The organism is Streptomyces sp. NPDC087859, from assembly GCF_044742595.1.
In the GTDB taxonomy this organism is placed as follows: domain Bacteria; phylum Actinomycetota; class Actinomycetes; order Streptomycetales; family Streptomycetaceae; genus Streptomyces; species Streptomyces canus_F.
In genome coordinates this window covers 459,139-516,809 of sequence record NZ_JBIUUU010000005.1, presented here as the reverse complement: position 1 = coordinate 516,809, position 57,671 = coordinate 459,139, and the positions used below count along the sequence as shown (strand labels likewise).

General features: G+C 68.8%; 49 protein-coding genes, 3 pseudogenes and 1 riboswitch (2 of these 53 only partly in view). Of the genes and pseudogenes, 32 read left to right on the top strand and 20 right to left on the bottom strand.

All coding sequences use genetic code 11. The features are described 5' to 3' along the window. From ACIOHP_RS15010 to ACIOHP_RS15000, 3 genes are all read right to left on the bottom strand, one after another. Nucleotides 1–134 carry the 5' end (the start) of an ABC transporter substrate-binding protein gene (locus ACIOHP_RS15010; RefSeq protein WP_401887415.1) on the bottom strand. It extends 919 nt beyond the left edge of the window, so only the first 134 of its 1,053 coding nucleotides appear in the window; its start codon is at nt 132–134; the stop codon falls past the left edge of the window. Between the two features lie 53 nt (nt 135–187). After that, a riboswitch (cobalamin riboswitch) is annotated at nt 188–365 on the bottom strand. An 87-nt stretch (nt 366–452) separates the two neighbouring features. Next, on the bottom strand, nt 453–2,276 hold the full coding sequence (locus tag ACIOHP_RS15005) for an FAD-binding dehydrogenase (RefSeq protein WP_401887412.1): 1,824 nt from the start codon (nt 2,274–2,276) through the stop codon (nt 453–455). A gap of 291 nt (nt 2,277–2,567) precedes the next feature. After that, nucleotides 2,568–3,809 (bottom strand): PucR family transcriptional regulator, encoded by a 1,242-nt coding sequence (locus tag ACIOHP_RS15000; protein WP_401887576.1) that lies wholly within the window; start codon nt 3,807–3,809, stop codon nt 2,568–2,570. 365 nt (nt 3,810–4,174) lie between these two features. On the opposite strand from ACIOHP_RS15000, the gene ACIOHP_RS14995 reads away from it, so the two are divergent. Continuing rightward, the gene (locus ACIOHP_RS14995; protein ID WP_401887410.1) at nt 4,175–5,020 is read left to right on the top strand and encodes a DUF4394 domain-containing protein; all 846 of its coding nucleotides are present in this window, start codon (nt 4,175–4,177) and stop codon (nt 5,018–5,020) included. A gap of 801 nt (nt 5,021–5,821) precedes the next feature. Here the strand turns inward: ACIOHP_RS14995 and ACIOHP_RS14990 are convergent. After that, nucleotides 5,822–6,940 (bottom strand): helix-turn-helix domain-containing protein, encoded by a 1,119-nt coding sequence (locus ACIOHP_RS14990; RefSeq protein WP_401887408.1) that lies wholly within the window; start codon nt 6,938–6,940, stop codon nt 5,822–5,824. 394 nt (nt 6,941–7,334) lie between these two features. On the opposite strand from ACIOHP_RS14990, the gene ACIOHP_RS14985 reads away from it, so the two are divergent. From ACIOHP_RS14985 to ACIOHP_RS14960, 6 genes and pseudogenes are all read left to right on the top strand, one after another. Beyond that, nucleotides 7,335–7,784, top strand: a complete 450-nt coding sequence (locus ACIOHP_RS14985) for a DUF2690 domain-containing protein (RefSeq protein ID WP_401887406.1) — start codon at nt 7,335–7,337, stop codon at nt 7,782–7,784. Nucleotides 7,785–8,806: 1,022 nt separating this feature from the next. Then, nucleotides 8,807–9,421, top strand: a complete 615-nt coding sequence (locus tag ACIOHP_RS14980; protein WP_401887404.1) for a DUF4253 domain-containing protein — start codon at nt 8,807–8,809, stop codon at nt 9,419–9,421. Between the two features lie 84 nt (nt 9,422–9,505). Beyond that, nucleotides 9,506–10,051, top strand: a complete 546-nt coding sequence (locus ACIOHP_RS14975; protein WP_401887402.1) for a hypothetical protein — start codon at nt 9,506–9,508, stop codon at nt 10,049–10,051. Nucleotides 10,052–10,352: 301 nt separating this feature from the next. Next, complete coding sequence (locus ACIOHP_RS14970) at nt 10,353–10,796, top strand: hypothetical protein (protein WP_401887399.1); 444 nt, start codon at nt 10,353–10,355, stop codon at nt 10,794–10,796. A 338-nt stretch (nt 10,797–11,134) separates the two neighbouring features. Further along, a complete protein-coding gene (locus ACIOHP_RS14965) occupies nt 11,135–11,563 on the top strand; it encodes a hypothetical protein (protein ID WP_401887397.1) in 429 nt (142 codons plus the stop codon). 190 nt (nt 11,564–11,753) lie between these two features. Then, a pseudogene (locus tag ACIOHP_RS14960) lies at nt 11,754–11,909 on the top strand (IS5/IS1182 family transposase); the annotation flags it as partial. Between the two features lie 38 nt (nt 11,910–11,947). On the opposite strand, the gene ACIOHP_RS14955 reads toward ACIOHP_RS14960, so the two are convergent. Next, nucleotides 11,948–12,184, bottom strand: a complete 237-nt coding sequence (locus ACIOHP_RS14955; protein ID WP_361559817.1) for a hypothetical protein — start codon at nt 12,182–12,184, stop codon at nt 11,948–11,950. A 176-nt stretch (nt 12,185–12,360) separates the two neighbouring features. Here ACIOHP_RS14955 and ACIOHP_RS14950 point away from each other — a divergent pair, with 176 nt between their 5' ends. After that, nucleotides 12,361–12,525, top strand: a complete 165-nt coding sequence (locus ACIOHP_RS14950; protein ID WP_401887394.1) for a hypothetical protein — start codon at nt 12,361–12,363, stop codon at nt 12,523–12,525. A 54-nt stretch (nt 12,526–12,579) separates the two neighbouring features. On the opposite strand, the gene ACIOHP_RS14945 is transcribed toward ACIOHP_RS14950, so the two are convergent. Next, nucleotides 12,580–13,038: a hypothetical protein gene (locus ACIOHP_RS14945; RefSeq protein WP_401887391.1), complete on the bottom strand. Its 459-nt coding sequence runs from the start codon at nt 13,036–13,038 to the stop codon at nt 12,580–12,582. A 95-nt stretch (nt 13,039–13,133) separates the two neighbouring features. Between ACIOHP_RS14945 and ACIOHP_RS14940 the strand changes: the two are divergent. After that, nucleotides 13,134–13,313, top strand: a pseudogene (locus tag ACIOHP_RS14940) (transposase); the annotation flags it as partial. 35 nt (nt 13,314–13,348) lie between these two features. Here ACIOHP_RS14940 and ACIOHP_RS14935 read toward each other — a convergent pair. After that, nucleotides 13,349–14,326, bottom strand: coding sequence for a winged helix-turn-helix domain-containing protein (locus ACIOHP_RS14935; RefSeq protein ID WP_401887389.1), 978 nt, complete (start codon nt 14,324–14,326; stop codon nt 13,349–13,351). An 89-nt stretch (nt 14,327–14,415) separates the two neighbouring features. Between ACIOHP_RS14935 and ACIOHP_RS14930 the strand changes: the two genes are divergently transcribed. Together ACIOHP_RS14930 and ACIOHP_RS14925 are read left to right on the top strand one after the other, a co-directional pair. Next, nucleotides 14,416–15,732 carry an MFS transporter gene (locus tag ACIOHP_RS14930; RefSeq protein ID WP_401887386.1) on the top strand — a complete coding sequence of 439 codons (1,317 nt, stop codon included), beginning with the start codon at nt 14,416–14,418 and terminating at the stop codon, nt 15,730–15,732. 129 nt (nt 15,733–15,861) lie between these two features. Then, on the top strand, nt 15,862–16,401 hold the full coding sequence (locus tag ACIOHP_RS14925) for a DinB family protein (RefSeq protein ID WP_401887383.1): 540 nt from the start codon (nt 15,862–15,864) through the stop codon (nt 16,399–16,401). A 350-nt stretch (nt 16,402–16,751) separates the two neighbouring features. Here ACIOHP_RS14925 and ACIOHP_RS14920 read toward each other — a convergent pair whose 3' ends face one another. From ACIOHP_RS14920 to ACIOHP_RS14905, 4 genes are all read right to left on the bottom strand, one after another. Further along, nucleotides 16,752–18,494, bottom strand: coding sequence for an endo-1,4-beta-xylanase (locus tag ACIOHP_RS14920; protein WP_401887380.1), 1,743 nt, complete (start codon nt 18,492–18,494; stop codon nt 16,752–16,754). A 272-nt stretch (nt 18,495–18,766) separates the two neighbouring features. Further along, on the bottom strand, nt 18,767–19,234 hold the full coding sequence (locus ACIOHP_RS14915) for a WbqC family protein (protein WP_401887378.1): 468 nt from the start codon (nt 19,232–19,234) through the stop codon (nt 18,767–18,769). Nucleotides 19,235–19,250: 16 nt separating this feature from the next. Further along, the gene (locus ACIOHP_RS14910; protein ID WP_401887375.1) at nt 19,251–19,940 is read right to left on the bottom strand and encodes a YdcF family protein; all 690 of its coding nucleotides are present in this window, start codon (nt 19,938–19,940) and stop codon (nt 19,251–19,253) included. A 207-nt stretch (nt 19,941–20,147) separates the two neighbouring features. Then, complete coding sequence (locus ACIOHP_RS14905) at nt 20,148–21,065, bottom strand: LysR family transcriptional regulator (RefSeq protein ID WP_401887372.1); 918 nt, start codon at nt 21,063–21,065, stop codon at nt 20,148–20,150. A 300-nt stretch (nt 21,066–21,365) separates the two neighbouring features. Between ACIOHP_RS14905 and ACIOHP_RS14900 the strand changes: the two genes are divergently transcribed. The 5 genes and pseudogenes from ACIOHP_RS14900 to ACIOHP_RS14880 all read left to right on the top strand — a co-directional run bounded on the left by ACIOHP_RS14900 (nt 21,366) and on the right by ACIOHP_RS14880 (nt 27,089). Continuing rightward, entirely contained in the window at nt 21,366–24,563 is a 3,198-nt protein-coding gene (locus ACIOHP_RS14900) for a crotonase/enoyl-CoA hydratase family protein (RefSeq protein WP_401887369.1), read from the top strand. A gap of 89 nt (nt 24,564–24,652) precedes the next feature. Further along, nucleotides 24,653–25,780: a thiolase family protein gene (locus tag ACIOHP_RS14895; RefSeq protein WP_401887367.1), complete on the top strand. Its 1,128-nt coding sequence runs from the start codon at nt 24,653–24,655 to the stop codon at nt 25,778–25,780. A gap of 24 nt (nt 25,781–25,804) precedes the next feature. Continuing rightward, nucleotides 25,805–26,206, top strand: a complete 402-nt coding sequence (locus ACIOHP_RS14890) for a Zn-ribbon domain-containing OB-fold protein (RefSeq protein WP_401887365.1) — start codon at nt 25,805–25,807, stop codon at nt 26,204–26,206. 138 nt (nt 26,207–26,344) lie between these two features. After that, a pseudogene (locus ACIOHP_RS14885) lies at nt 26,345–26,563 on the top strand (coniferyl aldehyde dehydrogenase); the annotation flags it as partial. Between the two features lie 70 nt (nt 26,564–26,633). Next, complete coding sequence (locus ACIOHP_RS14880; RefSeq protein WP_401887362.1) at nt 26,634–27,089, top strand: aldehyde dehydrogenase family protein; 456 nt, start codon at nt 26,634–26,636, stop codon at nt 27,087–27,089. A gap of 145 nt (nt 27,090–27,234) precedes the next feature. Here the strand turns inward: ACIOHP_RS14880 and ACIOHP_RS14875 are convergent, their stop codons facing one another. The 3 genes from ACIOHP_RS14875 to ACIOHP_RS14865 all read right to left on the bottom strand — a co-directional run bounded on the left by ACIOHP_RS14875 (nt 27,235) and on the right by ACIOHP_RS14865 (nt 29,781). Continuing rightward, the gene (locus ACIOHP_RS14875) at nt 27,235–27,468 is read right to left on the bottom strand and encodes a hypothetical protein (RefSeq protein WP_401887360.1); all 234 of its coding nucleotides are present in this window, start codon (nt 27,466–27,468) and stop codon (nt 27,235–27,237) included. A 413-nt stretch (nt 27,469–27,881) separates the two neighbouring features. Next, entirely contained in the window at nt 27,882–28,568 is a 687-nt protein-coding gene (locus ACIOHP_RS14870; protein WP_401887357.1) for a hypothetical protein, read from the bottom strand. 589 nt (nt 28,569–29,157) lie between these two features. Further along, the gene (locus ACIOHP_RS14865) at nt 29,158–29,781 is read right to left on the bottom strand and encodes a TetR/AcrR family transcriptional regulator (RefSeq protein ID WP_401887354.1); all 624 of its coding nucleotides are present in this window, start codon (nt 29,779–29,781) and stop codon (nt 29,158–29,160) included. A gap of 182 nt (nt 29,782–29,963) precedes the next feature. On the opposite strand from ACIOHP_RS14865, the gene ACIOHP_RS14860 reads away from it, so the two are divergent. From ACIOHP_RS14860 to ACIOHP_RS14810, 11 genes are all read left to right on the top strand, one after another. After that, nucleotides 29,964–30,380, top strand: coding sequence for a nuclear transport factor 2 family protein (locus ACIOHP_RS14860; protein WP_401887351.1), 417 nt, complete (start codon nt 29,964–29,966; stop codon nt 30,378–30,380). A 177-nt stretch (nt 30,381–30,557) separates the two neighbouring features. Beyond that, complete coding sequence (locus ACIOHP_RS14855; protein WP_401887348.1) at nt 30,558–31,277, top strand: hypothetical protein; 720 nt, start codon at nt 30,558–30,560, stop codon at nt 31,275–31,277. Nucleotides 31,278–31,514: 237 nt separating this feature from the next. Beyond that, a complete protein-coding gene (locus ACIOHP_RS14850; protein ID WP_401887345.1) occupies nt 31,515–32,267 on the top strand; it encodes a glucose 1-dehydrogenase in 753 nt (250 codons plus the stop codon). A 269-nt stretch (nt 32,268–32,536) separates the two neighbouring features. Continuing rightward, nucleotides 32,537–32,953: a nuclear transport factor 2 family protein gene (locus ACIOHP_RS14845; protein ID WP_401887343.1), complete on the top strand. Its 417-nt coding sequence runs from the start codon at nt 32,537–32,539 to the stop codon at nt 32,951–32,953. Between the two features lie 74 nt (nt 32,954–33,027). Continuing rightward, on the top strand, nt 33,028–33,618 hold the full coding sequence (locus ACIOHP_RS14840) for a flavodoxin family protein (protein WP_401887340.1): 591 nt from the start codon (nt 33,028–33,030) through the stop codon (nt 33,616–33,618). Between the two features lie 545 nt (nt 33,619–34,163). Then, nucleotides 34,164–35,987, top strand: coding sequence for a CocE/NonD family hydrolase (locus ACIOHP_RS14835; RefSeq protein WP_401887337.1), 1,824 nt, complete (start codon nt 34,164–34,166; stop codon nt 35,985–35,987). Nucleotides 35,988–36,244: 257 nt separating this feature from the next. Beyond that, entirely contained in the window at nt 36,245–36,433 is a 189-nt protein-coding gene (locus tag ACIOHP_RS14830) for a hypothetical protein (protein WP_401887334.1), read from the top strand. A 498-nt stretch (nt 36,434–36,931) separates the two neighbouring features. After that, entirely contained in the window at nt 36,932–38,575 is a 1,644-nt protein-coding gene (locus ACIOHP_RS14825; protein WP_401887332.1) for an AMP-binding protein, read from the top strand. Between the two features lie 5 nt (nt 38,576–38,580). Next, the gene (locus ACIOHP_RS14820) at nt 38,581–39,360 is read left to right on the top strand and encodes an enoyl-CoA hydratase/isomerase family protein (RefSeq protein ID WP_401887574.1); all 780 of its coding nucleotides are present in this window, start codon (nt 38,581–38,583) and stop codon (nt 39,358–39,360) included. Next, nucleotides 39,357–40,115: an SDR family oxidoreductase gene (locus ACIOHP_RS14815; RefSeq protein WP_401887329.1), complete on the top strand. Its 759-nt coding sequence runs from the start codon at nt 39,357–39,359 to the stop codon at nt 40,113–40,115. Before ACIOHP_RS14820 ends, ACIOHP_RS14815 begins: the two co-directional genes overlap by 4 nt. A gap of 21 nt (nt 40,116–40,136) precedes the next feature. After that, entirely contained in the window at nt 40,137–40,841 is a 705-nt protein-coding gene (locus tag ACIOHP_RS14810) for a TetR/AcrR family transcriptional regulator (protein WP_401887327.1), read from the top strand. Nucleotides 40,842–41,262: 421 nt separating this feature from the next. Here the strand turns inward: ACIOHP_RS14810 and ACIOHP_RS14805 are convergent, their stop codons facing one another. After that, the gene (locus tag ACIOHP_RS14805; protein ID WP_401887324.1) at nt 41,263–41,886 is read right to left on the bottom strand and encodes a TetR family transcriptional regulator; all 624 of its coding nucleotides are present in this window, start codon (nt 41,884–41,886) and stop codon (nt 41,263–41,265) included. A 223-nt stretch (nt 41,887–42,109) separates the two neighbouring features. Here ACIOHP_RS14805 and ACIOHP_RS14800 point away from each other — a divergent pair, with 223 nt between their 5' ends. Beyond that, nucleotides 42,110–43,198, top strand: a complete 1,089-nt coding sequence (locus tag ACIOHP_RS14800; RefSeq protein WP_401887322.1) for an alkene reductase — start codon at nt 42,110–42,112, stop codon at nt 43,196–43,198. 788 nt (nt 43,199–43,986) lie between these two features. Here ACIOHP_RS14800 and ACIOHP_RS14795 read toward each other — a convergent pair. From ACIOHP_RS14795 to ACIOHP_RS14775, 5 genes are all read right to left on the bottom strand, one after another. Further along, nucleotides 43,987–45,204: an MFS transporter gene (locus ACIOHP_RS14795; RefSeq protein WP_401887320.1), complete on the bottom strand. Its 1,218-nt coding sequence runs from the start codon at nt 45,202–45,204 to the stop codon at nt 43,987–43,989. A gap of 58 nt (nt 45,205–45,262) precedes the next feature. Further along, entirely contained in the window at nt 45,263–46,342 is a 1,080-nt protein-coding gene (locus tag ACIOHP_RS14790) for a family 43 glycosylhydrolase (RefSeq protein ID WP_401887318.1), read from the bottom strand. Then, nucleotides 46,339–47,859, bottom strand: coding sequence for a family 43 glycosylhydrolase (locus tag ACIOHP_RS14785; protein WP_401887315.1), 1,521 nt, complete (start codon nt 47,857–47,859; stop codon nt 46,339–46,341). The genes ACIOHP_RS14790 and ACIOHP_RS14785 overlap by 4 nt, the downstream gene beginning before the upstream one ends. After that, entirely contained in the window at nt 47,852–50,257 is a 2,406-nt protein-coding gene (locus tag ACIOHP_RS14780) for a glycoside hydrolase family 3 N-terminal domain-containing protein (protein WP_401887313.1), read from the bottom strand. The genes ACIOHP_RS14785 and ACIOHP_RS14780 overlap by 8 nt, the downstream gene beginning before the upstream one ends. A 170-nt stretch (nt 50,258–50,427) precedes the next feature. Beyond that, nucleotides 50,428–53,241, bottom strand: a complete 2,814-nt coding sequence (locus tag ACIOHP_RS14775; RefSeq protein ID WP_401887310.1) for a family 78 glycoside hydrolase catalytic domain — start codon at nt 53,239–53,241, stop codon at nt 50,428–50,430. A gap of 341 nt (nt 53,242–53,582) precedes the next feature. Between ACIOHP_RS14775 and ACIOHP_RS14770 the strand changes: the two genes are divergently transcribed. The 4 genes from ACIOHP_RS14770 to ACIOHP_RS14755 all read left to right on the top strand — a co-directional run. Continuing rightward, entirely contained in the window at nt 53,583–54,614 is a 1,032-nt protein-coding gene (locus ACIOHP_RS14770) for a LacI family DNA-binding transcriptional regulator (protein ID WP_401887308.1), read from the top strand. A gap of 394 nt (nt 54,615–55,008) precedes the next feature. Then, nucleotides 55,009–56,535: an ABC transporter substrate-binding protein gene (locus tag ACIOHP_RS14765; protein ID WP_401887305.1), complete on the top strand. Its 1,527-nt coding sequence runs from the start codon at nt 55,009–55,011 to the stop codon at nt 56,533–56,535. A gap of 30 nt (nt 56,536–56,565) precedes the next feature. Continuing rightward, nucleotides 56,566–57,507: an ABC transporter permease gene (locus ACIOHP_RS14760; RefSeq protein ID WP_401887303.1), complete on the top strand. Its 942-nt coding sequence runs from the start codon at nt 56,566–56,568 to the stop codon at nt 57,505–57,507. Beyond that, on the top strand, nt 57,504–57,671 hold the beginning of the coding sequence (locus ACIOHP_RS14755) for a dipeptide/oligopeptide/nickel ABC transporter permease/ATP-binding protein (protein WP_401887300.1). 1,605 nt of this gene lie beyond the right edge of the window; the window shows 168 of its 1,773 coding nt (coding positions 1–168); its start codon is at nt 57,504–57,506; the stop codon falls past the right edge of the window. The genes ACIOHP_RS14760 and ACIOHP_RS14755 overlap by 4 nt, the downstream gene beginning before the upstream one ends.

Sequence of the window (57,671 nt, the reverse complement as noted above, 5' to 3'; positions counted from 1 at the left end):
GGGTAGCCGGCGGCCGCGGCCTTCTCGGTCTTCGCGTCGCCGCCGTCGGCAGAACCGCAGGCGGTGAGCAGCAGGGCGGAGGTGAGAAGCAGGGCCGGGACAGGGAGGTGAGCGGGTGTGCGGAGCACGGGCATGCCTCGGGGGTCGGGGCTCGTTCGCGGAGCCTGGCCTACGGGTGTCCCCCGCGCCGGGGCGCGGAGGTGCCAGCAGGTCTTCGGACTCGGGTTCGTCCGGCCGGGGCGCCTTCCCGGTCTCCCAGTGGCGTGCGTGCCCCGCCCGTCCCCCTCACCGCTGCGCGTCAGTTCCGGATTCGCACCGGATTCCCTGGCCTCGGGTGTGGCTCGACTGGCCCGTCGAGGCTATCAAGTCCGTCGTGCGGTCAGATCGTGCGCTTGGTCACGGGGTAGGACACGAAGGTGCTCGTGTTCTGGTCGATCCGCAGCGCACTGGCATCAGGTCGCCGTTGCCGCGGCCGCCGCTCGGCCCGACTGGCGGCCGGAGAAGAGACAGCCGCCAAGGAAGGTGCCCTCCAGGGAGCGGTATCCGTGGACGCCGCCTCCGCCGAAGCCCGCGACCTCGCCGGCCGCGTACAGACCGGGGACCGCCTTGCCTGCGTCGTTGAGGACGCGGCCCGAGAGGTCGGTCTGGAGGCCGCCGAGGGTCTTGCGGGTGAGGATGTTGAGGCGTACGGCGATGAGCGGCCCGGCGCTCGAGTCCATGATTCTGTGGGCCGAGGCCGTGCGGCTGAGCGTGTCGCCAGGGTAGGCCAGGGCGTTGCGGATGCCCATGACCTGGACGTCCTTGGTGTAGGGGTTGTCGATTTCCCGGTCGCGGGCCTCGATCTGGCGCTGAAGGCCATCCAGCTTGATCAGGTTCTCGCCGGTGAGCTTGTTCATACCCCTGACGAGTTCCGACAGGGTCGTGGCGACGACGAAGTCCACGCCGTTCTTCTTGAACTTCTCGATCGGCTCCGGCGTCTGCCAGATGCGGGAGAGCAGCTTCCAGATGTTCTTCTCCGTCAGGTCCGGGTTCTGCTCGGAGCCGGAGAGCGCGAACTCCTTGGCGATGATCTTCTGGGTGGTGACGAACCAGGAGTAGTCGTAGCCGGTGTCGGTGATCGACTTGAGGGTGTGCAGGGTGTCGTACCCGGGAATGTCGGGTGAGTTGAACCGCTTGCCGGTGGCGTCGAACCACATGGACGACGGGCCGGGCAGGATACGGATACCGTGCCCCGGCCAGATCGGGTCGTAGTTGCGCAGGCCCTCGGTGTAGTGCCACATCCGGTCGGGGTTGACGATCCGGCCGCCCGCCTTCTCCGTGATCGCAAGCATGCGGCCGTCCACGTGCGCGGGCACGCCGGTGATCATGGTCTTGGGCGCGGTGCCGAGACGGGCGGGCCAGTTCGCCCGGACGAGGTCGTGGTTGGCGCCGATGCCGCCGGAAGTGACGATCACCACCGGGGCGCGCAGCTCGAACTCACCCACGACCGTGCGGGAACTGGGCTTGCCGCGCTGGGCGTTGCTCGGTTCGAGGATGGCGCCGCGTACGCCCGTGACGGCGCCGTTCGTCGTCACCACGCCGTCGACCCGGTGCCGGAACTTGAAGGTCACCTTCCCGTTCTCGACGGCAGCCCGCACCTTCTTCTCGAACGGCTCGACGACCGCCGGGCCTGTGCCCCAGGTGACATGGAAGCGGGGTACCGAGTTGCCGTGGCCGTCCGCGAGGCCACCGCCACGCTCGGCCCAGCCGACGATCGGGAACCACTGCATGCCCATGCCCGCGAGCCAGGACCGCTTCTCCCCCGCGACGAAGTCCACATACGCCTCGGCCCACTTGTACGCCCAGTGGTCCTGGCCGGACAGGTCGTCGATGCCACGGTCGAAGCCGGCCGAGCCCAGCCAGTCCTGCCACGCGAGATCCTGCGAGTCCTTGATACCCATCAGGCGCTGCTCGTCGGAATCGACGAGGAACAGGCCGCCGAAGGACCAGAACGCCTGACCACCCAGGCTCGCCTCCGGCTCCTGGTCGAGCAACAAGACCTTGCGTCCCGCCGCTGCGAGCTCGGCCGTGGCGACCAGCCCCGCGAGCCCGCCGCCGACCACGATCACGTCCGCGTCCTGCGACTCGGCGGCGAAGGCGGGGAAGGTCTGGGCTGCCAGCGTGGCTCCGGCGAGCACCCCGCCGGTGACGGTGAGGGCGCGGCGGCGGGTGATGGCGTTGGGGCCTCCAGCGCCGTCCCCCTGAGACACAGCAGAATTGCCGCTGGAGTTCTCCATGGCCGCCTTTCGTCAAGGGGTGACGGCGGTGCGGGCAGTGCGCAGTGGGTTACCTGGCGGCATGGTGTTACTGATGAGTGCTACCGCCCAGTGTTACCGACGGTAGCCCATGGGGTCTCTGGCCGCCAGAGTTTGCCGCGACGGTGACACGGGACAGCCGATGCATCACCTCCACCGACGTGGAATGGACGCGTCGGCCAGATACGTGCGTGCTACGCACGCGCCCGCGGGGACTACATGCCCTCCAGCTGCCCGTCTCGGCACGCATCTCGGCTCTGGCTGATCGCCCGGTTATTGCCACGCTTCGGACAGGCGTCGCGTGACGACCGAGCTCAAAATACGCACGCCGCGCGTCGAACCGGGATCGATGCCGGTGAGCTCCCGCACCCGGCGGAGGCGGTAGTCCACGGTGCGGGGGTGGACATTGAGGGCTGCCGCCGTGGCGCCGCGGTGCATGTCGTGGCGATAGTACGCGTCAAGCGTGACAAGGATGTCCGGACCGGGTTGCAGGCTCCGGCCCACGGCGCGGAGCCATTCGTCGACGAACGGCGCGTCTGCAACGGCGAGTTCGACGAACACGTCCGACACGGTGTGCGGCCGCAGCTGAGCGGACGCCCGTCGCAGCGGCGCTGCCCTGCTGATCCGCCGGGCCAGGTCGAGGGCGTCGGCAACCTCGGTCAGCGGTGAGGTGGCGGTGCCGGCAGCGCAGGGGCGATCGAGAGCCTGGGCGAAGTCCTGTACGAGATCGGATACCAGGTCGGGTACGGAGTGCGGCTGTACGGTCTCGGCTGGACTGGGCCCCGGAGACACCTGGGGTGTGGGGGGATGCAAGGGAATCAGGGCAATCAGCTCACCGCTCCTGCTTCCACTGCCCGGGCACCACGTGATCGGCGCGTGGTGGGCTTTCACCAGCGCCTCGATCTCGCTTTCCAGGTCGCGATCACCGACGGGACGGTCCGGCACCCGGATCACCGTCACTGCGCAGCGTTCGGGCAGTTCCATGCCCAGTGCCGAAGCGAGTTCCGCCGATAAGGGGTCGCCGTTCAGCAACGACCTGGCCAGCAGGGCGGCCTGCTCGACGTACGGCAGACGGTGTCGCAGCGCCGTCACGAATCCCTGACTGTAGGCACGGATACCGCGATCTCCCTGCGGGGCGAACCAATTCATCATCCGCATCAGTTCGTCGACGCCGACACCGCGCTGAGCTTCGGTCGCTTCGTTGATCTCGCGCAGCATGAGTGAGGTGTGCAGTCGCAGGACCCGCTGCCGTGCATCGAGCGACATCCCCGCTGCGGCCCGCGACTCGCCGATCGCCGCGATGTAGCCGAGGTCGTCGTCGCTCAATTCGCTGTTGTCCGGGGACAGTTCGACCGTACGGCGCCGCAGCCACAACGCGTACTCCAGCGTCTCGGCCCGCGCCCGGGAGTTCTTGTCCAGGAACCCGAACTCCGGAATCTCACGCGCGTACGCCTCGATCTCCCGGCGCGCGTTGGCCGACGCCTGCCGGGCCAACTCGGCGAAGAAGCTCCCCATGAGCGCGAGCATGCCATTCCGGTCGAAGAAGCCGACAGGGGAAACCCGGACGGCATTTATCACTCTGCGCACATCGGAGACGACCGCGTCTGGGGAACTTTGTCACAGTGCACAAAATCCCTGGATCGGGACATTCCCATCATCTGTTCCACTTGTGGAGACACCGTGAACTGGCCTTAATGGGAACCGCGTACCAGCCCGTGGGGGAACACCACAGCAATCATTCCGGCCACCGCTCCGGATCAGCGCGGGAATCGGTACAGGAATCTCTCATCTGCGCGCCACTCATTGATGCTTGTTCAAACGGGAGGGAAAAACCGATGAAAGCAGGAACGAGAAAGAGAATCGCGGCGGCGGTAGCGGTCATGGCCACGTCGACAGCGCTCATGCTGAGCGCGCCGGGCAGTGGCTCGGCCGCTCCCACCGCCACTCCCAGCCTGCGCGCGTTCGGGATCACAGGTGACGGCACCCAGATGGCCACGTTCACCACCGACCGGCCGAACGTGCTCGACTGGGTCAGGGACGTCATCGGGCTCAGTGGCGACACGGCTCTGATCGGCATCGACTTCCGGGTGCAGGACGGCCTGATGTACGGCGTCGGCGACAAGGGCGGCATCTACACGATCAAGACCCCGCCGGCCACCGCGGACGTCGTGATCACCAAGGTGTCCCAGCTCCAGTACTCGCTGCACGGCACGAACTTCGGCGTCGACTTCAACCCGGCCGCCGACCGGCTGCGCGTGATCAGCGACAACGGCCAGAACCTGCGGCACAACCTCAACGACCACACGACCATCCAGGACCTGAACCTCACCACCCCGCCGATCGAGGGCACGACCAAGGGCCTCTCCGCCGCCGCCTACACGAACAACGACCTCAACGGGGCCACCGGGACCACGCTGTTCGACATCAACACGACCAGCGACCAGGTGGTCCTCCAGTCCCCGGCCAACAACGGCACGCTGGCACCGACCGGCAGCCTCGGCGTCGACGCGCAGATCAACGCGGGCATGGACATCGTCAGTACCCTGTCGGGCGGCAAGACGGTCAGCAACGCCGCCTTCGCCACTCTCACCGCCTCCGGCGCCAACAGGCCCTCCCTCTACAGCATCAATCCCTTCACCGGCGAGGCCACGCTCGTGTCCGACGCCCTCACGTCCAAGTTCCCCCTGAACATCACGGACCTGGCCATCTCCCTCACCGGCAGCTGAGCCCCTACCGCAGGTCACTTACTCGCCGCGGCCCGGCTACTCCCGGGCCGCGGCGAGCCCGAAACGTGGCCCTCCGGGCACACCCTGTCGCGGCCGTTCCTGATCTTTCCGCGGCTGCTGTTCGTCCTGGACGGCACCGGCCCCGCGGGAGTCGACAACCGCATCGCCGCCCTCCGCTCCGGCGCGGCACAGACCCGACCATGCAGGTCAACGCCCGCGCAGCCGAGCGGAAGCGCAATCGGTCGGCCATGGCAATCGAGCGGTGCAGCCATCGCACCCGAGATCTGGCCCTTGGGTGACACGTGGCCGCGTGTGCAGAGGTCCCGCCCAACAGTCGTCTGACAGGAGCAACTATGGCCATCCGCACGTAGAGACAGCGCTTCGCCCCCCCTCGGCACCGACCTGGGACTGGGCGCCGCAGGCTTCATCGCAGGGGTCAACCCCGCGTGGTGACGGCCCACCGTGAGTCGCCCGGGCCTGGGCTGAGTCCAGGGGCACGGGGCAGGGGGCATCGATTGGCTCGTGTCTGCCGCGGGGGAACGCCCGCTGCATCCCCGTGCTCACCCACCCCGTTCCGCGCGCCTCAGCGACCGCCGCGGCGCTCCGCGGTCACGGCACGATGCACCACCTCGACCGGCGCCCGTTCCGCCCTGAATCGGTCCCGGATCGGCGGCCCAGGCGGGCAGCTGGAAGGTATCACCACTGAAGGGTGCCGCCGTAGCGGGCGAGTTGGTGTCAAGGGCGGTTGAGGCCGTTGCTGCCCAGGGCACGGACGGGGTCGACGAGGGCGGCCTTGAGTCTTCAGTTCTTCTCCGAGCCCGCGGTCGGGGCAGCTGATGCTTTGGTCCGCAGGGCACGCTCGCAGTGCGGCCAGTCGCGGAAGTCGCGGTGGCGGGACCACAGACGCTTGGCGGCCTGGATGTTCCATTCGGGATCCAGTGCCTTGAGCGGAGTCCCACCCAGTTCACGCAACCGGGTGTCGGATATCTGGAACAGGCCCCAGTTCCTGCTGCCGTTGGTGTTCGGCAGGATGTGCAAAGGATCCAGGAAAGACTGGCAGTCGGCGATGGCGACGGCATCGTCCGGTGTCTCGTCGAAGACCTCGCGGATCCGCTGGCGGGCCTTCTCCGGCGACCAGGTGTCCATGCGGGCCTTCGACTCGTAGAGCGCCGTTTTGGTGGCTGCCGTGACGACGCCGTTCGGCGGGAGGCCGGTGATGACCTGGAAAGCGGTCACGCGGCGCAGTGTCTGCGGACCGAAGTCACCGTCCACGCCGATGACGGCGCCATGACGCTCCAGCAGCGTCTGTACTTCGCGGACGCATTCGTCATGCTGTCCCATGCTCACCACCGGCGAGCAGACGGGGGACGACAGGATTCGGGAATCCGCCGGGCCGGCCTGCTCATCAGGGGCGGAGACCAGGGACATGGCCCCGACGGTCCCCAGAACGGCGACGGCAGCCGCGACGGTCAGAGCAACGGTGCGTCGATGCAACGGCCGTCGGCCCTGTCTTGTCCGCGGCTTGCGGCTGCCGGGAGCGAGAGCGAGATCCTGGATGGGCAACTTCACGGAGACGGCTTCCCCGTCGCCAGGAGCCTCTGCCGGCCCGGCGTCGGTCTGCTCACTCACGACATCACCGGGCGCGGCCTCCTCCTGCGGCACCTGTCTTTCGCGTTCCGCGTCGGCAAGAGCCCACAGCCGGTGCAGTTGGCGCAGTTCCGCGGAGGTGGCGCCGCAGGAGGTGGCGATGCGGTGCACGACGCCGTAGTCCTGCGCGACCGAGGAAGCCGCGCAGTAGCGGTGGAGGCTGGAACGGCTGATACCGGCTCGCCGTGCGAGAGCGTCGTAACTGAGCCCCGATCTCTCTTTCAGCGCGCGCAGCCGCGCGCCGAGGCGTTCAGCCTCATCGTTTCGATCCACGGAGAACCCCCTGTTGTTCGAACACGCTCGTCCGTCCCGGCTGCGTGTCGGCGCGTACCGACGGCCCGGTGTTCGGGCAGCTGGGGATGCGGTCACGATCCCGGCGGTCCAATGTGCCAGAACTTACCCTTGAAAACTGGGAGTTGGCCGCTCCGGATGACAGCGATCGCTTCGCCCGCATCCCATGCTGCTCCCAGACCTTCGATAGACGCACAGCTCAGGGGGTACGTAAGAGTGTCAGCGTCCCAAACGACCCTCTTCCGCTTGTCTGATCCGACGGGGCCCGCCACCGTGACGCCGTCGATGCCTGCCACGTCCTTGGATCTTCACCCATGGCTGCGTGGTGGACGGCCCCGTCACTGGCTCGACCAGCGCTACGAATTAGGGAGAACAGATGAGAAACAACTCGACATGGGGCCGCATTGCGGCGGCGGTTCTGCTCGCAGGCGGCGGGCTGCTCGCGGCAACGCCGGCGCAGGCGGCCGCCACCGCGTGCTCGGGGTCGGCCTGTGACGGCAAGGACCCCTCCGTCTACTGCCAGGGCGACGCACGGACCGTGGAGAGCACGCAGCTCGGGCAGGCCCTGCTCGAACTCCGCTACAGCCCCAGCTGCCGAGCCGCTTGGGGCCGCATATCCAACGCGAGCTACGACACACGCGACCAGTTCACCCCGTACGCCACTGTGCACCGCAACAGCGACGGGCGCGAGTACTCCTGTTCCGTACCCAACGGTGACACCGACTGCTACACGCGCATGGTCAACGACGCCAATGTCACGTCGTATGCGAAGGGAATGTGGGACAGCGGCGCCCGCATCTACGAGGGGCGCACCGCGTCCTACTGATCGTCCTGCCGCGGCAGGACGCGTTAAGGACCACTGACCTCAGGAGCTGGCCTCCTTCTTGACATGACTAGGTTGGCTGGTGCAACAGGGTCCCTGATCGGGTGATCGGGTGATCGGGTGATCGGGTGAAGGCTGACGCATGGCAGCAGGGTCTCCTGGTGGCTCGGGGTCGCGGCCCCAACCGAGTATCGGGAGCCCCGGGCCGAGACTCGCCGGCATGCCTGGCTGGTACCCAGGGCCGCGGCCACCGTTGATCGTCCGTCGGCGGAACGGCACGGACGGATCAACGGTGGCCGCAGGTCACAGACCTGGTCCGACGGCTCGACGCCCAGGGCGGGGCTCCGGAGCCGCTGCGCCGGCTGTCCCGGGCGTACCATCAGGGACTGGCCAGCTTCCTGAACACCTGACAATGGCTCCCGGCCCGCGGTTGCCCCAGGCCCGGATCCGTACCTCTTCCCGGCGTTCGTGGTCCGCCGCGTGGTGGATGCGCATCTGGTGAGCTTCATCCTCGTCTGGCTGCCGCTCTCCGCTGCTTCTGGCCCGCCTGCCGCGTCGGGTTCTTCCTGCATTGGCGCCGTGAGCTCAAGGATCGTCTCATCAGCTACCGAGATGATGACCAGGCGTAGCTCCAGGCGTGCTATGCGCGCTTGACCCGTGCGAATGCTCTGGGCAAGTCATCGCCTTGGGGGTGGGCAAGTCGGTGCCTTCGCGATCGAGGCCCTGCTGGAATGCAGAGTGGCAGAGCCACGAAAACCGGACAGAGGGCACAGGGCCCGAGGCGGGCGCGGGCAAAGCCGTTCTCTGGCTCTTCGGGCCGTTGCGATGTCAGTGCCACGCTCTACGGTGCGGTCATGTCATTTGCCCTGCCCGACGGTCTGCCTGCCGGCCGGTTCCTGTCCTGTGGCCCCGTAGACGTGTGGGTCTCTGATGAGTTCCCTCAAGACATCGAACGACTGTGGCCGCGCCTGCGGAGCGAACGAAGCACACACGGCCTGGTTCCCCTTCTGTGCTGGCCCAGTGCCATGGGCAGCGGGCTCAGCCTGGACCACGTCGAGGCCGTCCGCCTGGAGGAGGTCCTGGCCGCGGACTTCGCCGAGTACCGCCGCAAGCGACTGCCGTTGTGGTCAAACCCGACGCCGGTACCGGTACCCGAAGGGATCGCGCCGTGGCCACATGATCCCGGCCCGCCCTTTGCACAGTGGCCGGGCCTGGCCGCTGGGATGCCGGTGACGTCCGCCGGCCCGACGCCCGAAGAAGCGGCGTCCGGCCTGCTGGCCGAGCTCATCCAGACGCGCCCGTACGGGCTCGACTTCTGCCGCCTCCTCCTCGTTCCCGCCCAGCGCGGCAGCGATGCTCTGGCGTTGATCGACTGGTCCGCGGAGGCCCCGCTGCCTTTGCTGTGTGCGCTCCTGCGCAGCTGGGAGGACCGCTTCGGCGCCCAGGTCGTCGCGGTGTTCGGCAGCGAGGTGTACGTCTCGGTCGCGCGGCCTCCCGCTGACACAGAACAGGCGGACCAACTCGCTTTGGAACACGTCCTGTCGACCGCGGACAACATCGTCAATGACCCGCCCACCCCCTTCCCCGCATACGCGAGGCAGCTCGTCGGGCGCACTTCCTGGTCCTTCTGGTGGGACTAGCAGCGCTTCGCCCGCTCCGGGCCGCCTCCGACGGGCCGCGCGACTCACCCCTCCCCCTGCCCTCAACAGGTCGTCTCGGTCATCGTGAACACCTGCCCGTCGGCGACGTCGACGACGGCGAGAGGGCCGTTCTCGAAGCGCGGGTCGACCGCGGCCGTCGACGGCCGCGGTCTTCTTCACCGCCTTCTTCGCGGCCGGACCGTCGCGTGCCGCATCAGGTGCTGTCTGTGCCGCGAGGACATCCCGCTCGCCGGGGACGTCATCGCCCTCGATGCCGAGTGGCAGCGCCACTACCCGGACGTGCACGGCACCCTCGCCTGCGAGCGGTGCGTCATCAACTACGGATGGAACTGGTGCACAACGTCCAAGGACGGCTTCATCGACGGACACATCGCCGGGACCGAGGACCAGGTCGACGTCGACTCCTGGAGTCATGACCTCGAGCGCGGCACCCACCGCACCCTGGTGCAGCGCTACCCCAGCTCCGGCCTGCTCCAGGGAGTCGAGGCCTACCTCCGCAGCGTCTCGGCCCGCAAGGGCATCGCCTCCGGCACGCCGCCATGCTCCGCACGGCCATCCAAGCGGGACGAACAGCGCAGCAGCACCGCCTCGCGGGCGTTCAGCATCTGAGTCAAGTCCTGGCCTGGCTCCAGGGCCGGGGCGGACTGCAACGACAACAGGGCCTCCGATATCGCTCGGTCAGATTCGCATCCCCGAGCCACCGAGAGGCCCTGCCTCCATGCGCGAACAGCCAGAAGGTCACCCGCCCAGGAACCCTGTTCGACCCGCGCATTCCATGATCGGTTCAGATACGGCTTTTAAACGAGACCCTAATCGGCTGGATGGCAGCCGTTGCGTCCCCCCAGCGTGCGCGTGGCATCCTGGCGCAGTGCTCTTGAGTGATCGTGTAAGAAGCGTCGAACTCCGCCCGGTGCGCTATCAGTTCGCCGCAGTGCGGGGCGACTGGTACGACGACAACTGGCTGGTCATCGATGGCACGGTCACGACCCCCGAGGGTAACTGGTCCTTCACCGATCCGTGTCTGCTGACCGATGAAGCTCGCCAGGTGACCTCGTGGCTGCGCGCGGTGGCTGCAGGGACCGTGTCTGCGACCAAGCCTGATGGCGACGGCGAGTTGTCTCCGGACACAGAGTTCATCGAACCGCTCCTGGCCTTCAGCCTCGCCAACCGAAATGAAGACGGGGCCGCGGTCATTCGCGTTCACCTGTCCTTGGAGGCATCACCTCCTTGGCAGCAAGGCCACGACAGGGCCACCGTCTACCAGTACGTCGTGGAGATGCGCATGGATACGGCCGCGTTGCTCCACGCAGCTGCCCAATGGGATCTCGCCCTGATGCCTTTCCCGTCCCGCTGACGACTGGGTTCAGTGTCAAACGCCTTGACCGGCTGAGGACGGACATCAGTGGCGCCTGAGGAAGAACCCGGACAAATGTCCCGGCTCAGTCGTGACCACTATCGTTCAGCCCCCAGCACTGCCCTCATTGCCACAGGTCAGCACCATCCGGCCGCTGGGATCCATGGTCAGGAGGTCTTCATGCAGGCCCAACAGGGCACGCCCAGTCGGACAACCGTCATCGCCCGACTCCCTGACCACTACGGACTGACCGGCTTCCTCCGCGGGCGACGAGGCGTCATCGATGAAGCTGATCGTCAAGCTGGTCGGTTGACGTGGCTGGGGCGTACTGTGCCCCGATGCGCTACTTGGTGGAGGCCTTCGTCGTCGGAGCCTTGAGGCGGGGCCGTTCGGTTGAGCAGTTCCTCGGGCCGGTCGGGTCGCCCGGCCGCCCTGGTGTGCGGTATGTCGAGGTCCGGGCGGCGAGCACGTCATTCGAGGTCTACGTCCATACCGTCGAAGACGGGCACGAGACGGTCCTGGACCTGTACGAGTTCCCACCCTTCGATCAGGACACCGAGGAAGAAGAGTTCGGCCGGCTGCTCGGCTCGGCCGAGGCCCCGCAGGGCGCTCTGGTTCTGGCTGAGGAACGCACGGGCGCCGTTCGAGGACGCTGGGTCAACCAGGGTGTCGTGCAAGATGAGTATCACGACTTCGTTCGGGCGGGCCGCCCATCGGGCGTGTCACCGGATGGGCATGCCTGGCCCGCCCTTCGCGCCGACCTGTGAAGCGCTGATCGCCTCTCCCATGTGCCCGACACGAGAGCCTCGGGGCACCGGTGGTCTTGATATGTCTACAGACCTCGCCGCCCGCGTCGATCCCAAGGACCTCGCAGCCGCTCCCGAACCGTCGCGGTTCGCTGACCTGCGCATCGGCCAGCACCTGCCTCCCGCGCCCGGCCGAACTCGAGCAGACACCAACCGGGACCACGCCCGGCTGAGAGCTCCGGGAGAACGGGCCTTCACACAGTTGAAGTCGTGGCGGCTACTCCGGCGAGCCAGATACTCCACCCGCCGCATCAGCACCATCATCCAGGCAGTCCACACGCTGCTGAACTGCGGCTATTCAGGATGAAAGAGGCTCACTGGCCGATACCGGAGCACCATACGGCATCAGAGATCTCCGATTTCATCGAAACGACCGCATTGCCAGCTTGTCGGGTGTGCGCGGCACTGTGCGTCTCTGGCCTGCCAAGTGAGGACCAGCGCGGCGATGAGCCCGGCGAGTGCACACACGTAGAGGATCCACCAGCGCAGGGCTGCCCGAGGGGGTCCCTGCAGCGTGGACATGCCGACGCCAAATGTGAGTAACACGGCCCAGCCGAGCAGGAACAGCAGCAGAACCAGCACGGGGCCTCCGGAGGAACGTCCAGTCGTCGGCCAAGTCAACAGGGGCAGCCTGGCGAACGGTAGTGGGGGGATGCCAGTGCTGGGACGGGGGGTCAACCGTGTCGGCGCCGAAGCTGGCGAGCCGCTCCGCTACGACCGCTCGGCCGTCGCGCACTGGCTCGGCGGAGTCGGCCACCGTGACGCGGTCCTGTACCCACAAGGCGCCGAAGAACAACTTCTCGGCCAGGCCCGTCCCCAAGGACGACAACGGAGCAGGCGGCCGGCTGATGGCCGCCTTCTACCGTCTCAACCGCATCATCGACGGTCCCGACGACGGGTTCCTCATGAAGGTCGTCTCCTGAGGCGACGCTGAAGGGGGCGGCAGCACGCTCCAGTGCTGCCGCCCCCCTTCAAGGTCACACCGGCCAGAACTGGACCAGGAACCGTTCCACCCCGGCGGGCACCTCCTGCTGGGCGAGTTCGCGTACTCGCTCCTGCCCGCTCACATAAGCGCGCACCCGCCACAGTGTGTGCGGCGTCCCCAGTTCTACGACCGGCTCGCTCGGACCGCCATACGACCACAGCGCCATCTCGCCCGAGCGGCAATACCACCGGGTATCCGCGCTCGACTCCCAGATCTCTCCCTCGTCCGTCGGCGGCTCCTGGTCCCACACCTCCGCGGTGAAGGACGCATGATGTGTGTGACCGCCGCTCCTGAAGCACAGACGCCGCTCACGCACTTCGAGGAGTTCAGCCTCAGCGGGCTCAGGGCTCTCTCCGGGCTCCTCTTCATCGGCGTCCTCGGCCCACAGGGCGTAGAACTCGACATACAGCTCGAGTTCTTGACGCCTCACCACCAGCATGCTCGCACCCATCGGTCAACAGTCAGTCAACGCTTCCGACCCTACCGAGATCCACACGCGCACGTCCGCCGACGGTGCTGTGAGCCGGACAGGCGGCATCGAGGTTGGGTATCCGCCCGCTCATCGCCCGGCGCGGCACCGAGCACGGAAGCGGCCTGAGCAAGAACCGCTGGGTCGTCGAAGCGGCTTTCGCACTTCTGCGCTGGTTCCGCCGACTGCATATCCGCTGGGAAATCCGCGCCGCCTTCCACCAGACTTTCCTCACCCTCGGCTGCGCAATCATCTGCTGCAGCGCCTCAAAGAGCAGTGCTGATCTGAGCCCTCAGCCCGAACCGGCGACCAGTGCCTCGCCGAGCGGGGTGCGGCGGTAGAGCACGGACCGTCCGGACCGGGCGCGGACGAGCAGTCCCGCGCCTCGCAGGATGGCGAGGTGGTCTCCTACCGCGCCGGGTGTCATGGCGAGGCTTCGGGCGAGGTGGCTGGTACTGGCCGGGGCGTCCAGCGCCAACAGCAGCCGGGCTCGGGCCCGGCCGACCAGAGCGGTCAGCGCGTCCGGTTGGGGGACGGTCTCCTGTTCGCCCCACAGAGCGGCGGTGCCGCGGGCACGATAGACCAAGGTCCTGGGCCAGGGGTCTTCCAGGTGGGCGGCGATATGCCCGACGACGACCGAAGGGATCAGCAGCAGCCCGTCGCCGGCGAGGCGGACTGTTCCGCCTCGGAAGAAACCGATCTCGATACCGCCGGCGCGCCAGGCGATACCCGGGTGCAGGCTCTCGATGGCCGCGGCCCATCCGTGTTCGCCGATCACACCCACCCGGTGCACGATGTCGCGCTCACAGATCGCACGCAGTTGCGGCCAGTCCGCGGCGAGCAGCTCGTGCCACGCCCGGTCCATCGCCTCGGCGATCCTGGAGACGGCGTCCGGCGAATCCAGCACCGCACGTACGTGGGGATCACGGGCCAACGGGCCGGTCGCAGTGGCGGCGAATTCGTGGTGGGCCGCTTCCAGCGGCGTGGCCCGGATCGTGGCCAGGTCGTCCGCCCAGGTCTGGCTGAGGCCGCGCGGAGGCGGGGCGACGAAGTTCGGTCCGCCTTGCGGGGCCTGCAGAGCGAGGGCGGCGTCCAGCTCAGTCTCGCGGCGAAGCCGTTCAAAAGCCGGCAGGAGCCGCGAGGCCCAGGCTCGCGGCAGCGGCCGGTCTTGGCCGGCGAGCGAGCGCAGCAGCAAACAGAGGTCCAGCGCGGGCGACAGTGCGAAGCGGCTGCGCAGCAGGTCCTCGACGGAGACTTCGAAGCGCAGCACCCAGCGATGCTACCGCGGGACGCCTGTTCAGATTCGTCCAGCGACGAATCATTGGTGGGCGGCGTTGCCACGCGCCGAAGCTGCGCGTCATGACCCCAACCGCCGAACCCCCGCAGGGCAACCACCGTGCCACCTACCGGGAGGTGCTGGCCGAGCCACGATTCCGGCTGCTCTTCTCAACCCGCACCGTCGCGATCACCGCGGACGCGCTGCGGATCACCACGTTCTCGGTTCTGGTCTTCTCGGCCACCGGCTCCGCACTGCTGAGCGCACTGGCCTTCGGTATCGGCTTCATCCCGCAGCTGTTCGGCTCACTGCTGCTGGGCTCACTGGCCGACCGACTGCCGGCCCGCGCGCTCATCACCGGCGGCTACACCTTGACGTGCGCCGCCGCCCTGCTGCTCGCCCTGGTGCGGATGCCGATCGCGGCAAGCCTTGGTGTCGTGGCGCTGGTCGCCCTCGCCACACCGGTGTTTCACGGCGCGTCGAGTCGGCTGGTCGCACAATCGCTGGAGGGCGACGCCTACGTACTGGGGCGTTCACTGAACAACGTCGCTGCCTCCGGCGCGCAATTGTTCGGTCTGGCGCTGGGAGGGGCGGCCGTCGCGGTACTCGGCCCGCACCGGGCGCTCGCAGTAAGCGCCGCCCTCTACCTCGGCTGCGCACTCGCTGTCCGCATCCGGCTACCCCGGCTGCAGCCGGGAGAGATCGGCGGGACACCCGGCAGCGCTCGGGGCGATGGCGGCACCGTCCGGGCAAGCCTGCACGGTGCCGGCCTGCTGCTGCGCCGACACACGCTGCGACGACTGATGCTGGCCCAGTGGCTACCGCCCGCGTTCGTAGCCGGCCCGGAAGGCCTGATCGTCGCCTACGCGGGAGAACACCACTTCGCGCCCGGCTGGTACGCGGTGCTGATGGGCTGTCTGCCGATCGGCATGCTGGTCGGTGACCTGCTGGTGGGGCGACTCCTACGACCACCCACCCGGGAGCGACTGGTGGTCCCGTTGATTGCGCTGATGGGACTGCCGCTGGTCGGCTTCGCCGCCGAGCCCGGAGTGGGTGTCTCGTCCTGTCTGCTGCTGCTCTGCGGCTTCGGATTCGCCTACGGCCTCGGCCTGCAACGGCCGTTCCTGGACACCCTGCCGCCAGATGGCCAGGGCCAGGCCTTCGGTCTGCTCGGCTCCGGCAGCATGACGCTACAGGGCGTCGGGCCGGCCTTCTTCGGCTCGGTGGCCGCAGGCATCGGAACAGGCGACGCAATCGCCCTGGCAGGCGGCGCGGCGGTGCTTACCGCAGGCTGGATTCTCACCTGGCACCCGCCCGCCTCCCCTGTCCCCGTCTCGAACTACTCAACGGGGTCAGAGAACAGCACTGATCAGCATGCGTGTAGTTCTCCTGCGCAATAACCGTCGCAGGTCGGACCGGCCGCGAACCGTCACGCACCCCACCCCCGCGTCGGCCTCGGCTCTGCCAGTCGTCGCGGACCACGTACGGGATCTTCAGACCACGAACAGCCCATGGAAGGCTCATGCCGCATGATCGATGAATCCGCGAAGGACAACCTGCACAGAAGACTGCGGCGGGACCGCGAGGAGGCGCTGCTCTGGAAACTCGACGGCCTGTCCGAATACGACGCCCACCGGCCTTTGACGGCGACCGGGACCAACCTCCTCGGTCTGGCCAAACACCTGGCCAACGTCGAGGCCAGGTACTTCGGCGAGGTCTTCGACCGCCCTTCCCCAAAACCGCTGCCCCGGTGGCAGGACCACTCCAACGGCAGCGATCTGTGGGCGACCGAGGACGAGACCCGCGATCAGATCATCGGGGTCTACCGGCGCACGTGGGAACACTCGGACGCGACGATCAACGAGCTTCCCCTCGACGCCCCCGGCCACGTGCCGTGGTGGCCGGAGCCCTACCCCAACACGAACATGTTCGCCATCATGGTCCATGTCCTCGGCCAGTCCATCCAGCATGCCGGGCACGCCGATATTCTGCGCGACACCCCGCTCACTCTGAGCACCATCGCCGTACGAATCGACCCCGTACTGGCGCCACGCGTGACCACGGTGTGAAGCACTGTCACGAACTCGCCGGCCTATCCCGCAATACGCTGAATCGCTGGCCCACTACATCAACGCAATCATGCAGATGCGGCGTTGGTAGGCCAACATGCTCACGCATCAGGGCAATGGCCCGCACGTTTCGACCGGCCGAAACGAGGCTGTCCACCTCCCTGCGCACCTCCGCGGACAGCCGGTCCCACAAGGCGTTCTCCATACCTGCATTGAATTTCACGTGCCACCCTCTCGAGCGACCGTGACCTACTCAACCTCGCCGCCTTATCAAACGCCCCTGGCAGAACAAGTCGCCCTTTGACTCTCACTACCATCGACACCAAACCAAGAGATCACACCTTGATTCCTCACACCTCGTCAAAGGCCTCGAGCAGGCGCTCGTACGCCAGCTTCGGCCGCAGGGACGCGTCCCACGGCAGGGAATCAGCCGTGCGCGGAGGATAGATCTTGGTGTCGGCGGTGGAACCGTACCGGTCGGTGAATCCCCATGTGGAGAACGATGTGCAGTTCGGCTCCTGAAGGCATACCCGCAGCTTGCCCGCCATCTCATCAGCCTGGGTCTGCCGCCCGCCCTCCTCGTCCTCACTTATGGGGACGTCCATCTCCGACACCCGCGCCTGCACCCCGAGCTCCGCCAGATCCCGCACATGGCTGCGAAAGGTCTCCGGGTCGATGCGGTCGCCGGGTGCGTACTCATGGTTCTGGAAACCCACGCCGTCGATCGGCACACCGCGTTCCTTGAGCCGCTTGACCAGATCGTAAAGGGCGTCCCACCGCTCGCCTTCCTCCTCGACCCCGTACTCGTTGAGGAACAGCCGCGCCTTCGGATCGGCCCGGTGGGCGGCCCTGAACGCCTCGTCGATGTACTCCTCGCCCATGGCCTCGAACCACGGGCTCTGCTCGGAGCGCAGACCGAGATCCCCGTTGGTGTAGCTCTTCTCGTCGTCGGACATGGGCTCGTTGACCACATCCCATTCCGCGACCTTTCCCTTGAAGTGCCCGGCGACCACGGCGATGTGCCGGAGCATGGTCCGGCGCACCTCCTCGGGGTCGCCGTTCTCCCGCATCCACTTGGGCAGAGCCTCGTGCCAGACGAGGGTGTGCGCGTGCACCTTCATGTCGTTCGCGCGGGCGAAGCGTACGAGTAGGTCCGCGTCGCGGAAGTCGTAGACGCCCCGGCGTGGGTGGAGGAACTGTGGCTTGAACGCATTCTCCGGAGTGAGCATGGAGAACTGGCTCCCCGCGAGCGCCCGGTAGCGTGCGTCGGTGAGCAGCGGGTTCTCGGCCAGGGCGGCGCCGACGTCGAACGGCCGCCCCACGTCTGCGGCCCGCGCACGCAGCGAGTCCTCGGACTGCTCCTGGCGTAGCTGCGGCGCCTTGATCACGCGGAGCGAGTCACCGCTCTCTGCCCGCGCGATCAGCTGCGTCAGACTCCATCCCTCGCGGCGCTCGTCGTCGCCCGCGTCCGCCTCCAGACCGAACCAGACAGTGCCCTCGGCGAACACCCCCGGGTCCTGCACGGTTCCCAGCCGCCGCCCGTCGGCTTTCACGCGGAAGGTGTCACCGATGCTCGACACGGCGAGCGTCACCGTCCCGGAGCAGCCGCAGTCGAAATCCTTGGAGATGGCCGGCTCATCGCCTTCGCCGTCCCATATCTGTACCTTCACTTGTCCGTCGCCGGTCACACCGACGCGGAGTGAGGGCCGCTCCTGGCGCCACTCGTCGTAGATGACCGGTACCCGTCCGTACAGCCGCAGCCATGAGTCGCCGTCATCGTCACCCACACCGGACATGCGCGCGGTCACGGTGAAGTCGCCATCGGACCTGAGATGCGGGCCGGCCAGGTTCAGCGGGGGGTTGGGCTGGCCGCCGGAGGAGTCCTGCTCCACGATGTGCCGATCCAATGCGCTGACCCGCAGGATGTCGTTCCGCGCGGTGGTGCCCGGCATCTGCGTCCAGTCGTGGTTCCGCAGCAGGTCTTCGTCGTTTCCGCCGCCCGCGCCTTCGCCCTGCCCCGTACACCCGGCCGCCACCGCCATGACGAGCACCACGGCGGTCAGTCGCTGCCACGTCCCCCCACCAAGGTCCACGGTCCCTCCCACTCTCTTGTTCGAGACGAGATCAACGTCTCGAAGCCGGGCCATAGTTCATCACGCATGAGGTACGGCGGCCTTGTGTGGCACGTCCCAGCTCGTGTGGCGGAGCGGGCCCGGAGCGTTGCGGCCTGCGCGGAAGGCGCATCAAACACGCGTGTGCCAGCGAACTTCAGGGTATCCACGGAGACGGTACGCAAGTACGCTCACTGTTCGCTGACCGGCGGATGGTGGCACTGGCGGACGAGCTGCGGCCGGGCCGCCACATGTCAGAACTGGTACTCAGCGAGGCTAAGCGTACGGAGTTGACGCGCTGGTCGTGACAGGCGATGACGAACGGGCCGCAGGGCGGTCGTCGATGTCCTGGCGATGTCGGCCACGCGGTGGTGCGAGGTGTCGAGCGTGTCCAGGACCTCGTCGAGGACATTGGATACGGCTTGCCAATGGAGGCTTCGGCCGTAGTACTGCCGCACGAGCAACTGGACCGTCCTGCGCGAGCGGCGGGGGTCAACGAGCCGTGCCTGGCTGATCGATGTCGGGCGCCCCTGGGGAAGGTGCGTGGGGAGCGTGAGCCACTGCTGGCGTGCGGGCTCGTCCCGATCGGCGAGACGGGCCCGGTGCTGGTAGTCGCGGCGCGTGAACTGGACGTCGTCCAGGACGATCCACCGGTCGACGGCGTACAGCTTGGCCAGCGTGGACAGTCTCGGGAAGAGGTTCGGCTGGTGGATCGCGCACACCCCGCCCCGTGGCAGGTCAGGTGGCGATGAGGCGGCTGTCGAAGCCGGCCCGTAGAAGGCGCTCGTAAGCGTCATGCACATCCCCCGGTACGTCCTGCTCGACGGCGAAGCCGAGTTTCGGGTACTCGATCACCCGCTGCAGGTCGCCGACGAGCATGTCGACGACGAGCTCCTCGTCGCCGATGGACTTGATGTAGTCGTCCAGCTCCAGCGGCTCGGAGGCGCACACGACCTCCGCATCGGGCCACAGCTTGCGGCAGGTCGCATACGAGCGGCGCTCCATGTACGGCTTGGAGATCAGCAGCAGCGAGTCCACCTGGACGCCGACCTCGGCCAGCGACTCCCGGGAGAACGTGATGTTCTGGCCGGTGTTCGCGGCCCTCGGCTCCACAAGGATCGCCTCGTCCGGGACTCCCAGGCTCAGCGCGTGCTCCCGGTAGTGCACGGCTTCTCCGCGCGGGAAACGGGCCCGGGTGGTGGGGCTGTTGCCGCCGCTGAACACCACGACCGGGAAGAGGCCGGCGCGGTAGAGCTCGGCGGCCGCACTCGCCACGCCCAGGCCGTGGCTGCCCAGGCCGATCGCCGCCGAGCAGGGCCGCAGTTCGTGTCCCATCTGGTGGTAGTTCCAGATCAGCGTCGCGTCGTGGAACTGCTCGTCGGTGATCTGTCGCTGCTGGTGCTGCGGCACTGGCACTCCCTGGCTCATCCTTGCCGACCGTTTCGGATGCCCTCGATGCTGCGCAGCTGGTGACGCAGCCCGAACTGCCGAGTGCCTCCTGTGCCGCCTGGTCGAGGACGGACAGCCCCCTGTGGCGCCAGGACGGCCTTGACCAGTGGATACAGGAGATCCTGCGCTGATGACGAGGCTTTCGGCGTCCAGCCCGACGCCGACCGAGACCCGTGCAACAGTGGGTCACAGCGGCATCGGACCGCCCTCGTACATCTGCCTCAGAACGGCGAGCACCTCCCGCAGACCCGGCACCGTTTCCTCGGCCGCTCTCCGCCACGCGATCCCGGCCAGTAGCGCCAGTCCAGGCTCGTCGAGCGGTACCACGCGAAAGGCCGGTGCGGCGAAGACACGCGTGGCGGGCAGATCGTCGTCACCGAGGACGGTGAGGGTCAGTGCGCCGGTGCGCAGTACGTGGGCGGCGGTCTGCACGACGTCGTTGTGCGGAAGATCCACCAGGTGCGTGACACCGGCGCTCAGGAACGCGGCCCTGTTCGCGCCCACCACGGACGGGTGCACCTTGGCCGAGGTCATCAGCACCTGACGGTCCCGCAGGTCTCGCAGGGTCAGCGAGGTGCGGGTGGCGAGTTCGTCGGTCGCCGACATCACCATGCCCAAGGAGCCACTGGCGATCACCAGGCTTTCGGTGCCGGATGCACCCGCCGGAAGGTGGATGACGGCGAGATCGATGCGGTCGGCGGTGAGCTGGTCGAGGAGTTGGGACGACGAGGCGAGCGTGACGGGCAGTTCGACACCCGGAGCGGTCTCGCGGTAGACGGTGAGGACCGTGTCCACGACTTTCGGCGGAGTCAGAGGAGCCGCGCCGACCCGGCAGCGCAGGACGTCCGGAAGGTCGCGTGCGAGGTCGCGCAGGCTGTCGAAATCCCGGACCACCGCCTTGGCGCGTGCGCGGAAGACCTCTCCGAAAGAGGTCAGCTCCACGTGGTGGTGCTCGCGGACGAACAGGTCACGGTCGAGTTCGTGCTCCAGTTCCCGGATTCGGCGGCTCAGTGGTGAAGCCGTCACATGCAGGCGCTCCGCGGCCCGACCGAAGTGCAGTTCGTCGGCGACGGCCAGAAAGTAGCGGAGCTGCTGGATGTCCACAGGGCCAGTAGATCACCGGCCTTGCGTCCGCCTCCAGAATCAGTGACGTTGCCGTTTCGGTCACGTGCACATGAGCGAAACGGACGTGTACAGGCGACCGTGTGCCGGGCCAGGCTGATGCACGGAAACGCGGTGTTCACACGGCCGACATCAGGCCGCCGCAGGTCTCCGACGTGCGCGGGTACGGAGGTTCGCTCCCCGACCTGGGCGTGATCCCCTCTGCCCCTCGGCTTCGGGTCGGTCCGCCGTGCCCTGCGTCGGTGCGCGCGGCGCCGATCGGCCCGGGCCAGGAGGCGAACGATGACCGGAGCAGTGACGGGCGGGGACGCGTCGGCGCCCCTGTACGGGGTCCGGGTGGTCGACACGACCGACGGACGCGGTGAGGGAGTGGGCCGTTTCCTGGCGGGCCTGGGCGCCGACGTGATCCTGGTGGAACCGCCCGGCGGCGCGCGGGCCCGCAACCGGGCCCCGCTCCACGACGGAACCAGCCTCTACTTCGCCGTGCGCAACGCGGGCAAGCGCGGCGTCACCCTCGACCTGGACACCGAGGACGGCCGGTACGACCTGCGGGCGCTGCTGGATACGGCAGACATCTGGATCGAGTCCGAGCGGTCCAGCGTGCCGGGCTTCGACTACGAGAGCGTCGCGGCCCGCAATCCCCGCCTCGTCCTGGTCACCGTGACCGACTTCGGACTGACCGGCCCCTATACGGGATACGCGGCGACCGACGCCGTGCACGCGGCCCTCAGCGGCCTGCTGTGCCGTTCCGGTCGGCCCGGGCGCCCACCGCTTCCGCCTCCCGGGTCGATCGCCACCGAGTCCGCACATCTGCAGGCAGCGTGGGTGGCCCTGCTCGCGCACTACGCCAGCCTTGAGACCGGGCGCGGCGACCACATCGACTTCTCCGTGCACGAGGCCGTCACCCAGATCCTGGACCCCGGTTTCGGTATGGGCGGCTCCGCCACCGGAGGCCGACGCGCGGCCGACCTGCCGCCCGGCAGGCCCGACGCCGGGCATCTCTACCCGATCTTCCGGTGCGCCGACGGCCTGGTGCGCATCTGTGTGCTGAGCCCGCGGCAGTGGCGCGGCATGCGGGCCTGGCTGGGCGAGCCCGAGGACCTGGCCGACCGGCGATACGAGAACATCGCCGTGCGCTTCCAGGAGGCCGACCGGATCCACGCCCGGATCGCCGACCTCTTCCGCGACCGCTCCCGCGACGACCTCGTACGGCAGGGCCAGGAGCACGGGGTGCCCATCGCCGCCGTTCTCACCGCCGATGATGCCCTGCGCGCCGAGCACTATCTGGAGCGCGGTGCGCTCGCGGACACCGAACTCGTTCCCGGCCTCACGGCTCGCGTACCGGCGGGATTCCTGGAGATCGACGGAGCACGACCGTCCCCGCTGCGCAGAGCCCCGCTGACAGGTGAGCACAACGACGAGGTCCTCACCGAGGTGCGTGCGCGCACCGAGCCGGCACGCGGGGAGACGCGGCCCGAACGCGGTCATCCCCTGGCCGGGCTGCGTGTCCTCGACCTCGGTGTCATCGTCGCCGGAGCGGAACTCGGCCGGCTCCTCGCCGACCACGGCGCCGATGTGATCAAGGTGGAGAACCGCGCCTTCCCCGACGGCGGACGGCAGTCCGTCACGGGCGAGGTCATCACCGCGTCGGCGGCCTGGGGCCACCGCAACAAGCGCAGCCTCGGCCTGAACCTGCGCGACCCGGAAGGCGCCGGCCTCTTCAAGCGACTCGCCGCCGGAGCCGACGTCGTCCTGTCCAACTTCAAGCCCGGCACCCTGGAGGCCCTCGGTCTCGGCCCGGACGTCCTCCTGGCACTGAACCCCCGTCTCGTCATCGCGGACAGCAGCGCCTTCGGCGCGAGCGGTGCATGGAGCCGCCGCATGGGATACGGACCACTGGTGCGTGCCTCAACCGGGCTGAGCGACCTGTGGCGCTACCCCGACGATCCGGACGGCCACAGCGACTCCATCACCATCTACCCGGATCACGTGGTCGGGCGGGCCGGCGCGGCGGCCGTCGTGGCCCAGCTGGCGCGGCTGCGGCGCACCGGCCGCGGCGGCACCGTCGGCATCGCGCAGGCGGAGATCATCCTGGACGCCCTGGCCGAGCACCTGGCGGCAGAGTGGCTGAACCCCGGATCTCTGCACGCCGGAGCCATGACCGACGACCTGGTGCTGCCGTGCGCAGGTGACGACCAGTGGTGCGTGATCGGTATCCGCGACGACGCGGACTGGAACCGGCTCTGCGCGGTGGCCAGCCACGAAGACCTGGCCGCCGACCCGGAGTTGGCCGGGCGCCAGGGACGCCGGGCCGGCCGCCGGCGGATCGAGGAGGCCCTGTCGCCCTGGACCGCATCCCGTTCCCCACGGGAGGTCACCGACCTGCTCCAAGCATCCGGCGTTCCGGCGGCAACGATGCTGCGCGTCCACGAACTCCTGCGCGACCCGCAGTTGAAGGCCCGCGGCTTCTTCGCCCAGCTGCGGCAACCGACCCTCGACGAACCCCTTCCCACCGAGGCCCGCCCCGCTCACTCGCGCCACCTCGCCGACCCGCCGCAGCGCCCCGCCCCGCTGCCCGCCGAGCACACCCGGGAGCTCAGCCGTGAGCTGCTGGGCCTGTCCGACGAAGAAACCGACAAGCTCCTCGCCCGAGGAGTGCTGGAAACCCTTGAGGAGACACCGACCGTGAGTTCCCCCGCACCAGCCGTCCTCGTGGAACGCCGAGGCCACGTCATGGTGGTCACCCTCAACCGGCCCGAGGCCCGTAATGCGGTCAACGCGGCAGTCGCCTTGGGCGTCGGCAAGGCGCTGGAGGAGGCGGACCGCGACCGGGAGATCCGAGCGGTCGTCATCACCGGCGCCGGCAACAACGCGTTCTGTGCCGGCGCCGACCTGAAGGCGGTGGCCCGAGGCGAGAACATCATGCCGCCCGAGGCCGAGGCGTGGGGCTTCGCCGGCTACGTCCGCCATCACATCGGCAAGCCCACCATCGCAGCCGTGCGCGGCTTCGCCCTCGGCGGCGGCACCGAGATCGCCCTCGCCAGTGACCTCGTGGTCGCGGCCGAGGACGCCTCCTTCGGGTTGCCGGAGGTCAAGCGGGGCATCATCGCCGGCGCGGGTGGCGCCTTCCGGCTCGCCGCCCAGCTGCCGCCCAAGGTCGCCATGGAGCTGCTGCTGACCGGCGACCCGCTCGACGCGGCCACTGCCCGCGACCTGGGCCTGGTCAACCGGGTCGTGCCCGCCGAGAAGGTGCTCGACGAGGCGCTGGCGCTGGCCGAGCGCATCGCCGCCAACGCCCCGCTCGCCGTCCAGGCCAGCAAGCGCATCGCCCGCGGCGTCACCACCGGTCGCGTCGACGCGGAGCAGGCCGCCTGGGACCTCTCCCATCGGGAGGGGCGGACGTTGATGACCTCCCATGACGCCCAGGAAGGCCCCCGCGCCTTCGCCGAGAAGCGCACCCCGGTCTGGCAGGCGCGCTGACCCCGTCAGCGGCACCACTACGAAAGGCAGTTGACGTGACCACTTCCTCGCCCCCGGCACCTCGAGGCCCCGTCATCACGGGACTCGGCATGACGGACATGGGCAAGATCTACGGACGCAGCGCCGCCGACTTCGCGGCCGACGCCGTACGCCGCGCCGCCGACGACGCGGGCCTCGCCCTGTCCGACCTCGACGGCCTGCTCACCAGCAGCGGCGTCCTCGGCGGGGTCGGTCTCGCCCTCCAGAAGGACCTGGGCCTGAAGGACCTGCGGCTGTTGTCGGAAGTACAGGCGTACGGCTCCACCGCCGGCGCGATGGTGCAGTACGCGGCGATGGCGGTCCGCTCCGGCATGGCCGAGGCCGTGGCCTGTGTCTTCGCCGACGCGCCGCTGAAGGAGAAGTCCTCGGCGGGCGCGGCCTACGCGAGGGCCGTCGGCGGGACCGGCTGGATGGGCCTCATGGGAGCGGCCGGGATCGCGGGCGCCAACCCTCTGTACGCGCTGGCCGCCCGCCGTCACATGGACACCTACGGCACCACCAGCGAACAACTCGCGCACATCGCCGTCGCCCAGCGGGCCTGGGCGGCGACCAACCCCCGCGCCCAGTTCCAGGACCCCATCACCGTCGAGGACCACCAGGCGTCTCGGATGATCGCCGAGCCGTTCCACCTGCTGGACTGCTGCCTGGTCACCAACGGCGGCATCGCCGTCATCGTCACCACCGCCGAGCGCGCCGCCCACCTGCGCAGGCCACCCGTCCACGTCCTCGGCTGGGCCCAGTCCCACCCCGGCTACCCGATGCACCGCGACAGCGACTTCGGCCTGGTCAGCGGGGCAGCCCAGGCGGGTCCCGCGGCCCTGAAGATGGCGGGCGTCTCCCTCGGTGACGTCGACGTCGCCGAGCTGTACGACTGCTACACCTTCACCGTGCTCCTCACCCTGGAGGACTACGGCTTCTGCGCCAAGGGCGAGGGCGGCGCCTTCGCGGCCAGCGGCGCGCTCGCGCCCGGCGGGTCGCTACCGGTCAACACCGGCGGCGGGCAGCTGTCCTCCTACTACATGTGGGGCATGACCCCGCTGTCCGAAGCCGTCCTCCAGGCCCGCGGCGAGGCGGGCGAACGGCAGGTACCGCGCCACGACGTCGTCCTGGTCAGCGGCAACGGCGGCGCCCTCGACCACCACTCGACGCTGGTCCTCAGCCCCCACCCGCACACCTGACCACCACCGAACCGTGGAGCCACCATGACCACCCTCGTCGTACGACGCGACGCCGCGACCGAGAAGTTCTTCGACGGGACGGCGCGCGGCGAACTGCTCATCCGCCACTGCACCGCCTGCGGCGCGCACGCCGCGCCCCAGTCCGACGCCTGCCCCGCGTGCCAGGAGCCCACAGCGGCCTGGGTACCGGTCGCCGGCACCGGAACCGTCATCTCATGGACCGTCGTACACGGCCGCCCCCAGGGCGACACTCCCGCCCCGCAACAGGTCGTGGCGCTCATCGAACTCACCGAGGGGCCGTGGCTGTACGCGGCGCTGATCGGGCTGCGGGACGGCGCGCGTCCGTGGGCCGGGATGTCCGTCACCGTCGCCTTCGAGCACCCGGAAGGCGGCGAGGCGATCCCGGTCTTCCTCCCCTCCGCCTGAGCCGCCCCCACACGCACAAGAACACTTTGAGGGAACCTTCCATGAGCACCCTGCACACAGCCCCCGACCTCACCGGCCCGCAACCCCTCGATCCCCCGGGATGTACGGCTCGACCGCATCGACCGCCTGCTGGCCTGCGTGCTGGAAAACGCCGATGAGCTGTGCGCCGCACTCGACGCCGACTTCGGCTCCCGCCCGCGGCTGACGAGCCTGGCGAGCGACATCGTCGGCGTCATCCCGGACGTCCAGCTGATCCGGGAGAACCTGGCGGAGTGGATGGAGAACGAGGAGATCCCGGGTTCCGCCGAGGCCGGGACGACACCCTTCGTACAGACCCGCCCGAAGGGTGTCGTCGGGCCCTGGAACTTCCCCGTGTCCCTCGTCGTCCAACCGGCCATCGAGGCGCTGGCCGCGGGGGAACCGCGTGATGATCAAGTTCTCGGAGGTGGCCGAGCGGACGGCCGAGGTCTTCGCCCGGGCCGTCGCCTCCCGCATGTCCCCGGAGGAGGTGGTGGTCGTACGTGGCGGTGTCGCCACCGCGTCGGCGTTCTCGTCCCTCCCGTTCGACCACCTCATCTTCACCGGCTCTCCCGGGGTGGGCGCCCGGGTGGCGGCGGCCGCCGGGGAGAATCTGGTGCCGGTGACGCTGGAGCTGGGCGGCAAGAACCCCGTAGTCCTCGGTTCGGACGCGGACATCGCCCTGGCAGCCGAACGCGTGGCGGCCATGCGGCTGATGAACGGCGGTCAGATCTGCCTCTGCCCGGACTACGTCTTCGTCCCGCGCGACCGCGTCCCGGCACCCGGCGGGTGCGGCCTTCGTCGGTCGGAATCCCGGTCTCCTCCGGGCTCAGCCGTGCCCGGCGCGACCGCAGGAATTCTCTGAGCTCGGCGCTTTGGTCCATGACTCAAGTAGGGGAGGGCCGTTTGGGCCGTTGGGGGCCAAAAGTGATGGCCTCCAGCTCTACGCCCCGAGGGCTGGAAGAGACGATGCCTGAGCGCAACGTGGAGTTCCGGAGGGACCCCGCGCCTCAAGGGCCCCGAAGCCGTCGCCTGGCAGGATCGCCGGTGGATCCACCCGGTCGATGCGCACGGGGGTGATCTTCTCCCGCATCGCCACCACCGCCGTCCACTCCGGCGTCGTGAACCGTTCTGGTTCGAAGTACGCCGGGGAACAACGCCAGCAGCCGGCCGCGCTCCAGGGCGGCGTTCATCTTCAGGACGAAGTTCTCACCGGTACCCCAGTCCCAGTAATCCAGCTCCACCTGGTGCCCGGCGTCTAGGAGCTGCCAGCCGACCCATTCCGCCCACGCACGATCCGCCCCGCATGACTGATAAACCACCGCTGGTCCGACGTGCCGTCAGACGCCCCCATATCAGCCATCCATGCCCCCGTGCCGTGCCGCCGCACATCCTCAACCAGGCTATGACCAGAGGCCCTTGAACGGCCCCACGTTCACCCGTATCCGTACCGGACCGGCGGGTAGAGCCCGGGTGGGTCTGCGTTGGATGCCGTCGACGCGGATCCGCTGTCTTCCTCCACGAAAGAGCTGCGCCCGCCAAGACGGGGGAGCCTGGCGGGCGCACGAACAGTCTGGCACGCAAGAACACCTCCCGTCAGTCAGTGGGCAGGAGCCGGTTGATGGTGGAGCGGGAGACGCCACTGACCGTCTGCGCGTCAGTCTTGGTGATGCGTGCTGTGGTGACCGCCCACGTGATCAGTGGATCCCGCAGGTCGCGGGCGGCTGCCCCAGGCGGCCAGCAGCTCGCGCGCCATCGTCTCGGGCGCGCTGAGGCCGGGCGTGAGGTAGAGCGTGGTCAGCAGTTCCCACGCCGGGTGGAACGAGCACGGGGCCTCGGCCAGGTCCGGGGCGGCGGCGAGCAGGGCCAGGCGGCGCGTCAGCAGGTCGCGGCGCAGCCGGGCCGCGATGAGGCGGGCGAGTGGTACGCCTTCCCAGGCGATGCTGGGGGTGGCCCTGGCCTGCTCGATCTCGGTGGGGGTGGCGTAGGCGAGGAGTTCTTCGGCGACCGTCTCCTCGAGGGGCATGTGCTGCTGTTCGGCCTCGCTGGCCGATGCCATCAAGGTGACCAGGCGGGTCAGTTGCCCCTTGGTCTCCCACACGGCGGCCATGCGCAGGAGCGCCGACGCCCAGGGTTCGATCTCTTCGGCGACGGCGATGGCGCGGTCGACGGCCAGCTGCTGGGAGACCTCCAGCGTGGCGGTGGCGACGCGGCGGGTGCCGTGCATGAGGTCCAGGCGGATCCCGTGGGCTTTCCAGGTGGCGTGGTCTTCTGCCCACTGCTGCATGCCGGTGTGCTGGAGGACGTACCAGCCCCTCGTGCGGGCCTCGGTCATGATGTCCATCAGGTGCTCCTCGGGGGTGGGTCAGAGGGCGTCGCGCAGCCGTACGGCTAGGTCCAGGAGCACGCCGACCGGCAGCAAAGGGTTGTCCTGGTACTGGATGCGGATGCGGCCCTGCTCGCGGCTCGTGACGCCTGCGGGAGGGTCCGTGTCCCATCCCGGGTCGCTGCGGTCGCTGCAGACAATCCGGGCCTGCTGAAGGAGCGTCAGGACAGGGGAACGCCGGCAGAGACGAGGACTTCGTAGGACAGTTCGGGCATCTCGATACTTCTCTCGTGGTGGGGGCTGCCCCTCACCGCACTTGCGAATGAGCGGCGGTTTGCCTGGCGAGGGTGAGCACTATTGATCAGTGGATCTACATCCCACGGTGGAAACCCGTGGCGCGCGTTGCCGGCGTGCACGCGGTGGTCTGGAGAGTCGGTGGCCGCCCGAGCTCGCCCCTGACGACCTTGAGGTCGTGCAGGTTGAGCGGTGAGAACTCGACCGCGACCTTGACCTCGCCGGCGCCGGGAGCGTTCGGCTCCTGGAGATCGACGACGCGTACGACGTCCTCCGGCTTTCCGAATTGGGTGATGGACGAGAGGGGGGAATGTCAGCGCCGCACGTTCGGTGCGTCCGCCCTGGGGATCAGCTCCAGCGCCTGCCGGGCTGTCTGCCGGAGCGTCGTGCCGTCGATGCCCGCCTTGGCCATGTTGTCGATGCCCCTGATCACGCTCAGCAGCAGATATCCCAGGGCCGTGGCGTCGACATGCTCGGCCACTTCTCCCGCGTCCTGGGCGTCGCGTATCGCGGACGCGAGGGCGCCGGCGAGATCCTCGAACGCGCGACGGGCCGTGCCCGCCACCATGTCGTCCTCTCCGGCGCGGTCCGCGGTGACCTTGGTGAGGAAGCATCCCCGGCGGGGTGACTCGGTCGCGAAGGCGTCGGCGAGTGAGACGACGTAGCGCTCCAGGCGGGCCATCGGCGAGGTGAGCACCGCGTGCGGGCCCTCCCGCAGCTCCTCGCGTGCCTGGGCGACGAGGGCCTGGCAGTAGTCGGAGAAGACGCGCACATAAAGGGAGTGCTTGTTGCCGAACGCCTTGTAGATGCTGCCTTTGCCCAGGCCGGTCGCATCCATGAGGTCGTAGGTGGACGTGCCGTCGAATCCGGTGGTCCAGAACCGGTCGCGGACGACATCGAGCACGGTGGTCTCGTCGAAGCCTCGTTTTCGCCCCATGACCTCACGGTACCTCATTGTGGTCCAGATGGACCACAATATTTGCAACCCAGCCCTCCATGTCGGCACGGAGGGATCGCCTGACGCTCCTCGTTTTGTTGACTGACTGGACCACTTCATGTTTCCGTTGTGGTCCAGTCGGTCAACAAAGCCGCGTCAGTCGGCAAACCTGTGGAGGACTGATGACTCAGAGCCGAACGAGGACGGAGACGGAGCGGAACAAGGCCGCCGTCCTCGAATTCCTGACGACCGCGTTCAACTCGAAGGACTTCACCGCGCTGGACCGGTACCTGCACCCCGACTACATCCAGCACAACCCGTTCATCCCGCCGGACAGGGCCGGGCTGCGCAACTTCATCGCGGAGCTGCCCGACGCCAGCCGGTACGAGCCGGGAGCGATCATCGCCGAGGGAGACCTGGTCATGATCCACGGCAGGTACTCCAGCAGCACCGAGACACCCCTCCTGGCGGTCGACATCTTCCGCTTCGAGGAGGGCCTGGTGGTGGAGCACTGGGACGTCCTGCAGGACGAAGTGCCCGCGAAGGACACGGTGGCGGGCAACCACATGTTCACCAACCCGCAGGCCGGCCGGGCCTGAGGCACCGGACCGGCGAGGCGGGCGGCACGCGCCGCGCAGGCCATGACGACGAGGGGCTCGACCCTCGCCGTGCCGGACCGGCGGACGCCGTGCCGGACCGGCGGACGCCGTGCCGGCCCTCTGTGGGCCACCGGCACGCGGAGGCATCATGAACATCGATCAGAATGAGGATTTGCTATGACCACCCTGCTGGATCTTGTTGTCGAGGCCCATGGCGGCCTGGACCAGTGGCGACAGGCGCGCACGATCCGCGCCCGCGGGGCCATCGGCGGCGTCCTGTGGGGCCTCCGCGGCCAGCCGGGCATCCTCGCCAGCGCGGACATGACGGCCGATGTCCAGCAGCAGCGCTTGGTGTTCGAAGGCTTCACCGGCCCGGACCTGCGGGGCGTCTTCACCCCCGAGCGCGTCACGATCGAGCGGAGGGACGGAGAGGTCGTCGCCGAGCGCACCTCTCCACGGGATGCCTTCACCTCCCAGGACCCGGCCACCCCCTGGGACGATCTCCACGTGCTGTACTTCGCGGGCTACGCCATGTGGAACTACCTCACCGCCCCCTACCTGCTGACGCTCCCCGGCGTCGTGGTGGAGGAACTGGAGCCCTGGACCGAGGCCGACCAGGACCTGCGACGGCTGCGGGCCACGTTCCCCGACACCCTCGCGACCCACGCCACAGAGCAGATCTTCCACTACGACGCCGAGGGCCTGCTGCGACGCCATGACTACGCTGCCGAGGTGCTCGGCAGCCCGCCGGCGGCACATCTGTCGGAGAAGCACGAGACCGTGTCGGGGCTGGTCTTCCCGACCCACCGGTACGTGCTGCCCCTTGCGGCGGACGGGCGGGTCCTGCCGGAGCCGAAGCTGATCACCATCGACCTGAACGAGATCTCTGTCGCCTGACCACGCCACGGGACCGTTCGGCACCGCCCTCTCGCCAAGACGGCCGGGCCGGGGGTACTTCACAACCCCCGGCCCGGCTCCAACGACCGGCGGGGGCGGGCTGGATGCTCGCGCGGGACCTGGCGGCGATCACCCTGCTCGATGTCTACCAGTCGACGCCGTCGACTTCCCCTGATCGGGGCATTCTGCGCCCATCAATGCAACAGCAACAGGCACGTCAAGAAATTGGAGAATCTCATGGGCCAGCTGGACGGCAAGACCGCCCTTGTCACCGGCGCCTCCAGCGGCATAGGCCTGGCGACCGCCCGGCGTTTCGCCGCCGAGGGCGCGACCGTCTACCTGACCGGCCGCCGCAAGGACGCGCTGGACGCCGCCGTCGCGCAGGTCGGCGCCCGAGGCATCGCCATCCAGGGCGATGCCTCGGACCTCGGCGACCTCGACCGGCTCTTCGCCGAGATCGCGCACCGCAGCGGCCGCCTGGACATTGTGGTGGCCAACGCCGGGGTCGCGGACTACAGCCCGCTCGGCGCGATCACCGAGGAGGAGTACGACCGCACTACATCGATCAATATCAAGGGCACGGTCTTCACCGTCCAAAAGGCGCTGCCGCTGCTGACGGCCGGCGCCTCGGTGCTGCTGCTCTCCTCCAGCTCGGCCCTGCGGGCGCGCCCGGGCCTGGGCGTCTACGCCGCAACCAAGGCCGCGATCCGCAGCCTCGCCCGCACCTGGGCCGCAGAGCTGGCCAGCCGCGGAATCCGCGTCAACACCCTCACCCCAGGCCCTGTCGAGACCCCGGGGCTGGACGAGCTCCACGCCGCTTTCCCGCACAGCGGTCAGCCCACCGCGGCCGAGCCCGCCCCACTGACCCCGTTCGGCCGCGCCGGCCGTCCCGACGAGGTCGCCGCCGCCGCCCTCTACCTGGCCAGCGACCAAAGCAGTTTCACCACCGGCGCGGAACTGTTCGTCGACGGCGGAGCCACACAGCTCTAGGCGCCAAGTCGCGGGACGCATCCGATACCCCAGGGCGTCTGAGCCGCGTACTTGCGACCGTCGCCAGAGCAACGGATTCGACACAACGACACAGCAGGGAGTGAGTCATGAAGAGCCGGATTCGGGTTCGCACCGGTCGGCCTTGGCGCGCCGCGTGAAGACGGGGCGCTCATTCAGCTCGGCGGGCCGCTGAGCTGCAAGCACTTCCTGTTCCAGGGCTGAGGCCCGACCGACACCTGATGCAAACGAAGAGACAAAGGACAAGGACGATGACAACAGATACGCAGACCCCGCGGACCGTGGCCCAGAAGTTCGTGGAGCGCCTCGCAAAGCATGACCCCGACGGCATCCAGGAACTGTTCGCCGAGGAGATCGACTGGCACGTCCCCGGCAGTGACGCGCTGCCCTGGACCGGGCGCCGCATCCGCCGGGAGGAGGTCGCGCCGTACTTCACCACGATGTGGTCGCACTTCGCGGACGGTCAGAGCAAGGCCGTGCTGGAGCGCGTCATCGTCGACGGTGGTGACGTGGTGCTGCTGGCGGTCTTCACGCACACCGTCGCGGCCAATGGCAAGGAGTTCAGCACACCGACGGCCATGCACCTGACGGTCGAGGACGGTCGGATCGGTCGCCTGCGCCAGTACGAGGACACGCTGACCGTCGCCGAGGCGTTCAACGCCGGCTGAGCGGACAGTACCCAAGGGCCCCGCGGCCCGGATCCCGCGCGGCCCGACATGCACATCCGAAGGAGCAAGTGAACGTGACCACCCCTGTCGTCTCCATCGCCTACCACTCCGGCTTCGGCCACACCTCCGTCCTCGCCGAGGCTGTCCGCGATGGGGTGACCACCGCCGGCGCCACCACCCACCTGATCAACATCGAGGAGATCTCCGAGGAGCAGTGGAACCTGCTCGACGCCTCGGACGCGATCATCTTCGGCTCGCCCACCTACATGGGCACCGCCTCAGCCGTCTTCCACGCTTTTGCCGAGGCCAGCTCCAAGCGCTGGTACACCCAGGCGTGGAAGGACAAGATCGCCGCAGGTTTCACCAACTCCGCGGGCAAGAGCGGCGACAAGCTCAACACCCTGCAGTACTTCACCGTGCTCGCCGCGCAGCACCACATGCACTGGGTCGGCCTCGGCCTGATGCCCGGCTGGAACACCTCCACGGCTTCCGAGAACGACCTCAACCGCCTCGGCTTCTTCCTCGGCGCCGCCGCCCAGAGCAACAACGACCAGGGAGCCGAGGGCGTACACAAGGCCGACATCGCCACCGCCGCCGAGCTCGGCAAGCGCGTCGTCGAGGTCGCCCGTGTCTACGCCGCAGGCCGCACCGCCCTCGCCGCCTGAGCGACCGACGCCGGGGCGGATCCGCGGCCCGGACAACGAGGTGGTGCCCGACGAAGCGCACCGGCAACTGCTCCGGACCAGGCAGCAGCACCGCAGACTCGCGATCAGCGACGCGCAGCGACGCCATCATGAGACGGTCGCTTGGCCTTGATCAACGGAACCGTGGTTGGCGCCGAGATTGATCTTGAGCGATGGCGCCCTTCGGTACACCACCCGGCTCCGAACGCGGGCTCAATGGAGCGGGCACAGCGTCGCCGGTCGGGCGCCTGTCCATGGGTGAGTGGGGCTGCCACATGGACAGGCGTGAGAGTGGGCCTCACGCCGCTTCGAGGAAGGGGGAGTCGGTGTAGCCCTCGGCGCCCGGCCCATAGAACAGTTCCGGCCGCGCCCTGCCCTGACAGCCCCGGTAAGACGTCGGCGGCGACCAGCGCCCGTCGGCGACACCCTCGCCCACGGCGAATCACCAGAGGTGGACCTTCTCGCGGAAGCCTTCTCGCGGTAATTTACAGAGTACGAAAGCGCCTGCCAACGTACCCGATATCGTCTTGCGGGGCGGCGAGGAGGCCGAAGCGTCGTCGCGCGCGGGCTGTCTCGTGCCGTCGACGATGCCGACGGCAGACCGCCGGCGACTCTGCGGCGTCAACCGGCCTCGCCACCTCCACCCTCAACACCCCGAAAGAAGTGAAATGTCCGATATCCTCATCGACTACGACGTCGACGTGCCCATGTCCGACGGCACGATCCTGCATGCGGACGTGTACCGGCCCGGAACAGGCCAAGGCCCCTGGCCCGTCCTGGTGCAGCGCAGCCCCTACGGCAAACGTGGGTTCATCACCAAGGATTTCATCGACGTTCTCAGCGTCGCGGCACACGGCTACATCGTGGTGCTGCAGGACACCCGCGGCCGCTTCGCATCGGAGGGCACCTGGAAGCCGTTTGACTTCGAGGTCTCCGACGGCCGCGACACCGTCGAATGGGCCGCGAAGATTCCCGGCAGTAATGGGCTCGTCGGCATGTTCGGGATGAGCTACACCGGCAGCACACAGTGGACCGCCGCGATCTCCGGCGCACCCGCGCTGCGGGCCATCACGCCCGTGATGACGTGGTCGGAACCCCTGGACGGCATCCACCGGCGAGGCGGCGCGACCGAGTTGGGGCTCAACGCGCTCTGGACGCTGTTCACCGGTCCGAGTCACCTGCCGCGCCTGCATTCCGGTAGGGAATTGGGGGCGGCGTTCCACTCACTCGTCACCGACTTCGACGGGCTGCGGGATCGCGGCTATTGGGAACTCCCCACCGGAAAACTGCCGCTCATCGACCGCTACGGCGGTCCGGATATCGGCACCCAGGCCGCCGTGGCCGATCCCGGCGCGGATTTTCCGCACCGCGTCCGCGGCAAGCATCATGACATCGCTGTTCCCTCGCTCAGCGTCGCCGGCTGGTACGACGTCTTCCTGCAGGGCACGCTCGACAACCACGTCGACAACCTGGCAGCGGGCAACACCGCCAAGTTGGTGATCGGGCCCTGGACGCACCTCGGCCTGCACACCTCGGGCGGCGGCGTGAGCGGTGAGGTCAACTACGGCCTGAGCACCGCACCGACGAGCATGTTCGGCACATCCCTCACCGACCTGGAGGTGCGGTGGTTCGACCACTGGCTGAAGGGCCATGACACCGGCATGCTCGAGGAGCCACCGGTCAAGATCTTCGTGATGGGCACGAACGTGTGGCGCGATGAGAACGAATGGCCGCTCAGCCGGGTCGTGGACACGCCGTGGTTCCTGCAGCCCGGCGGCGGCCTCGCGACCAATGAACCGGCGCCCGAACTGGGCGAGACGCCCGACGACTACACCTACGACCCCGCCGATCCGGTGATCACGCGCGGCGGCAACCTGTTCATGTCCCCCGAGTTCCCGGCGGGACCGTTCGACCAGGCCGCAGCGGAGGCCCGGGACGACGTCCTAGTGTACACCAGCGAACCGCTCACCACCGACCTTGAGGTCACGGGCCGAATCCGCATGCGGCTGTACGCCGCCACCGACGCCCCGTCCACGGACTGGGTCGCGCGGCTGTGCGACGTCGACGAGAAGGGCGTGTCACGCAATCTCGCCGACGGCATCATCCGAATCCAGGCGGAACCCGATTCCGTCGGCGCCTACGACATAGACCTGTGGTCCACCAGCAACGTCTTCCTCGCCGGGCACCGCATCCAGGTGCACGTCTCCTCGAGCAACTTCCCCCGGTGGGACCGCAACCCCAACACCGGCGAACCCGCCCACGAGGCGACCACCTTCCGCACCGCCCACCAGCGGATCTTCCGCGACCACGTGCGACCGTCCCACATCATCTTGCCGGTGATCCCCCAGTGACCCGGCCTCGGTGATTCGGCTGTCACCGAGTGATCTCGTTGAAGATCGAGAAAGGGTGCGCCCGGCCTGCAAGGATCTGAGTGCCTACGTCACGATCCCTGCAGAATCGGGTGCACCCTTTCGGCGTCGAAGACCGTCGGACGCGACCGGCGGCTGGCCGAGTCCGCAAAGCGCGAAGAACCCGGTCGATCACGCGAGGGCGGCGCTGCAGCGGGCCTGCGCGGACCGGACCAGGCTGACGGCGGCGTTGTCGCAGGATGCCGTCCAGCACCACGGCGGGTCGGCGGGATCGGGGCGTCACGCTGGTCGGCACCGCGATCCGGATCGTTCTGGGGGCGGCGAACCCGGCCGACGCCGAACGGTTGTGGGCCCACCAGCCGGCCGCGATCGGGACGCCAGCCTCGGACTCCACGCTCCACCGGACCCTGACCACGGTCGACACATGATCCAGGCGAAGGTCGCCAAAGCCGGGGCCCGGGCACGGCGTCATGTGTAGCGCCTGCTGCATCTTCGACCGGACGGTTTCCTCTGGCTGAACGTCGCGGGCAGAGTGCTCATGGGCCGGATCGTGGAGAGTGTCAGAGAGCTAACGGTGCAGCTCCGGCCTGCGAAGATCCTTGAATTAGCGGCATTGCCTCGCCCGCACGCGCTGCCGAACCCATGATCGCGCCGAACATGGACCGTTGCTTGCCCTTCCCTCACGGCCCGGGGAGGGCGTCGGCAGCGACCAGCCCCCGTCGTCGACACCGTCACCTATGGCGAATCACCAGAGGTCGGTCCTCTCGTGGTAATTGACAGGGTACGAACGTACCTCATAACGTACCCACATCCGGGGCAATGCCGCCAGCTCGACGAGGAGCACCGATGCAGCACCTGTACGAGATAGATGTCCGAGACCACCCCAGCCGCCTGGTCCTGCCGATCATCGACCGCAACGCCCAGTCATGAGCGCCGCCGACCGGGTCACCGAGCTGACCGCGACCTTCGCGGCTCCGTCCCTGAATGTGGCCGAGCTGCTGTGTGACCGGCACCCCGCCGACCGCACAGCGTTCACCCTCGTCGACAGCGACGGCAAGACTTCCACGCTGACGTACGGCGCGCTCGCCGCAGACTCGCACCGATACGCGCGGGCCCTGCAAGAGCTCGGGGTCGGTCCGGGCGACCGGGTGGCGACCCTGATGGGCAAGGGCACCGACCTGGTCACCGTCATCCTCGCGATCTGGCGGCTCGGTGCGGTCTACGTCCCGCTGTTCACCGCGTTCGCACCCCAGGCCATCACCCTGCGTCTGGAGGGCGCGGGTGCGCGCGTCGTGGTCGTCGACCCGGACCAGCGCCACAAACTCGACCCGGGCCCCGACCTGCCGGACGACCCCGAGCGCCGCATCATCGTCACCGGAACCGGCACATCGCGCGGTGACGTGGTGCTGGCCGATCTCGTCGCGGTCGCGTCGCCCGAGCCGGTGCCCGCCGTCACCACGAGCGGTGACGGGCCGCTGGTGCACATGTTCACCTCCGGCACCACCGGCAAGCCCAAGGGCGTCATCCACCCCGTCGCCTACATCGCCGGATGGCAGATCTACCTGGAGTACGCCCTGGGCGTCACCCCGGACAGCAGCTACTGGTGCGCCGCCGACCCCGGCTGGGCCTACGGGCTGTACTCCGCCATCGTCGCTCCCATGGCCGCCGGTATCCCCAGCCTCCTGCTGACCGGCGGGTTCTCCGCCGAGACGACCTGGCGCACGCTGGTCGACCACCAGGTCACCGACTTCGCCGCCGCCCCCACCGTCTACCGGGGACTACGCTCCTCGCCGGTGCCGGTGCCGGACGGCCTGCGCCTGGAGCGGGCGTCCAGCGCGGGTGAGCCGCTGACCCCCGAGGTCAACGAGTGGGCCGGCGCCGCGCTCGGCCTGGCGGTGCACGACCACTTCGGCCAGACCGAGGTCGGCATGCCCCTGGCCAACCACCACCATCCCGAGCTCGCCCGCCCGCTCAAGACGGGATCGATGGGCCGGCCGGTGCCCGGGTGGAGCCTCACGGTCCTGGCCGACGAGAAGGACGAGGTCGCCGGACCGGGCGTGCTCGGCCGGGTCGCGATCGACGTCGCGGCGAGCCCGCTGATGACCTTCCGCGACTACCAGATCTCCGGGCAGAGCGCTTCCAAGTTCACCCCCGACGGCCGCTGGTACCTCACCGGCGACGCCGCGCGCATCGACGCGGACGGCGACTTCTTCTTCTCCTCCCGTGACGACGACGTCATCATCATGGCGGGTTACCGGATCGGGCCGTTCGAGATCGAGAGCGTCCTCGCCCAGCATCCCGCCGTCGCCGACTGCAGCGTGATCGGCGCACCCGACGAGGTCCGCGGCGAGGTCATCGAGGCGTACGTGGTCCTCCGCGACGGCGGCGAGGGTTCGCCGGAACTGGCCACCGAGCTCCAGCAGTTGGTCAAGACCCGCTACGCCGCCCACGCCTACCCGCGCTCGATCCACTTCATCGACGCCCTCCCCAAGACACCCAGCGGCAAGACCCAGCGCTACCTGCTGCGCAAACGCCGACGCACCGAACTCACCACCCCGGAGTCGCTTTGACCGACATGGAACCCCTGCTCGTCGAACAACGCGGCCCCGTCCGATGGCTGTTGCTCAACCGCCCCGAGCGGCGCAACGCCCTCGATGTCGCCCTGATAGAGGCCCTGGACAAGCAGATCACCAGCGCCGAGGCCGACCCCGACACCGCGGTCGTCGCGGTGGCGGGCAAGGGACCGAGCTTCTGCGCCGGCGGAGACTTCCACCAGTTCCTCGAACTCGACGACCGGGGCGCGAACCCGGTCGACTTCCTCACCGACGTATCCGCCTGCTTCAGCCGTATCGCGGCCAGCCCGAAACCATGGGTCGCCGTGCTGCACGGTCACGCCGTCGCCGGCGGCCTCGAACTCGCCCTGGCCTGCGATGTCGTCGTCGCCGCCGACACCACGCTCATCGGCGACGGCCACCTCCAGCGGCGCCTGGTACCGGCCGGCGGATCCAGCGTCCGACTGCCCGGCGCGGTCGGACGGGGCCTGTCCCGCTGGCTCCTGCTCACCGGCGAACTGCTGCCCGCGACCGCCTTCGCCCACACCGGCTGGCTCCACGAGATCGCGCCCGAAGCCGACCTCGACGCCACCGCCACCCGCATCTGCCACCAGCTGGCCGACCGCCACAGCCCCGCCCAGCAACACCTCAAGACATTGCTGCACCGGATCGACGGCATGCCCCCCGAGCAGGCACTGCGCGAGGAACTGGCCGTCTTCGCCGACAACTGGTCGGCGAGCTCGGTGGCCGACGCCCTGCGGGACTTCCTCGCCCCCCGAACCACGAAAGCGGACAACCAGTGAATCGCTACCAGGGACGCGTCGTCGCCATCACGGGGGCCGCGCAGGGTCTCGGCCTCGCCATGGCGGCCCGGTTCGCCGCGGAGGGCGCCACCGTCGCGCTGGCCGACGTCAACGAACAGGCCCTCACCCACGCCGCCGGAACCCTCACCGACGCCCACGACACGAAACACCGCACCGACGTGGTCGACGTGACCGACTCGGCCCAGGTCAACGCCTGGATCGACGGCGTCACCACCGAACTCGGCCGCCTCGACGTACTGGTCAACAACGCCGGCATCATCCGGGACAACCGCGTCGAGGACATCACCGACGACGACTGGCACGCGGTCATCGACGTCAGCCTCACCGGCGGCTTCCACTGCGCCCGAGCCGCCTTCGGCCCCATGAAACGCCAGGGCTACGGCCGTATCGTCAGCTTCTCCTCCATGTCCTGGCGCGGAAACTTCGGCCAGACCAACTACGTGGCCGCCAAGGCCGGCATCGTCGGCATGACCCGCACCCTAGCCCTCGAAGGCGCCCGCCACGGCATCACCGCCAACGCCATCGCCCCCGGCCTCATCGAGACTCCCATGCTCGCCTCCATGAACGGCCCCGCACGCGACAAACTCACCCACAAGATCCCCATGCGCCACACCGGCAGGCCCGAGGACATCGCCGAAGCCGCCGCCTTCCTCGCCAGCGAAGCCGCCCGGTACATCACCGGCATCGTCCTGGACGTCGACGGCGGCATCTCCATCGGATCCTCCATCCGGTGACGCCGCTTCGACCGTCGAGCGGTGGCTGTGCGCCCGCCGTGGCCACGGCCGCCGTCACGGACAGGGGCCCCATGGGAGACTGCTGCGGTGACAGCCCCAACTGACTCGCGTGACCGACGCCCTCGCCGAACAACCCGCAGGCGGGTCGTCGATACCCGTCGGCGGGACGAACTGCTGCGCCAGGCCGAGGCGATCATCCTAGCCGAAGGGTTCACTTCGGTGACCATGGACGAGCTCGCCCAGCGGCTGGAGTGCTCCAAGGCGACGCTGTACAGCCTGGCCTCCACGAAGGAACAGCTGGTACTGGCGGCCACCCGAGCCTTCTTCCGGGACGCGACCGCCGAGATCGAGCAGGCCGTCCAGGCCGAGCCCGATCCGAGACAGCGTATCCAGGTCTACCTCGCCGGCGTCGGCACCGCCATGCGCCGCCACTCCAACGCCTTCTACGACGACATGGTCGGCTACGAACCGACCGCGCAGATCTACCGCAAGAACTCCGCCGCCGCAGCGCACCGCGTCCACCAACTGATCGAGGACGGCGTACGGACCGGCGTCTTCCGCGCGCTCAACGGACACTTCGCCGCCCAGGTCGTCGCGGTGACCATCGACGCGGTCCAGTCGGGCGCCCTTCTGGAGAGCACCGGCCTGACCGCCGGCGACGCCTTCTCCGAGCTCGGGGACCTCCTGCTGGACGGGCTCAGCGCGGGGCAGGGCGCGCCCGGATAAGACCGCGCCCTATGTGGTGACGGGATGGTGACCCGGGCATGGGGCGGGAACGTGCAGGTGGATAGTGCCGGACCGGTTGTGAGAGATGGGGCACCGGCATCCAGCCGCGTGCCCCATGTACCCGTACTCGTATGAGTTCACTTGTACGCAGGCACCCCAGGGGGCGGACGACCACGGTCACGAAGCGGCTGACCAAGGCGGCGGCCCGCCGCACGTCCGCACCCGCCCACATCTGTACGACCAGCGAGGGCGGCGCCGGCGCCTGTCGTCCTTGCAGGAGATGATCCGGGTCCTGTCCGGGTGCAGTTTGCCCTGCGGTCCTTTCCCGCGGACCGACCCCCAGGCGTTGTGCCACTTGGCACGGGACAGCTGTGGTCAGCCGCCCCGGTCGGTGAGCGCCGGTCGCACCCTGGGCGAGCGGTTACTCCGTCAGCGCGCCCATTGCCCGATCGAGCAGGTCAGCGAGGGAGACAGTGCCCTCGCAGGCCACCCACCCTCGTGCGGCCGCGTCCAAGCAGGCGAGGGCGGCTGCGACCAGCGCGGTCGGCCTGGGATCCTCCGGCCGGCCAGGACTGGCCTCCAGTCGCCTGGCGATCTCCGGCACCATCTGTTCCTGCCACTGCAACTGCTTCTCGAAGTGCCGGGCGCGCAGTGACGGCGTCTGCTGCAGCATGCGGAGAAAGCTCAGCGTCTGCTCGGGTGCTTCCTCGTTCACCCGCACCAGGACGTCGAAGGCCCGGCGCAGCGCCACCCAGGGCCGCTCTTCGTCGGGTCGGGCGGCGAGCGCTTCCGTGACCTGCTGGCCATCGCCCTCCAGGCCGCCCAGCACGATGTCTTCCTTTGTCCTGAAGTACCGGAACAGGGTGGCGCGCGACAGTCCGGCTTCGGCGGCGATCTGGTCGGCGGTCGTCCGGTCGAAGCCCTGAACGGTGAAGAGCCGGAGCGCCACCTCGGTGACTTCCGCCCGGACTGTTGCCCGCATGCGTTCACGCAGACCGGGTCGCTTGGGCGGGGTGTGGCTGGCGGTGCTGGCGGAGTCGACCATACGAGCAATCTTACACCTTCGGCTCAACTTGAGACTCAGCCTCAAGCGTGTATGCCGCGCCACATTGCCGAGATCGGACAGTAAATCACCTTGAGACTTAGTCTCACATAGGTATAGAGTCTCTCCGTGCAGCCTTCATTGCTGAACGGAGTGCTGCGAACCGGCGCCCCGCGGGGCTGTCGCCTGTCTCTTTCACCCAACCCATTCTTTGGAGGAAGCCGCTATGACTACCGCGTTCGATCCGATCGACCTGAGCGGCAAGGCACTGCCCAACCGCATCGCGATGGCGCCGATGACCCGCAGCCGCGCGGACGCTCCTGCGGCCACCGCGACGGAGCTGATGGCCACGTATTACGCCCAGCGCGCGAGCGCCGGCCTGATCATCACCGAGGGCGTCCAGCCGTCGGTCGTCGGCCAGGGCTACACCAACACTCCCGGCCTGCACTCCGCTCAGCAGGTCGACGCCTGGCGGAAGGTGACCGACGCCGTCCACGCCCAAGGCGGCACGATCTTCGCGCAGCTGATGCACACCGGCCGGATCAGCCACCCCAGCCTGCTGCCCGACCAACTCGTCCCCGTCGCCCCCTCCCCCGTCGCGGCGGCAGGCCAGGTGTTCACCTACCAGGGCCCCCAGGACTACGTCACGCCGAAGGAACTGGACCCCGACGACATCACCCAGACGATCGCCGACTACGCCGACGCCGCGCGCAACGCGATCGCCGCCGGTTTCGACGGCGTGGAGATCCACGGGGCGAACGGCTACCTGATCCACCAGTTCCTCGCTCCCAACACCAACCTGCGCACCGACAGCTGGGGAGGCGGCCCCGCGGACCGGGCCCGCTTCGGCATCGAGGTCGCCACAGCCGTCACGGAGGCGATCGGCGGCCACCGCACCGGATTCCGCATCTCCCCCGGCAACCCCTACAACGACATCGCCGAGACCGACTCGGCGGACGTGCTGGAGAGCTACACCACCCTGACCGCCGCTCTCGCCCGGCTGGACCTCGCCTACCTGCACCTGATCGAGAACCCGGACCGCGACCTGACCACCCGGCTGCGCAAGGACTGGCCGACCGCGTTCATCCTCAACCCCTTTACTCACCCCGAAACCACCGGCCCCAGCGCTCTCACCCTCATCGAGGACGGCACCGCCGACATCATCGCCTTCGGCGCGCTGTTCCTGGCCAACCCCGACCTGCCCGCCCGCCTCGCAGTCGGCGGCCCCTACAACACCCCCGATCCGGCCACCTACTACGGCGGCGACCACACCGGCTACACCGACTACCCGGCGCTGCCCACCCACAGCGCATGATCTGAACAAAGATCACCATTCGCCAGGCAAAGCAACACGCAGCGCTTCAGGACGCAGGCCACCGAAGTCCCCACACCATCCCAGCAGCCCGCACTGTCGGGGCCGACCCGCGCAGGGCGGAGGACGCCCTATCCGAACTCCCATGGCGGCACGACGCCTCGCGGACCGCTGCCGAGATCAAGGCGGCCAGCGCCCGGGAGTACCCGGTGCACGTCTTCTTTGAGGCACGCTCACCAAGACCGCCTATGACGAGCGTGCGCAGTCCTGGCTGGCCGGCGTCTCCGGTGCGACCCGCTCACATCGCGAGTTGTCAATCAAGACCACCCCGTGACACACCGCCACGGAGCACCCCAATCTCCGGGGGTGTGTCAATTTAACGGCCCTGTCTCACATTCCCGATGCTGTTGGTGATCTTCAGTCAGCAGGGTGAGGCTCCGCAGGGTCCTGCTGTTGGGTTCCGGGGTGTGCTGCGCTGGTGGCGCGGGACGGATCAAGCGGTCGACCTCCACGTCTGCGATGGGCAACGGGGCAAGCGTCGCCTCCTCGAGAGTGGCCAGTTCGACGAAGAGCGCTCCCCGGGCTGCGGGGTCACTCCGGATCCCCGTCATGAAGGTCGTGACCTGGTGGAGGGTGCCCTGCCAAAGCTGCACGCGTACGGGGTCGTCGTCCGTGCGGACCACTACGGCGGCCCGCTGATCGCGCAGCACCTCACCGACGGCGGAGGAAGGGCCATATGGCATGAGGCACTCCAGGGGAATCAGGGAGTGGAAGTGAACGGGAGAAGCGACTCAAGCGGAGTTTCTGGTGTCGGCGTGGTCGGCCGCTTCCGTTTCCGTGGACCGACGTGATCGGCGGCTGAACAAGGGCCACGGCTCGCAGAGCAGGGCTGCGAGAAGGGCTGCGGCACATGCCACCACCAACGGCGCCCGGGCACCGTACTCAGTGACCAGAATGCCGCTGAGCGCGGTGCCAAGAGCGTTACCGGCGGCGACTGAACTGTTCATCCAGCCGAACGCCTCGGTCGCGGACTCGGAGGGTGCCAGTGACGACAGTCGTTCGAACAGCCGGGACATCGCGGGGGCCAGCGTGAATCCCCAGCAGAACACCAGCACCGTCAGCACCCGCTCATCGGGTGCGAGCAGCAACGTGGCCAGACCCGCGGCCACGAACGCCATCAGGTGCCGAAGGCCCGCCCGATGGCGTGTCAGCGACCCATAGATCAGGCCCCCGAGGAGCGAACCGAGACTCCCGGATGCCAGGACGAACCCGGCGTCCGTGGACACCTGCGAGCCGCTCGCCAGAGCGACCGCGCCGATGGCCTGGCAGCCGAGCGCCCCGTAGAGCAGGGCTCCGGACACGAGGACGCGGAGGATGCCGGGGGCGCGCAGGACGGTGCGGCGAGGCCTGGTGCGGGTTGCAGTATCGCGGCCGGCGTCGGCGTTGCGGTCCTGCACGTATCCCAGGGTTCCGAGGAACACGAGCGCGCCGCAGGCCCCCACCGCGAGTCGGGGCCCGCCGAGCACCGCGAGCATGGCGGTGGCGGGCGGGCCGAGTACGAAGGTCAGTTCCTGCAACGTCGACTCGAGGGCGAAGACGGTGCGGCGCTGGTCCTTGCCGACGAGTGCGGGCAGCGCCGCTCTCACCGACGCCGTCATCGGAGGTGTGCACAGCCCGCACAGGAACGAGAGTCCGGTCAGCAGGGCCGGTTGCGATGGTGCCAGGACCAGCGCGCCCATGGTGAACGCGTTGAGAACCGCGGTGACAGTGAGCACTCGGCGGCGGCCGTGGGCATCGGCCCACCGGCTGAGGACCGGGCCGGCGATGAAGCCTCCCACCACACCGGCCGTCGACACCACGCCGGCCACGGCGTAGCTCGCATGCTCGGTCGTGAGCATCAGCAGAGCCAGGCCGGTCATGCCCTGGTTGAGGCGGCCGATGACCGAGGTCGCGAGCAGCCAGGGCACCGACGGCGTGCGCAGCAGGTCCCGGTAGGCGGATGCCGGCATCGTCAACCGCCCCTGACTTCGAGCAAGGCCCTGGTGGCCGAGTCCATCCAGGTGACCGTCACTTGGCGTCCTCGATACGCCACTGGTCGTGCCATTCGATCACTGGCATCTCGCCGTCGAACCGGATGGGAAGCCACACATGGTCCGCGACCGATGTATCGGCCTCGGGCAGTACGAGGGATGGAGCCTGACGCCCCTCCGCCTTCGCCGAGTAGTGCCGTTGGAAGGCTTCGCCCCAGTTGGATTCCTCCTCCGACAGTTGGGGCAGCCACCGGTCCGCGATCGCGATGTAGAGGTCGTCGTGGTCCGGGTGCTGGAAGACGGAGCTGATCTGAGACCGGAAGGAGGTGCCGCTCGGGTCCGTGGGGTGCGGGTCGCCGAGCACGGTGAACGGGCCGTGGTACGTGTCGGCCACAGCCGCTTCCGAGGGGTTCGGGAAGTACCACGTCGTACCCGAAGTGATCAGGTAGTGCTTGTCCCCGCGCCGGAAGTAGGCGGGCGCTTCACGTACCAGCGGGGGGTGCGGGCGGGGGAAGTGGGTCGAGTGCGCCCCCGTCAGATCCGTGTAGTCATCGTTGAGTTCGGCACAGATCAGCTCGCTGTGCACCCGCTCGAAGTAGTAGTACGCCTTGCCGTCGGCCGGATCGACGACCAGGTCGAAATCGCCTGCGGACATGCCGAGCGGGCTGAGCCCCGTACGGACGATCTCGTAAGGACCGAGGAGCGAGTCCGCCGTCAGAACCGTGCAGAGCTGCTCGCCTCCGGCACCCATGATCTTGAGCCAGCAGACGTACGTTCCCGTGCGCGGGTTGTGGATGATGTGCGGGCGGTCGATCATCTGGGACGGGTGCAGGGGCGACGTACGGTCGTCGAGGACCGGCGGGATGATCAACCCGCGGTCCTGCCAGTTGTAGAGGTCGGTGGACGTGTAGCAGCGGATGCCCCAGGTCCAGATGCCGCTCCCCGGCTTCGAGTGCTCCTTGTTCTCGCCGTACCAGTAGTAGACGCCGCCCTCGAACAGCACGGACCCGCCGTGTGCGTGGATGCGGTGGCCGTTCGTGTCCAGCCACGTCCGGCCGGGCCGGAAGGAGTCGTACATGGTGGTTCCCTTGGGTGTGCCCGTGGATCCGGTGGTCATGAGCCGCCCTCGCCGCGATAGCGGAAGTCGGCGAAGTGGACGGTGCCTTCCTCGGCGAACATGCCGGTGACACGGCCGGTGAACGTCGCGGAGGTCTCGACCGACCAGAACCGCCCGTCCACTTCAGCCAGTTGGGTCTCGGCGCCGGTGTCGTCCACGACGGTCAGCCGGATGCGGTCGCCGGGAGGAAACCATGGCGCTCGGCCTCGCGGAGGTATCTGCGTGACCAGGCGAAGCGTGACCTGGTCTCCTGCGACCTCGGTGCTCCAGGACTGGCTGAGGGTCGGGATGCTCGCCCGCGCCGTGATCCTCGTGCCGGTTCCCGAGGGGGCCCGCTCTGCGACGAGGCAGAGGGTGAAGTCCTCGGTGAAGCGCAGTCCGAGGCCGCCGCGGCCGTTCGCCGGGTCGATCCTGGTCTCGAAGAGGCTGTCCAGATGGCGTTGGCGGCGGCCGACGAAGGCGGGACGGAAGGCGTCGAGACCGCCGTCGGCGGCGCGGATCGTCAGCCGACCGGGCTGCTCGCCGACCGAGGCGAGCTCGGCGGGTGGCCGGCCGACGGCGAGCCAGCCGGGGTCGGTCAGAGCGGAGCCGTCCGCGAAGTCGAAGTACTCCTCCACCGGTTCCGGACGCGGGTTGAGGTCGACGTGCGCGGGCTGCGGCCAGCCGTCGCGCCACTCCACGGCGGTGACATAGGTCTCCCTGCCCAGTGGCGAGCCGTGGCCGGCGCGGCGTGTGCCCAGCAGGACGAGGACGTCGTCGCCGTCCGGGCCGCGGACCAGGTCGGCGTGGCCCGTGCATTCGACCGGGTGGTTCCAACCCGCCTCGCGCAGCACGGGATTGTCGGGCGCACCCTCATACGGTCCTTCGATGGAGCGGCTGCGAGCGATGCTCACGGCGTGGCCCTGGCTGGTGCCGCCTTCCGCGATGAGCAGGTACCAGTAGCCGTCGCGCCGGTACAGGTGAGGGGCCTCGGGCGCAACCAGCCCGGTGCCGGACCACATCGGCCGCGGCTCCTCGAGGATCTTGCCCGCTTCGAGGTCGACCCGTGCCTGCTGGATGCCGTGGAAGCCGACAGGCTCGACCCCGTCCAGTTCCAGGGCGCTGTAGGTGACGTAGGCGGCGCCCGAGTCGTCCCAGGCGAGGTCGGGGTCGATTCCGGTGATGCCGGCGAGGGTGATGCCGTCGCTCCAGGGCCCTGCCGGGTCGTCAGCGGTGAACACGACGCAGCCCCGAGGGCTGTCGGTCACCGAGACGATGACGTGGAACCGTCCGTCGTGGTGACGGATGGTCGGAGCCCATACGCCGGCCGCCGAGGTGACCTGGGCCAGGCCGACCTGCTCCTCCCTGGTCGCGACGTTGCCGATGTGCTCCCAGGTGACGAAGTCCGTGCTCCGGTAGACGGGGAGGGCGGGCAGGTACTCGAATGTGGACGTGACCAGGTAGTACGTCCCTTCGACGAAGATGCAGCTCGGGTCGGGGTTGAAGCCGGGGATCAGCGGATTGGGCAGCTCAGACATTCTCGATCTCCACGTCGGACAGGAAGGCGCGGTCGGCGCTCGTGAGGACACGCGGCTTGCCCGCCAGGTCGAAGGCTCCTTCGACTCGCCGGTCGTCGGAGTCGAAGCCGAGGAAGAAGTCCACGCCCGCGGGCTCGACCGCGAAGTCACGGGCGAGGTTGGTGTAGCCGAGCTGGGCTGCGGCGAGGCGGAAGGTGATCCGGCGGGATTCGCCTCGGGGCAGTTCGATGCGGCTGAAACCGGCCAGTTGCTGCGCGGGCCGGGTGAGGCCCTTGGTGTTGACCCGGACGTAGAGCTGGACGACGGTCGCGCCCGTCACCGGGCCGGTGTTGGTGACGGTGACGGTGATCCGTGCGGTCCCGTCGGTGTCGATCCTGCTGTCGTGGGACAGGGCGTCGAGGTCGAAGTCGGTGTAGCTCAGACCGTGCGCGAACGGGAGGAGCGGTGTGGCTTCCAGGTCGAGATAGTGCTGGGTGACGTTCGGGGGCAGCGGGTTGCGGTAGCCGGAGCCGGCCTTCTGGTGGTGGTAGACGGGGACCTGCCCGGAGTGGCGGGGGATGCTGTAGGGCAGCTTGCCGCTGGGGTTGGTGACGCCGAAGAGGACCTCTGCGATCGCCTGCGGACCGAACGGTCCGCCGTAGGGCGCCATCACGATCGCCGAGGCGTTCTGTACCACCTCGGGCAGTGCGTACGCACGTCCCTGCACGAGCACGACGACCAGGCGCTTGCCGGTGGCGGCCACCGCCTCGGCGACACGGGTCTGTGCGGCCGGCAGGGAGATGTCGGCCGTGTCGCTGGCCTCGCCCTCGGTGCGTTCTCCGGTGAACCACAGACTTCCGCCGCCGAGGGCAAGCACCACCACGTCGGATTCCCGTGCGATGTCAACAGCCCGGTCGATGGCCTCCTGCTCCAGCGGACGAGTCAGCGTGGATCCCTGTTCGCTGCGCACCTGCTGGGCGAATCCGGCGATCTCCTCCGAGATCGAGCGAGCCTCGAACCGTTCGTGGACGAACGCCTCCGGGTCAACGGGTTCGAACATCGCCTTGTACCAGGAGGTCGTGACGTCTTCCGCGCCGAGCATGTTGCCGAGTTCGCCGCGTGTGACGGCGTCGGTCGCTTCCCGCCATGAGGCATAGGTGTATGTGGGGAACTGGAGTCTGGCCGCATTGGCGTGCGGCCCGATCACGGCGACGTTCAGCGTCCCGGGGGTCAGGGGGAGGATTCCGTCGTTCTTGGCGAGCACCACGGAGCGCCGGGCCAGCTCATGCGAGAGCTCCGTGCCCTCGGCCGCGACCGCGGTCACGTCGATGTGCTCGACCGGATAGGGATTCTCGAAGAGCCCCAGCTCGAACTTGGCCTTCAGAACGCGCAGGACGCTCGTATCGACGTCGCGGACGTCCGCCTTGCCCTCCTCGACCTGTTGCGCGAGCACCTGGCCGTAGGCGTACGGCTTGGGCAACTCCACATCGAGGCCGGCGGAGATCGCAAGGCACGCCGCCTCCCCTGCGTCGGCCGCAACGCGCTGACGGTCGACCACCTGCTCCAGGGTCGTGTAATCCGACGAGATGAACCCGTCGAACCCGAGGACCCCGCGCAGCAGGTCGGTGAGCACCTCCCGCGAGACACCCACGGGGATTCCGTCCACGTCCGCGTACGAGTTCATCACCGAGCGCAGGCCGGCGAGCTGGATGGCGGCCTCGAACGGGTAGGCGAACAGGTCCCGGGTCCAGCGCGCACCCCCCTCGTACGCCGAGGTGTTGGAACCGCCGATCGGCAGGGCGTACCCGAGAAAGTGCTTGCCGGTCGCGATGACGCCCCGGGCGAGGTCATCGCCCTGCAGGCCGCGCGTGAACGCGACGCTGAGCGCGGCGGACAGGTAGGGGTCCTCGCCGTAGGTCTCGTGTACCCGGCCCCACCTCGGGTCGAGTGCGACGTCCATGACGGGCGACAGCGCGTGGCGGACACCCGTGCGGATCATCTGGGCGCGAATCAGCTCGGTCATGTCCTGGACGAGGTCAGGACTCCAGGTGGCCGCGAGCCCGGTACCGGTCGGGAAGGCCATGTGGCCGCCGGCCAGGAAGCCGCTGAGCGCCTCCTGGTGGAACAGCACGGGAATGCCGAGCCGGGTCCGCTCGACTGCCTGGCGTTGGATGCTGCCGACCAACTGCGCCAGCTTGGCCGGGGTATCCACGATCAGCCCGGCCACATGGCCCGGCGGGTGCCCGAGCCATCCCTCGAGCTCACCGGAGTCCGACCCGTCGGCGCGGACCAGGGTCCAGGGCATGACGGAGACAAGCTGGTGGCACTTCTCCTCAAGAGTCATCTCCCGCAGCAGCAGCTCGGCGCGCGTGGCGGCGGTGAGGCTGGGGTCACGGTGACTGTCAGGGCGCTTGCTCAACGTTCGTTCCTTGCATGGGAGTGCCCGGAAGCTGCCGGGAGTCCGGCCGGAATGTGGCCGCGCACCGTGCCGGGCGTGTGCGAACTGGTGCCCTGCTGGGTGCCGTGCTTCATGACCGGCTTCTTTCCTGGTCATCGGGTGTTTCGGGGACGGCTCGCGCAGGAGCGCCGTCAGGCAGGGCGCAGACCGAGGACCGCCTCCAGCCGTTGCTCCAGGGACGCCGGGCCCGCCAGCGCCTCCTGCGGTGTCAACTCGCGGACCAGTTCGGCGGCGGGTGCGTCGAGGTACGCGGCGAGCCGGCCGGCGAGCTGCGCCTCTCCTCCGGGAACGACGCCTGTCTCGACGACGGCTGCAACGACGGCGGCCCAGGTGTCCGGGTCGTCGAGCACGTCCCGGACGGTGGCCGTCGCATGCTGGGTGGCACCGTCTGCCATCGGATCGGGCACCTCCCAGTGGTGCTCACCGTGACCGACGGCCTTCGGCTCGGCCGTCCCGGGCAGGTGCACCAGCGCGGTGGCCCCCACCGGAACGCGGACATCGAGCCGGAACGTCCCGCCGGCCCGCTCCCAGGCGACACCTGCCTCGCCGTAGGGGGTGAGGTGGCGCGCCGAGGCGGACGTGACTTCGACCGACGGTCGCGGGTGGACGAGGATCTCGCGGTAGCCGGGGGCAGCGGGTGCGAGGCCTGCGACGGTGCGGTGCAGCCAGTCCGCGACGGCGCCGAGCGCGTAGTGGTTGAACGACGTCATGTCACCGGGGTTGATACTGCCGTCGGGGAGCATGCTGTCCCACCGCTCCCAGATGGTGGTCGCCCCCATGGTGACCGGGTACAGCCAGGACGGGCAGCCGGTCTGCAGCAGCAGCCGGTAGGCGACCTGGGCGTGTCCGGTCGAGGTCAGCGCGTCGGTCACCAGGGGCGTACCGACGAACCCGGTGCTGATGCGGAAGCCGCTCGCCCGCACGAGGTCCGCCAGGCGCCGGCCGGCCCGCTCGCGCTGCTCGGCGCCCGGCAGCAGCGCCCACTCGATGGCCAGGGCGTAGACCGTCTGCGCGTCGGAGAGGACGCGGCCGGCCGGCGTGACGTAGGCGCGGGCGAACGCCGCACGCACCTCGGCCGCCAGGGCGCCGTACCGCTCGGCCTCGTTCTCGCGCCCCAGCACTCGCGCGGCCTCGGCCACGATTTCCGCGGAGCGTGCGAAGTGCGCGGTGGCCACCACGTCGGGGTCGGCCTTGGCCCGGGAGGGGGCCTCCGGCGGAGCCGTGGGGTCGAGCCAGTCACCGAACTGGAAGCCGCCCGACCACAGCCGGTCCGGGCCGGCAAGGTCCGCGAGCCGGTCGACCCAGGCGCGCATGCTCGGCCACTGCCGCTCCAGGACTTGACGGTCGCCTGTGCGCTGATACAGCGCCCAGGGCACGATCGTCGCGGCGTCGCCCCAGGCTGCCGCGGTCGGCGCGCGGTCGCGCAGCACGTCCGGCACGACGTAGGGAACCGATCCGTCGGGTTGCTGTTCGGCCGCCAGGTCCGCCAGCCACGACCTGAGGAACCCCGCGCTGTCGAAAAGGAAGGTCGCCGTCGGGGCGAACACCTGGATGTCGCCGGTCCAGCCGAGGCGTTCGTCACGCTGCGGGCAGTCCGTGGGTACGTCGACGAAGTTGCCGCGCATGCCCCACACCACGTTCTCGTGGAAGCGGTTGAGCAGCGCGTGGGAGGAGGTGAACCAGCCGGTGCGGCGCAGGTCCGACCCGATCACCACGGTCTCGACGTCTTCGGCGCGCAGGCCCGGCACGCCCGAGATCTCCGCGTAGCGGAAGCCGTGGAAGGTGAGGGACGGTTGGAGGGTCTCCTCGCCCGCGCCCGCGACGAGGTACGTGTCGGTGGCCTCGGCCGCGCGCAGCGGACGGGTGCCGAGCTCGCCGTCCTCCAGGACTTCGGCATGGCGGACGACGACCTGGGCGCCGGATGTCAGGCCGCGCACCCGCAGCCGGACCCATCCCACGGCGTTCTGTCCGAAGTCGACCAAAGTCCGGCCCGACGGTGACGTCCACACCTTCTCGGCCGATAGGACACAGCTGACCCGGACGGGCGGCCCCTCCGGAGCGACGAGGCGTGTGAGGTCGCCCGCCACCACCTCGACCGAACCGGTTGCCGGGCGCCAGCCTCGGCCGCGGCGACGCAGGTCGGTGCGCTGGCCGTCGTAGAGGTCGTCGGCGAGGACCTCGCTCTCCCGCGCGTTCCATGTGCCGTCGGTGGCGAGGACATGCACCCGCCCGTCGGTGGTGGTGACCTCCAGCTGGGCCAGCAGCGCGAGGCGTTCGCCGTACAGGGCGCGCTCGCCGTTGAAGCCCAGCCGGCCTCGGTACCAGCCGTTGCCGAGAAGGACGTCCAGCTCGTTCTCCCCGCTACGGACCAGTTCCGTCACGTCGTACGTCTGATAGCGCAGCCGGTGTTCGTAGGAGGTCCATCCGGGGGCGAGTTCGATGTCTCCCACGCGGTGACCATTGAGGGTGGCGGCATAGACGCCATGGGCGGTGGCGTAGAGGCGAGCCGTGTACACCTCTCCCGGCACCGTGAGCGATCCGCTCAGCACGGGAGCGGGCATGCGCATGCCGCCGACGCCGACCGGGCTGATGAATTGCGCCGTCCAGTCGGTGGTGCGGAGCAGCCCTGCCTCCACCACGGCGCGTTCGCTCCACTCGCTCCAGTGGTCCTCGCAGGCGACGCGGACCCGCACCGCGGCGGACTCTCGCGAGGTCAAGGGCAGAGCCGGCCACGGGACCAGGACCTGCTCGGAGCTCTCGACGCGGTACGTCTCGACGGACCCGCCCCGCAGGATGTCGATTTCGTACGCCGTCTGCCGGTAGCCCGCGTCAGCGTGCAGGACCGACCACGACAGACGGGGAGAGTCGGTTCCGACTCCACGAATCGGCGAAGGATCCGTGAAGTGCTCGAACCGAGGGGCGCAGGGGGCTGCAGCCACGACCATGCAAGTCTCCAGACTTCGCGAGCATTGGTGACCGGGCCCGAGACGGGCATCCGCGGATCCGCTCAGGAACGCCCGCATACGCAGGGAGAGAGCCACCTGGCGGGCCGGTTTGTGTAATGTTCTACACCGGGGAGCGTAAGGAGCTGCCCGAATTCGTGTCAAGGGAACGGGAGGTACCGATCGATGGGGAGCCAGCCGGAGGCGGCGCTTGTAGCATGGCGCGAATGGACAGCAGCGGCGCCGACGTCGGCCTGGAGGGTGGCATGACCGCGCCACTCGACAGGAGAAAGCCTCATCTCACGAGCCCCGGCGGCACCACGCAGCCTTCCAAAGGCCGACGGGTGACGATTCAGGATGTCGCCAAAGAGGCGCAGGTCTCGGTTTCGGCCGTGTCCAAAGTGCTGCGCGACGCCTATGGCGTCAGCGCGGAGATGCAGGCCAAGGTCACCGCGGCGATCGAGAAGCTGGGCTACCGGCCGCAGGCCGGCGCGCGTGCCATGCGGGGCCGTTCCTACACCGTCGGCGTCATGCTCGTGGCTCTGTCGCACCCCTTCCAGCCGGAGATCGTCGAAGGGGTCACGGACGAGCTGGAGCCGACCCCCTACCAGGAAATACTCGTCACCGGCGGCCTCTCGGCCGAGCGCCAGCAGCGCAGCATCGAGGCCCTCGTCGACCGCCAGGTCGACGGCCTCATCATCATCGCGCCCCAGATGGACACCGCCTGGCTCGAACAACTCGGGGCCGGCCTGCCCACGGTGGTCGTTGCGCGCCATGGCGGCGCCACGTCCTTCGATACCGTTGTCGACGACGACCAGGGCGGCGCCCGCCTGATGGTCGACCACCTGGCGAGCCTCGGCCATCGGCGCATCCTGCACACCAGCCACCCGGCCGGCGGCCTGGAGCGCCCGCACGTCCTCGCACACACCGCACGGTGCGACGGGTACATCCGGGCCATGCAGCGCCATGGCCTCGAGCCGGACGTCATCGAGACGGCGTACACGGAGGAGGGCGGCTACCGGGCGGCCGTCGAGGCGCTGTCCAGGCCGACCCCGCCGACGGCGATCTTCGCAGGTGCCGACATCGCGGCGCTCGGCGTCCTGCGAGCGGCGGAGGAGCGGGGCCTGCGCGTGCCGGAAGACCTCACCGTGACCGGCTACGACAACGTCAACGCCTCGTCGATCGGACGGGTCTCCCTCACCACGGTCGACCAGTCGGGCCACCTCACCGGCCAGATGAGCGCGCGCATCCTCCTGGAGCGACTGAACGGCCGCACGCAGCCGACCCACTACGTCCTGGCGCCCAGGCTCGTTCCTCGCAGCACGAGCGCCGCCGCGCCCGTCGGCCTGACAACGGGTGTGGCACGCTCCTCGTAGGCCTGGCGTGCCACGCCCCCTTACGCAGCCGCCCGCCGGGTTGTGGAACATTGCACCTTCCTGGTGGTCGCGGCGGATCCCCGCGACCGCGGCACATCGGCCGCCATCGCCGTTCTCCCGGCGACACAGAGCTGGATAGACCAAGACATGCCTGGTGGCAGCCGGTGCGGCTCAGCGACCTGAAGATCACACTACGGGTGTGTTACGGAACCGTTACCGCTTGGGGTTGGCGGGATCCCTTGACTGGTTCCCAGCGTCTCCGTAGCTTGCCGCGTAGAACATTGCACACACCACATCGTCCAGTTCGCGCCATCTCTCATCGGGCGCTGGACAGATCTGCGTCGGCCGGCATGTAACCAGGCCGCAACTTCATTCGCGTCCGAAGGAGTCCACAATGCGGCGCACCACCCGACCTGCCGCCACGGCAGTCACGATGACCACAGCCCTGGCCGCACTCGTCGCCCTGAGTGGCTGTACCGACGCGAGTTCCACCTCGGGGAACGCCGGCGGCAAAGACACCCTCACGCTCGGAATGACCCAGGACATCCAGGGCTGGGACCCCGTGAACCAGCCCAGCTACCAGGGCTGGGGCGCCGCGGCGGTGTACGAATCCCCCTTCCGGTGTGACGCCCTGGGCAAGCCCCAGCCCGCTGCCGCGAAGACGTGGACCTTCAAGTCGGACAACACCGGCGTAACGATGCACCTGCGCCCGGGCATGAAGTTCTCGGACGGGACGCCGGTGAACTCGGCGGCCGTGAAGGAGGCGGTCAAGTACGCGGCGACGCACGGCGCCAGCGCCGCCCGCTTCGCCGGCATGCAGGTCTCCACACCCGACGACCTGACCGCCGTGATCTCCACGAAGCCGAACCCGCTGCTCACCGCGCGCCTGTGCGACCTCAAGCTGGCCAGTCCGAAGTACCTGGCCTCGGGCAACCGGAACAAGGCTCCGGTCGGCTCGGGCCCGTACACCCTCGACGCATCGGCGACGACCGGTGGCTCGGTCTACACCTTCGTCAAGAACGACGCGTACTGGGACACCAAGTCATTCCCGTACAAGAAGCTCGTGGTGAAGGTCATCACCAGCGAAACAGCGACGATCAACGCGCTCAAGACCGGGCAGATCGACGGCTCCCTCATCACGCAGGCGACGTACAGCCAGGCCAAGTCATCCGGACTGAAGATCCAGATGCAGCCGAGCGAGGTGGCCCGGCTCCTGCTGACCGACCACCTGGGCAAGAAGATCCCCGCTCTGGGCAACGTGGACGTCCGCCGCGCGATGAACATGGTGTTCGACAAGAACGCCATGGCGAAGAACCTCTTCCGAGAGCTGGCCACCCCGACCCCGCAGATCTTCCGTCCCGGCTCCGCGGCGTACATCAAGGACCTCAAGGACCCCTACCCCTACGACGTCGAGGCCGCGAAGGCCCTGATGAAGAAGGCGGGATACGCGAACGGCTTCAGCATCGAGATCCCGTACCTGCAGGGGCAGAACCTGGACGCGTTGATGCCGGTCGTCAAGCAGCAGCTGGGCCTGCTGAACATCAAGGTCAAGCAGGTCACCCTGTCCGGCCCGAACGCCATCAGCGAACTGCTCAGCGGCAAGTACCCCATCCCCATGTGGGTGCTCGGGAACTACGGTGAGTCGCGGCTGGACATCGCCGACTACATCCTGCCCGACGGCATCTGGAACGTCATGCACCAGACCGACCCGACGGTGGCCGGGCTCTGGAAGAAGATCCTGACCGACAACCCGCAGCAGTCGGCCAAGGATCAGCAGGCCATCAACCGCTACGTCGTCGACCAGGCCTGGTTCGTTCCGATGGTGTCCACGGGCACCATCTACGCCTACAACTCCAAGCTCAAGGTCCGGAAGTCCACCGACCCGTCCGGCCTGCACCCGCTCCTGTGGGACTTCCAGTAGCCCCGTGGGCATGAACGATTGGAGTCACAGGTGTTGGTTTCTGTGGTGAAGAAGCTGGTCCGCTCGGTGGGCGTACTGCTCGTGGTCAGCTTCGCGACCTTCCTCCTGATGTACGGCAACGGACCCGGGATCGCGCGGGGCGTCCTGGGCACGAGGGCCAGCGAGGCCGACGTCCGGGCGGAGGTGGTCAGACTCGGTCTGGACAAGCCGCTCCTGGCGCAGTACGGCGAGTGGCTCAAGGGCGTCGTCACGGGCAACCTCGGCGACTCCTTCTTCACGGGCCAGTCCGTGACGTCGGCTCTCTCCTCCCGGGTACCGGTGACCCTCACCCTGATCGTCCTGTCGCTCCTGCTGACAGCGGTGGCAAGCGTCCTTCTCGGCGTCGCCGCCGCCGTCCGCGGCGGATGGATCGACCGGGTGGTGCAGTTCCTGTCCGTCCTGGGAGCGGCTGTGCCGGCCTTCATCATCGCGATCGGCCTCGTCTTCGCCTTCGCCGTGTCGGTCCGGCTGCTCCCGGCGACGGGATACGTCTCACCGGACCAGAGCGTCAGCGGATGGCTCAAGTCGGTCACCCTGCCGGTCATCGCCCTCCTCATCGGATCCATCGCCAACGCCGCGGCGCAGTTCCGCGGAGCGGTCCTGGACACGCTCTCCCAGGACTTCGTACGGACGCTGCGGGCGCGTGGGATCCCGGAATCACGGGTCGTCTTCCGGCACGTGCTGCGCAACGCCGCCGGTCCCGGTCTCACCGCCCTGAGCCTGCAGACCCTCGGCCTCATCGGCGGGGCAGTGATCATCGAGCAGGTCTTCGCCCTGCCGGGCCTGGGCGACCTGAGCAACACCTCGGCCCAGAAGGGCGATGTGCCCCTGGTGATGGGGTGCGTGCTGGTGACGATCGTGGTCGTACTCGTCGTCAACCTGCTGGGCGACCTCATCACAGCAGCGGTCAACCCGAAAGCGAGGACGCGATGACCACGACTCCCCCGCTGGAGACGGCCGCTCTTGTGCAGGCGGCCGCGAAGAGGCGGTCACACTTCCGGCGCCTGATCACCAACCCGCAGGGCGCGGTCTGCCTCGTCTTCCTGCTCTTTGTGGTGTTCCTGGGCCTGTCCAGCTCCTGGCTGGCCCCCCACGGC

Coding starts and splice junctions, on each gene's coding strand:
- ACIOHP_RS15005 (WP_401887412.1), bottom strand. CDS start 2,276: ATGGAGAACTCCAGCGGCAATTCTGCTGTGTCTCAGGGGGACGGCGCT.
- ACIOHP_RS15000 (WP_401887576.1), bottom strand. CDS start 3,809: ATGGGGAGCTTCTTCGCCGAGTTGGCCCGGCAGGCGTCGGCCAACGCG.
- ACIOHP_RS14995 (WP_401887410.1), top strand. CDS start 4,175: ATGGCCACGTCGACAGCGCTCATGCTGAGCGCGCCGGGCAGTGGCTCG.
- ACIOHP_RS14985 (WP_401887406.1), top strand. CDS start 7,335: ATGAGAAACAACTCGACATGGGGCCGCATTGCGGCGGCGGTTCTGCTC.
- ACIOHP_RS14980 (WP_401887404.1), top strand. CDS start 8,807: ATGGGCAGCGGGCTCAGCCTGGACCACGTCGAGGCCGTCCGCCTGGAG.
- ACIOHP_RS14965 (WP_401887397.1), top strand. CDS start 11,135: ATGCGCTACTTGGTGGAGGCCTTCGTCGTCGGAGCCTTGAGGCGGGGC.
- ACIOHP_RS14945 (WP_401887391.1), bottom strand. CDS start 13,038: ATGGGTGCGAGCATGCTGGTGGTGAGGCGTCAAGAACTCGAGCTGTAT.
- ACIOHP_RS14930 (WP_401887386.1), top strand. CDS start 14,416: ATGACCCCAACCGCCGAACCCCCGCAGGGCAACCACCGTGCCACCTAC.
- ACIOHP_RS14925 (WP_401887383.1), top strand. CDS start 15,862: ATGATCGATGAATCCGCGAAGGACAACCTGCACAGAAGACTGCGGCGG.
- ACIOHP_RS14910 (WP_401887375.1), bottom strand. CDS start 19,940: ATGAGCCAGGGAGTGCCAGTGCCGCAGCACCAGCAGCGACAGATCACC.
- ACIOHP_RS14900 (WP_401887369.1), top strand. CDS start 21,366: ATGACCGGAGCAGTGACGGGCGGGGACGCGTCGGCGCCCCTGTACGGG.
- ACIOHP_RS14895 (WP_401887367.1), top strand. CDS start 24,653: ATGACGGACATGGGCAAGATCTACGGACGCAGCGCCGCCGACTTCGCG.
- ACIOHP_RS14890 (WP_401887365.1), top strand. CDS start 25,805: ATGACCACCCTCGTCGTACGACGCGACGCCGCGACCGAGAAGTTCTTC.
- ACIOHP_RS14880 (WP_401887362.1), top strand. CDS start 26,634: ATGATCAAGTTCTCGGAGGTGGCCGAGCGGACGGCCGAGGTCTTCGCC.
- ACIOHP_RS14870 (WP_401887357.1), bottom strand. CDS start 28,568: ATGGACATCATGACCGAGGCCCGCACGAGGGGCTGGTACGTCCTCCAG.
- ACIOHP_RS14865 (WP_401887354.1), bottom strand. CDS start 29,781: ATGGGGCGAAAACGAGGCTTCGACGAGACCACCGTGCTCGATGTCGTC.
- ACIOHP_RS14860 (WP_401887351.1), top strand. CDS start 29,964: ATGACTCAGAGCCGAACGAGGACGGAGACGGAGCGGAACAAGGCCGCC.
- ACIOHP_RS14855 (WP_401887348.1), top strand. CDS start 30,558: ATGACCACCCTGCTGGATCTTGTTGTCGAGGCCCATGGCGGCCTGGAC.
- ACIOHP_RS14850 (WP_401887345.1), top strand. CDS start 31,515: ATGGGCCAGCTGGACGGCAAGACCGCCCTTGTCACCGGCGCCTCCAGC.
- ACIOHP_RS14845 (WP_401887343.1), top strand. CDS start 32,537: ATGACAACAGATACGCAGACCCCGCGGACCGTGGCCCAGAAGTTCGTG.
- ACIOHP_RS14830 (WP_401887334.1), top strand. CDS start 36,245: ATGCCGTCCAGCACCACGGCGGGTCGGCGGGATCGGGGCGTCACGCTG.
- ACIOHP_RS14825 (WP_401887332.1), top strand. CDS start 36,932: ATGAGCGCCGCCGACCGGGTCACCGAGCTGACCGCGACCTTCGCGGCT.
- ACIOHP_RS14820 (WP_401887574.1), top strand. CDS start 38,581: ATGGAACCCCTGCTCGTCGAACAACGCGGCCCCGTCCGATGGCTGTTG.
- ACIOHP_RS14805 (WP_401887324.1), bottom strand. CDS start 41,886: ATGGTCGACTCCGCCAGCACCGCCAGCCACACCCCGCCCAAGCGACCC.
- ACIOHP_RS14800 (WP_401887322.1), top strand. CDS start 42,110: ATGACTACCGCGTTCGATCCGATCGACCTGAGCGGCAAGGCACTGCCC.
- ACIOHP_RS14795 (WP_401887320.1), bottom strand. CDS start 45,204: ATGCCGGCATCCGCCTACCGGGACCTGCTGCGCACGCCGTCGGTGCCC.
- ACIOHP_RS14790 (WP_401887318.1), bottom strand. CDS start 46,342: ATGACCACCGGATCCACGGGCACACCCAAGGGAACCACCATGTACGAC.
- ACIOHP_RS14785 (WP_401887315.1), bottom strand. CDS start 47,859: ATGTCTGAGCTGCCCAATCCGCTGATCCCCGGCTTCAACCCCGACCCG.
- ACIOHP_RS14775 (WP_401887310.1), bottom strand. CDS start 53,241: ATGGTCGTGGCTGCAGCCCCCTGCGCCCCTCGGTTCGAGCACTTCACG.
- ACIOHP_RS14765 (WP_401887305.1), top strand. CDS start 55,009: ATGCGGCGCACCACCCGACCTGCCGCCACGGCAGTCACGATGACCACA.